Source organism: Pseudomonas sp. GW821-FHT09C10 (assembly GCF_059418085.1).
On record NZ_JBWKPE010000010.1, the window covers coordinates 1 to 57,266 of the forward strand.

The 57,266-nt window shown below is 61.9% G+C and carries 48 protein-coding genes (1 of these 48 running past the window's edge); 29 read left to right on the plus strand and 19 right to left on the minus strand.

Going from position 1 to position 57,266, the window contains the following annotated elements; genetic code table 11:
* Window positions 1-339 precede the first annotated feature (339 nt).
* Window positions 340-858, minus strand: a complete 519-nt coding sequence (locus AC07OT_RS19025) for an SgcJ/EcaC family oxidoreductase (RefSeq protein WP_495108771.1) — start codon at window positions 856-858, stop codon at window positions 340-342.
* 167 nt (window positions 859-1,025) lie between these two features.
* Here AC07OT_RS19025 and AC07OT_RS19030 point away from each other — a divergent pair, with 167 nt between their 5' ends.
* The 12 genes from AC07OT_RS19030 to AC07OT_RS19085 all read left to right on the plus strand — a co-directional run bounded on the left by AC07OT_RS19030 (window position 1,026) and on the right by AC07OT_RS19085 (window position 18,194).
* Complete coding sequence (locus AC07OT_RS19030; RefSeq protein ID WP_495108772.1) at window positions 1,026-2,204, plus strand: sensor histidine kinase; 1,179 nt, start codon at window positions 1,026-1,028, stop codon at window positions 2,202-2,204.
* Entirely contained in the window at window positions 2,201-2,854 is a 654-nt protein-coding gene (locus AC07OT_RS19035; protein WP_027605673.1) for a response regulator, read from the plus strand. The genes AC07OT_RS19030 and AC07OT_RS19035 overlap by 4 nt, the downstream gene beginning before the upstream one ends.
* 10 nt (window positions 2,855-2,864) lie before the next feature.
* Window positions 2,865-5,180 (plus strand): ATP-binding protein, encoded by a 2,316-nt coding sequence (locus tag AC07OT_RS19040; protein ID WP_495108773.1) that lies wholly within the window; start codon window positions 2,865-2,867, stop codon window positions 5,178-5,180.
* Complete coding sequence (locus AC07OT_RS19045) at window positions 5,177-5,647, plus strand: response regulator (protein ID WP_065941346.1); 471 nt, start codon at window positions 5,177-5,179, stop codon at window positions 5,645-5,647. The genes AC07OT_RS19040 and AC07OT_RS19045 overlap by 4 nt, the downstream gene beginning before the upstream one ends.
* Before the next feature lie 112 nt (window positions 5,648-5,759).
* A complete protein-coding gene (locus AC07OT_RS19050; protein WP_495108774.1) occupies window positions 5,760-6,275 on the plus strand; it encodes a sterol desaturase family protein in 516 nt (171 codons plus the stop codon).
* 156 nt (window positions 6,276-6,431) lie between these two features.
* Window positions 6,432-7,799 carry a cytochrome C gene (locus AC07OT_RS19055; protein WP_495108775.1) on the plus strand — a complete coding sequence of 456 codons (1,368 nt, stop codon included), beginning with the start codon at window positions 6,432-6,434 and terminating at the stop codon, window positions 7,797-7,799.
* Entirely contained in the window at window positions 7,796-8,308 is a 513-nt protein-coding gene (locus AC07OT_RS19060; protein ID WP_495102616.1) for a sorbitol dehydrogenase, read from the plus strand. Before AC07OT_RS19055 ends, AC07OT_RS19060 begins: the two co-directional genes overlap by 4 nt.
* On the plus strand, window positions 8,305-10,515 hold the full coding sequence (locus tag AC07OT_RS19065) for a GMC family oxidoreductase (RefSeq protein WP_495108776.1): 2,211 nt from the start codon (window positions 8,305-8,307) through the stop codon (window positions 10,513-10,515). Before AC07OT_RS19060 ends, AC07OT_RS19065 begins: the two co-directional genes overlap by 4 nt.
* 287 nt (window positions 10,516-10,802) lie before the next feature.
* Complete coding sequence (gene mexE, locus AC07OT_RS19070; protein ID WP_027605656.1) at window positions 10,803-12,044, plus strand: multidrug efflux RND transporter periplasmic adaptor subunit MexE; 1,242 nt, start codon at window positions 10,803-10,805, stop codon at window positions 12,042-12,044.
* A gap of 15 nt (window positions 12,045-12,059) precedes the next feature.
* Window positions 12,060-15,239, plus strand: a complete 3,180-nt coding sequence (locus tag AC07OT_RS19075) for an efflux RND transporter permease subunit (protein WP_495108777.1) — start codon at window positions 12,060-12,062, stop codon at window positions 15,237-15,239.
* Window positions 15,236-16,651 carry an efflux transporter outer membrane subunit gene (locus tag AC07OT_RS19080; RefSeq protein WP_495108778.1) on the plus strand — a complete coding sequence of 472 codons (1,416 nt, stop codon included), beginning with the start codon at window positions 15,236-15,238 and terminating at the stop codon, window positions 16,649-16,651. Before AC07OT_RS19075 ends, AC07OT_RS19080 begins: the two co-directional genes overlap by 4 nt.
* 295 nt (window positions 16,652-16,946) lie before the next feature.
* Window positions 16,947-18,194, plus strand: a complete 1,248-nt coding sequence (locus AC07OT_RS19085) for an MFS transporter (RefSeq protein ID WP_495108779.1) — start codon at window positions 16,947-16,949, stop codon at window positions 18,192-18,194.
* Between the two features lie 27 nt (window positions 18,195-18,221).
* On the opposite strand, the gene AC07OT_RS19090 is transcribed toward AC07OT_RS19085, so the two are convergent.
* Window positions 18,222-19,238, minus strand: a complete 1,017-nt coding sequence (locus AC07OT_RS19090; RefSeq protein WP_495102612.1) for an AraC family transcriptional regulator — start codon at window positions 19,236-19,238, stop codon at window positions 18,222-18,224.
* 168 nt (window positions 19,239-19,406) lie between these two features.
* Here AC07OT_RS19090 and efeU point away from each other — a divergent pair, with 168 nt between their 5' ends.
* From efeU to efeO (AC07OT_RS19110), 4 genes are read left to right on the plus strand one after another with little or no spacing between them, the layout of a single operon-like run.
* Complete coding sequence (gene efeU / locus AC07OT_RS19095) at window positions 19,407-20,252, plus strand: iron uptake transporter permease EfeU (RefSeq protein ID WP_368960879.1); 846 nt, start codon at window positions 19,407-19,409, stop codon at window positions 20,250-20,252.
* Window positions 20,253-20,262: 10 nt separating this feature from the next.
* Complete coding sequence (gene efeO, locus AC07OT_RS19100) at window positions 20,263-21,465, plus strand: iron uptake system protein EfeO (protein WP_115486131.1); 1,203 nt, start codon at window positions 20,263-20,265, stop codon at window positions 21,463-21,465.
* Between the two features lie 14 nt (window positions 21,466-21,479).
* On the plus strand, window positions 21,480-22,784 hold the full coding sequence (gene efeB / locus AC07OT_RS19105) for an iron uptake transporter deferrochelatase/peroxidase subunit (protein ID WP_115486304.1): 1,305 nt from the start codon (window positions 21,480-21,482) through the stop codon (window positions 22,782-22,784).
* A gap of 25 nt (window positions 22,785-22,809) precedes the next feature.
* The gene (gene efeO / locus AC07OT_RS19110; RefSeq protein WP_065941337.1) at window positions 22,810-23,628 is read left to right on the plus strand and encodes an iron uptake system protein EfeO; all 819 of its coding nucleotides are present in this window, start codon (window positions 22,810-22,812) and stop codon (window positions 23,626-23,628) included.
* 42 nt (window positions 23,629-23,670) lie between these two features.
* Here efeO (AC07OT_RS19110) and AC07OT_RS19115 read toward each other — a convergent pair whose 3' ends face one another.
* Window positions 23,671-27,411, minus strand: coding sequence for a hypothetical protein (locus AC07OT_RS19115; protein WP_495108780.1), 3,741 nt, complete (start codon window positions 27,409-27,411; stop codon window positions 23,671-23,673).
* Window positions 27,412-27,547: 136 nt separating this feature from the next.
* Window positions 27,548-28,891 carry a CDP-diacylglycerol--serine O-phosphatidyltransferase gene (pssA, locus tag AC07OT_RS19120; protein WP_495108781.1) on the minus strand — a complete coding sequence of 448 codons (1,344 nt, stop codon included), beginning with the start codon at window positions 28,889-28,891 and terminating at the stop codon, window positions 27,548-27,550.
* Between the two features lie 125 nt (window positions 28,892-29,016).
* On the opposite strand from pssA, the gene AC07OT_RS19125 reads away from it, so the two are divergent.
* Window positions 29,017-29,580, plus strand: a complete 564-nt coding sequence (locus tag AC07OT_RS19125) for a TetR/AcrR family transcriptional regulator (protein ID WP_495108782.1) — start codon at window positions 29,017-29,019, stop codon at window positions 29,578-29,580.
* A 54-nt stretch (window positions 29,581-29,634) separates the two neighbouring features.
* Complete coding sequence (locus tag AC07OT_RS19130) at window positions 29,635-30,114, plus strand: nuclear transport factor 2 family protein (RefSeq protein WP_141155069.1); 480 nt, start codon at window positions 29,635-29,637, stop codon at window positions 30,112-30,114.
* A 42-nt stretch (window positions 30,115-30,156) separates the two neighbouring features.
* On the opposite strand, the gene AC07OT_RS19135 is transcribed toward AC07OT_RS19130, so the two are convergent.
* Window positions 30,157-31,314, minus strand: coding sequence for a PQQ-dependent sugar dehydrogenase (locus AC07OT_RS19135; RefSeq protein ID WP_495108783.1), 1,158 nt, complete (start codon window positions 31,312-31,314; stop codon window positions 30,157-30,159).
* Window positions 31,315-31,326: 12 nt separating this feature from the next.
* Window positions 31,327-31,641: a hypothetical protein gene (locus AC07OT_RS19140; protein WP_495108784.1), complete on the minus strand. Its 315-nt coding sequence runs from the start codon at window positions 31,639-31,641 to the stop codon at window positions 31,327-31,329.
* Window positions 31,642-31,825: 184 nt separating this feature from the next.
* On the opposite strand from AC07OT_RS19140, the gene ku reads away from it, so the two are divergent.
* Window positions 31,826-32,665 carry a non-homologous end joining protein Ku gene (gene ku, locus AC07OT_RS19145; protein ID WP_115486136.1) on the plus strand — a complete coding sequence of 280 codons (840 nt, stop codon included), beginning with the start codon at window positions 31,826-31,828 and terminating at the stop codon, window positions 32,663-32,665.
* 24 nt (window positions 32,666-32,689) lie between these two features.
* Window positions 32,690-35,164: a DNA ligase D gene (gene ligD, locus AC07OT_RS19150; protein ID WP_115486306.1), complete on the plus strand. Its 2,475-nt coding sequence runs from the start codon at window positions 32,690-32,692 to the stop codon at window positions 35,162-35,164.
* 18 nt (window positions 35,165-35,182) lie between these two features.
* On the opposite strand, the gene lpxO is transcribed toward ligD, so the two are convergent.
* Window positions 35,183-36,082 carry a lipid A hydroxylase LpxO gene (gene lpxO, locus AC07OT_RS19155; protein ID WP_115486137.1) on the minus strand — a complete coding sequence of 300 codons (900 nt, stop codon included), beginning with the start codon at window positions 36,080-36,082 and terminating at the stop codon, window positions 35,183-35,185.
* A 333-nt stretch (window positions 36,083-36,415) separates the two neighbouring features.
* Here lpxO and AC07OT_RS19160 point away from each other — a divergent pair, with 333 nt between their 5' ends.
* A complete protein-coding gene (locus AC07OT_RS19160; protein WP_495108785.1) occupies window positions 36,416-36,802 on the plus strand; it encodes a TIGR03067 domain-containing protein in 387 nt (128 codons plus the stop codon).
* 136 nt (window positions 36,803-36,938) lie between these two features.
* On the opposite strand, the gene AC07OT_RS19165 is transcribed toward AC07OT_RS19160, so the two are convergent.
* Complete coding sequence (locus AC07OT_RS19165) at window positions 36,939-37,751, minus strand: class I SAM-dependent methyltransferase (protein ID WP_115486139.1); 813 nt, start codon at window positions 37,749-37,751, stop codon at window positions 36,939-36,941.
* Between the two features lie 154 nt (window positions 37,752-37,905).
* Between AC07OT_RS19165 and AC07OT_RS19170 the strand changes: the two genes are divergently transcribed.
* Window positions 37,906-39,144 carry an MFS transporter gene (locus AC07OT_RS19170; RefSeq protein WP_495108896.1) on the plus strand — a complete coding sequence of 413 codons (1,239 nt, stop codon included), beginning with the start codon at window positions 37,906-37,908 and terminating at the stop codon, window positions 39,142-39,144.
* 124 nt (window positions 39,145-39,268) lie between these two features.
* Here the strand turns inward: AC07OT_RS19170 and AC07OT_RS19175 are convergent, their stop codons facing one another.
* On the minus strand, window positions 39,269-39,586 hold the full coding sequence (locus AC07OT_RS19175) for a hypothetical protein (protein ID WP_495108897.1): 318 nt from the start codon (window positions 39,584-39,586) through the stop codon (window positions 39,269-39,271).
* Between the two features lie 5 nt (window positions 39,587-39,591).
* Complete coding sequence (locus tag AC07OT_RS19180) at window positions 39,592-39,753, minus strand: hypothetical protein (RefSeq protein ID WP_253489814.1); 162 nt, start codon at window positions 39,751-39,753, stop codon at window positions 39,592-39,594.
* A gap of 309 nt (window positions 39,754-40,062) precedes the next feature.
* On the opposite strand from AC07OT_RS19180, the gene AC07OT_RS19185 reads away from it, so the two are divergent.
* Together AC07OT_RS19185 and AC07OT_RS19190 are read left to right on the plus strand one after the other, a co-directional pair.
* Window positions 40,063-41,649, plus strand: a complete 1,587-nt coding sequence (locus AC07OT_RS19185) for an ABC-F family ATPase (RefSeq protein WP_027607903.1) — start codon at window positions 40,063-40,065, stop codon at window positions 41,647-41,649.
* Between the two features lie 389 nt (window positions 41,650-42,038).
* On the plus strand, window positions 42,039-43,214 hold the full coding sequence (locus AC07OT_RS19190; RefSeq protein WP_495102601.1) for an MFS transporter: 1,176 nt from the start codon (window positions 42,039-42,041) through the stop codon (window positions 43,212-43,214).
* Here AC07OT_RS19190 and AC07OT_RS19195 read toward each other — a convergent pair.
* The gene (locus AC07OT_RS19195) at window positions 43,208-44,245 is read right to left on the minus strand and encodes an alpha/beta hydrolase family protein (RefSeq protein ID WP_141155075.1); all 1,038 of its coding nucleotides are present in this window, start codon (window positions 44,243-44,245) and stop codon (window positions 43,208-43,210) included. The genes AC07OT_RS19190 and AC07OT_RS19195 overlap by 7 nt on opposite strands.
* A 240-nt stretch (window positions 44,246-44,485) precedes the next feature.
* Window positions 44,486-45,097: an FMN-dependent NADH-azoreductase gene (locus AC07OT_RS19200; protein ID WP_027607906.1), complete on the minus strand. Its 612-nt coding sequence runs from the start codon at window positions 45,095-45,097 to the stop codon at window positions 44,486-44,488.
* Window positions 45,098-45,223: 126 nt separating this feature from the next.
* Here AC07OT_RS19200 and AC07OT_RS19205 point away from each other — a divergent pair, with 126 nt between their 5' ends.
* Both AC07OT_RS19205 and AC07OT_RS19210 read left to right on the plus strand, forming a co-directional pair.
* Entirely contained in the window at window positions 45,224-46,132 is a 909-nt protein-coding gene (locus AC07OT_RS19205) for a LysR substrate-binding domain-containing protein (protein WP_065941322.1), read from the plus strand.
* Window positions 46,129-46,491 carry an MmcQ/YjbR family DNA-binding protein gene (locus tag AC07OT_RS19210; RefSeq protein ID WP_027607908.1) on the plus strand — a complete coding sequence of 121 codons (363 nt, stop codon included), beginning with the start codon at window positions 46,129-46,131 and terminating at the stop codon, window positions 46,489-46,491. Before AC07OT_RS19205 ends, AC07OT_RS19210 begins: the two co-directional genes overlap by 4 nt.
* Here the strand turns inward: AC07OT_RS19210 and AC07OT_RS19215 are convergent.
* Together AC07OT_RS19215 and AC07OT_RS19220 are read right to left on the minus strand one after the other, a co-directional pair.
* Window positions 46,474-46,857 carry a DUF1294 domain-containing protein gene (locus AC07OT_RS19215; RefSeq protein WP_495108786.1) on the minus strand — a complete coding sequence of 128 codons (384 nt, stop codon included), beginning with the start codon at window positions 46,855-46,857 and terminating at the stop codon, window positions 46,474-46,476. The two genes, AC07OT_RS19210 and AC07OT_RS19215, sit on opposite strands and share 18 nt — an antisense overlap.
* A complete protein-coding gene (locus AC07OT_RS19220) occupies window positions 46,854-47,684 on the minus strand; it encodes an undecaprenyl-diphosphate phosphatase (protein ID WP_495108787.1) in 831 nt (276 codons plus the stop codon). The genes AC07OT_RS19215 and AC07OT_RS19220 overlap by 4 nt, the downstream gene beginning before the upstream one ends.
* A 229-nt stretch (window positions 47,685-47,913) precedes the next feature.
* On the opposite strand from AC07OT_RS19220, the gene AC07OT_RS19225 reads away from it, so the two are divergent.
* From AC07OT_RS19225 to AC07OT_RS19235, 3 genes are all read left to right on the plus strand, one after another.
* Entirely contained in the window at window positions 47,914-49,548 is a 1,635-nt protein-coding gene (locus tag AC07OT_RS19225; protein ID WP_495108788.1) for a methyl-accepting chemotaxis protein, read from the plus strand.
* A gap of 178 nt (window positions 49,549-49,726) precedes the next feature.
* Window positions 49,727-50,290: a nicotinamide riboside transporter PnuC gene (gene pnuC, locus AC07OT_RS19230; protein ID WP_495108789.1), complete on the plus strand. Its 564-nt coding sequence runs from the start codon at window positions 49,727-49,729 to the stop codon at window positions 50,288-50,290.
* The gene (locus tag AC07OT_RS19235) at window positions 50,287-50,808 is read left to right on the plus strand and encodes an AAA family ATPase (RefSeq protein ID WP_092489195.1); all 522 of its coding nucleotides are present in this window, start codon (window positions 50,287-50,289) and stop codon (window positions 50,806-50,808) included. Before pnuC ends, AC07OT_RS19235 begins: the two co-directional genes overlap by 4 nt.
* Before the next feature lie 91 nt (window positions 50,809-50,899).
* Here the strand turns inward: AC07OT_RS19235 and ggt are convergent, their stop codons facing one another.
* The 5 genes from ggt to AC07OT_RS19260 form a co-directional block, all read right to left on the minus strand.
* Window positions 50,900-52,624, minus strand: a complete 1,725-nt coding sequence (gene ggt / locus AC07OT_RS19240) for a gamma-glutamyltransferase (protein WP_495108790.1) — start codon at window positions 52,622-52,624, stop codon at window positions 50,900-50,902.
* Between the two features lie 92 nt (window positions 52,625-52,716).
* Window positions 52,717-55,419 (minus strand): cystathionine beta-lyase, encoded by a 2,703-nt coding sequence (metC, locus tag AC07OT_RS19245; RefSeq protein ID WP_495108791.1) that lies wholly within the window; start codon window positions 55,417-55,419, stop codon window positions 52,717-52,719.
* 156 nt (window positions 55,420-55,575) lie between these two features.
* Entirely contained in the window at window positions 55,576-56,169 is a 594-nt protein-coding gene (locus AC07OT_RS19250) for a cysteine dioxygenase family protein (protein WP_092489207.1), read from the minus strand.
* A gap of 16 nt (window positions 56,170-56,185) precedes the next feature.
* On the minus strand, window positions 56,186-57,010 hold the full coding sequence (locus tag AC07OT_RS19255; protein ID WP_495108792.1) for an amino acid ABC transporter ATP-binding protein: 825 nt from the start codon (window positions 57,008-57,010) through the stop codon (window positions 56,186-56,188).
* A protein-coding gene (locus tag AC07OT_RS19260) for an amino acid ABC transporter permease (RefSeq protein ID WP_495108793.1) crosses the window boundary here: on the minus strand, window positions 56,997-57,266 show its final stretch. The gene runs 414 nt beyond the window's last position; the window shows 270 of its 684 coding nt (coding positions 415-684); its start codon lies off the right edge, out of view; its stop codon occupies window positions 56,997-56,999. The genes AC07OT_RS19255 and AC07OT_RS19260 overlap by 14 nt, the downstream gene beginning before the upstream one ends.

The following is a 57,266-nucleotide window of genomic DNA, read 5'->3' on the forward strand; positions in this document are numbered from 1 at the left end:
GTGCCGAGTGTTGGGGCGAAGCGTTTTTGGTTACTTTTGGCGCTCTTCCAAAAGTGACCCGCTGTAAGAGCGGAACCATAGGTGGTCGTGACCGCAGCAACGGATATGTACTCGGTCAAACCCAACGACATGGTCGGCCCGAAGGCCGCCACGGAAGCAAGCCACAGACCGCTGAAAGTTGTGTAGATACCTATTCGGGGGGACAAGCGCCCTCCCACATTCAGGTCGCGGGCCATCAGTTAGAGAGGCATCGGCTCCCGAGCCGTCACAGGAACAATCTCCCAGCCCCAACAAAAAATGCCCACCCCCGGCAAGGGATGGGCATTTTCTCTCCAACCATTACTGCTTGGCGTGCTTGGCCTGGACTTCAGGCATCGCCGAAGAATGATGGTTAAGAATTTTCCACTGGCCACCCACCTGCTCATAGACGAAGGTGTAGCGCGCCTGCACCTGACGCACCTTGCCATCCGACTCGGTCAGGGTGAAGGTGTAGACGCCACTGTCCATGGCCACGTTGCTGCCCAGCTGGCGGATCTCGCGGTAGTTGATCTGGCCCACCGGCTTGAGCGCCAGGAAGTGGTCGAAGTAATCGGTGATCTGCTCCGGCGTCGTGCGCACCTGGTTGGACACGGTCGGCTGCAACACAGCGCCCGGCGCGTAGAGGTCGACCACGGATTTCACGTTGCCGGTCTGCAGGGCGCTGTTCCAGCGGTCGAATAAACCGGCAATCTCGCGGTCTTTGACATTGGCTGGCGCCTGGGCGACTTCACGGTAGACATACGGGGCCGTCTCGGCGGCATGAACAAACGGTACGCTCAGGGCAAATATCAGGGCGATCGGGGCGATCTTGAATTTCATGGCGATACTCCAGTGGTCGTCGTTGCGGCCACTTTGCCAAGCTGCCCGCCGGCCGCCATCGGCCAACCGGAGGTATTTACCTATGCCATTTGGCAGATAGCGCCCAAGGGGTCCGACCCTGTTTAATAGCTACCCTCGCGCCCGCAGCAAAAAATGGAGCATCACCCATGCATGACACGCCCCATGATCCCGGCAGCGCCCTGGCCATGCGCGCGCACTTTCGCCAATCGCAAAGTCGTACGGCGCGCCTGCGCCTGTTGGTGGATACCGGCCAGGAACTGCGCCAACTGGCCCCCGACGCCATGCGCGAACGCGTGCTCGCGCGGGCCTGCGCGTTTCTGGCCATGGACCACGGGCTGCTGCAGGAGTGGGACGCAGAGGGCATCGCCTATACCAGCGCCCGCCATGGCAACCCGTCGCGCTTGGGCGGCCTGGCCGCCCTCGCCGACCGCAGCCTGCGCACGGCGTGTTGGCAGGAGCGGCCATCCGAGGAGGTGCCCAGCGTCTTGCAAGTGCCGTTGCGCGCCGGTGACGGCAATGCCTTTGGTGTACTGGTGCTGGGCAATAGCGTCAGCCTGCGGGCGCCGGAGCACGAAGACAGCGAATCCCTGCAACTGCTCGCCACGTTGCTGGCCGCCCACCTGGAAAACGACCGGCTGCTGAGCACCCTCAAGCTGCGCGACAAAACCCTGTCCGACCTGGTCAACCGCTTGCTCCGCGCCCAAGAAGACGAACGCAAGCGCGTCGCCTACGACCTCCACGATGGCCTGGCGCAAACCCTGGCGGGCCTGCACCAGCGGCTGCAAGGCTTTGCCGGGCGCTGTCCGCCGCTGCCGGAGGCATTGGCCGCCGACCTGGAGGCGATTCTTACCCTGGCCCAACACTCGGTTGGCGAGGGCCGGCAACTGATTGCGGGCCTGCGTCCCACGGTGCTGGATGATTTCGGCTTGTTCAAAGCCCTCGATAAGGAGGCCGACCGCCTGCGTGACGCCGGCATCAACGTGGTGTGGCAGGCGCACTGTGAGGCGCGCTTACCCAGCCAGGTGGAAATCGCCTTGTTCCGGATCGGCCAGGAAGCCATCAACAATGTGCTCAAGCATGCGCGCGCAAGCCAGGTGCAACTGGCCCTGGCGCTGCACGACGACGAGGCGTCCCTGCGGCTGGACGACAATGGCCGAGGCTTCAAGGCAGAGCCATCAGCGGATGACGCCCAGCATCTGGGCCTCGCCACCATGCAGGAGCGCGCCAGCCTGCTGGGCGGCAGCTTCACCTGCGTCAGCTCCGTCGACGGCGGTACCCGGCTGCACGCGCGCATGCCTGCGCAGTTGATTGGAGTCCCGCAATGACCCACGTCCTGCGCCTGGTGCTGGCGGACGACCATGAAGTCACGCGCACCGGCTTTGTCTCCCTGCTGGCCGGCCATCCGCAGTTCGAGGTGGTCGGCCAGGCCAGCGATGGCCTGCAAGCGGTGGAGCTGTGTGAGCAACTGCTGCCGGATATCGTCATCCTCGACATTCGCATGCCCGGGCTCAATGGCTTGGGCGCAGCACGCTTGCTGCAACAACGCCTGCCGGCGGTGAAGGTGGTGATGTTCACCATGGACGACAGCCCCGAGTACCTGGAGGCGGCCATGAATGCCGGTGCGGTGGGCTACTTGCTCAAAGACGCCAGCCGCGCCGAGGTGATCCAGGCGCTGCAACACGTGGCCGCCGGTGGCGAGGCGCTCAACACGGCGGTCAGCGCCCGGCTGTTGCGGCGCATGACCGAACGCCAGGCCAGCGGTGCCGCCCCCGGCGAACCGCTCACCCCACGGGAACGCCAGGTCCTCGGCCTGGTCGCCAACGGCATGAGCAACCGCGCCATCGGCGAACACCTGGGCATTACCACCGGCACGGCCAAGGCCCATGTCGAGCGGGTGATCGGCAAGCTCGGCGCGGCTGACCGTACCCAGGCCGCCGTGCGGGGCATCGCCTTGGGCCTGGTGACACCCACATGAGGCGGCCCAAATGAGAAAGCGTTGGGCCGACCTGCCGCTGCGCGGCAAGGCGCTGGTGGTGATTTCATTGCCACTGGTGGTGCTGTTGCTGTCCCTGGTGCTGATCTACACCACGGAACGCCAGACCGCCCGGGCCGAAGAGGATGTGCGCCGGGTTTTACGCGTGCAAAGCGATATCCAGGCCGTGCATACCCTGCTCGCGGAAGCCGCCGCCAGTGTGCGCGGTTACCTGCTCACCCGCCGCGAAGACTTCCTGCCCAGCTACCTGAACGCCAAGCCCCAGATCGAGTCGGCCCTGCGCCGACTGGACCGCAACGTGCGCGATCCACGGGTGCGCGAGCAGCTCAGCGCGATCAAGCCGCTGATCGACGGCAAGGTCGACGGGCTGGAGGACATGCTCAAGGACAGCGACGCCACACCGGAGTCCATCAGTGCCATCCTGATCAGCAACAAGCACATCCTCGACGCCCTGCGCCAACACATCAGCACCATGCTCACCCTTGAGGCGTCGTTGCTGGCCGAGCGCAGCGCCGCTGCGTCCGAGACCCGCCAACGCTTGTTGCTGTCGACCTGGCTGGCGGCGATCTGCGGGTTGTTCGGGGCGATTGTCGCGGTGCTGTTTCTGTCCAAGGGCATCGTCGCCCGGGTGCAGAATGTGCAGCGCAATGCCCAGCGCCTGGCCCTGGGCTCGCCGCTGCTTCCACAACCACCGGAAAAAGACGAAATCGGCCAGTTGGGCACCAGCCTGGTGGAGGCCGGGTTATTGCTGGCCGAACGCGAACGCGCCTTGCGCGACAACGAAGAACGCTTGCGGCTGATCATCGATGGGGTCAAGGACTACGGGATCTTCGCCCTCGACACAGCGGGCCATGTCACCAGCTGGAACAACGGCGCCGAGCGGATCAAGGGCTATACCGAACAGGAGATCATCGGCCAGCATTTCTCGCTGTTCTACCTGCCCCAGGAATGCCCGCAGCACCCGGACATGGCGTTGCGCGAGGCCACCCGCAACGGCGATTACACCGAAGAAGGCTGGCGCTGCCGCAAGGACGGCACGCGGTTCTGGGCCAGCGTGGTGATCACGGCGCAGTACGACGGCACCGGCGCCCTGCGCGGTTTTTCCAAGATCACCCGCGACATCACCGACCGCCGCGCTGCGGAGATCGCCCTGCGCACCGCCCGCGAGGAAGCCGAACGCGCCAGCCGCGCCAAAAGCCAATTCCTGTCGCGCATGAGCCACGAACTACGGACCCCGCTCAACTCGATCCTGGGCTTTGCACAACTGCTGGACATGGACGCACCCAAGGCGCAAAAGGCCGACGTCGGGCATATCCTGCGCGCCGGCCAGCACCTGCTCACCCTGATCAACGAGGTGTTGGACATCGCCAAGATCGAGGCCGGAAGCCTGGCGTTGAATATCGTGCCGATCCCGCTGGCGGGCGCCTTGCAAGAGGCGCTGACGCTGGTATCGCCCATGGCCGCCGACGCGGGCGTGCAGTTGCGGCCGCTGCCGGCACTGGCGGCGGATACGGGCATCGTTGCCGACCGCCAGCGCCTGACCCAGGTGCTGCTGAACCTGCTGTCCAATGCGATCAAATACAACCGGCGCGATGGTCAGGTGAGCCTTGAGGTCGATATCCGTGGACAACGAGTCAGCGTGGCCGTGTGCGATACCGGCAACGGCATCGCAGCCGATCATATGGGGCAACTGTTCAAGCCTTTCGAACGCCTGGGGGCCGACCCGAATGTGGAAGGCAGCGGCCTGGGCCTGGCACTGAGTAAAAGCCTGCTGGAAAACATGGATGGCCGACTCAAGGTACAGAGCCAACCCGGCGTCGGCTCGCGCTTTACCCTGGAACTGCCCTTCGTGCGCGTGGCCCACGCCCAGAGCATCGCCACGCCCGGCATCGACACCGAATTGAAGCGCCCTGCTCCCGTCGTCAGCACCTTCGAGGGCAAGGTGTTGTGCATCGAAGACAACCTCTCCAGCCTGGCGCTGATCGAAACCCTGCTGCAACGTCGGCCCGGCATACGCCTGCTGTCGAGCATGCAAGGTCAACTGGGCCTGGACCTCGCCGCGCAGCATGCGCCACAGCTGATTCTGCTGGATGTGTCGCTGCCGGACATCAATGGCTTGAAGGTGCTGCAACGCCTGCGTCAGTCACCGATCACCCGCGACACACCGGTGCTGATGATCACCGCCGACGCCAGCGACCTTACCCGCCAGGCCTTGCAGGAGGCAGGCGCCACCGCGGTATTGAACAAACCGATCAACGTGCCGGCGTTTCTCGCCCACCTCGACCAAGCTTTTCCGGAGCCCGCGTGAACCTCGACCTGCGTATCCTGATCATCGACGACCAACGCCCGAACCTCGACCTGGTGGAGCAACTGCTGGCGCGCGAAGGGCTGACCAACGTGCTGAGCAGCACCCAGCCGCTGCGCACCCTGGAGTTGTTCAACAGCTTCGAGCCGGACCTGGTGATCCTCGATCTGCACATGCCGGAGTTCGACGGCTTTGCCGTGCTGGAACAGCTCAACCGGCGCATTCCCCAAGGCGAATACCTGCCGATCCTGGTGCTCACCGCCGACGCCACCCGCGACACGCGCCTGCGTGCCCTGGCCCTGGGCGCCCGGGACTTCATCAGCAAACCCCTGGACGCGCTGGAAACCATGCTGCGGGTTTGGAACCTGCTGGAAACCCGGGTGCTGTACAAAACCTTGCGTACGCTGGTGCCGGCGGACCGGATTGAGTTGTTGCAACGTAGCGGTTCAACGGCTATTCGACGCGGCTAGGGCGATTGGCTCACAAATCCACCACGTAGCCAGCGCCGGGCAGTTGTATACGGCGGCCCGACACCGGACAATCCCGCGCCCGTCCATTTCGCACTACAGGGATATTCCGCGCATGGCTGCTTCCAATAAATGGCTGATGTCATCGGTTGCTTATTACCTCGATTTCTTCACCGTTCCGCTGTTTGTGGTAGCTGCCCTCTATCTGGCGCCCTTTGAGCCCTGGCTGGCACTGTCGGGCCTGCTGGTCTGGACGCTGGTGGAATATTCGGCGCACCGTTTCCTGTTCCACTCGCTGTATCGCCGCGAGCATTGGACCCACCATCTCGACGTGCTGGCCTACATCGGCGTGTCCAGCTGGAAAACCAGTTCGACCTTCGCCGTGCTGTTGCTGCTCGCGTGGTCCACCGGCCTCACCTCGGCGTTTATCGGCGCGGTGACGGGCTATTTCGTCTACATCTCGCTGCACTACGTGATGCACCGCCCGCAGCATTGGGCCTACGCCTTTATTCCGGGATTGGTGGCCAATCACGACCTGCACCATCGCAAAGGCATCGAGAAGAACTTCGGGGTGTCTTCGCCGCTGTGGGACCATGTGTTTCGCACTTACATTCGAACAGGGCGCGCCTGAACCGCCTCTTGGCGATTGTTTTTATTACGAACAAATCTAGCCGCCCATACACCTGCGCCGCCAACCTTATCTACGCTCTAGCCCGTGCCAGGAGGCGCATTGAAGAGTCCATGACGGACCCACTGTCTCCCGGCGCCTGATGCCTAGGAGATACCGATGAGAATGGAAACCCATCGCCCCCGGCCCGGGTTCGGCTGTGCGCTGTTTGGCGCGTTGCTGAGCCCCCTGGTCGTCGCGGCCCCCACGTTGTCTACACAAATACCCTTCGATGTCACGGCGACCCCGCCCTTCTCTCTCGACAGCCTGCAAGCCAACTTCGATGAAATGTCGTGGCAGACGTTCATCGCGCTGAACTGGCCGGCGCTGGACACGGGTCAACCCAACAGCGGTGTGCAGATCGGCCAGCAGGACGCGGCCACTGTGTGGGAAAGCTATAAGGAGAGCTATCAGATATTCCTGGCCCAAGGGCAGAAGCCGCTGCCTTTTCATGCGCCCGCCAGCGTGCCGAAAGCCTGTGAAGGCAAGGGTTCCGGGCGCTTGCTGCAACAGATGGGCAAGGTTCCGGATGTGCTCGACGAGTTTATCCAGCCGTTTGAAAGCGGCCCCCTGGTGGACCAGAGCGGCGTGTACACGCGCAATGAAATCGTGGTCAACCAAGCCATGTTCGACGGCATCGTCAACAACGGCCTCTACAGCATCCAGGGCCAACAGGTGTTTTTTGCCGCCAGCCCGACCAATGCGGTGGCGTTCAGTTGCGGTAACCCGAGCACCAGTGAGGTGGGTTCGCTGATGGTCAAGGCCTCGTGGAAGGTGTTGGACGGCAACGACAATCCCGCCAGCTTCCACAGTGTCGATGCCCTGGTGTATACGCCGGGCAACAGCGACCCGAGCAAGGGGCCGGTGGTGGCCGAGTCCTGCGTGGCCGAGCCGGTCGGGCTGGTGGGCCTGCATATCGTGCACAAGACCACCAGCGCGCCGCAGTGGGTGTGGTCGACCTTCGAGCACGTCGACAATGTGCCGGAAAAGACCACGCCGCCCGCCGAGCGCAAAGGTCCGTACCTGTTCTATAACGCCAGCAGCCAGGCCGCGGTCAACCAGCCGCCGCCCCGGCCATGGAACCCGGCGGTGAAGGCCACGCCCTCGCAGATCGTGCGCGAGATACCGTTGACGGATGAAGCCAAGGCCCTCAACACCACCTACCAGACCCTGCTGCGCACGGTGAATCCCAACAGCGTATGGGCCAACTACCAGTTGATCAGCACCCAGTGGCCGACGCTCAGCGGCCAGCCGCCGTGCCAGATCTCCGCAACCCGGCCGCTGGGCAACCCGGCGCCGTCGTTCCTCGCCAATGCCACGCTGGAGACCTATATCCAGGGCACCGTGCCCCAGGCGTCGTCCAGTTGCATCGCCTGTCACGGCAATGCCGCCACCCACGTGACCCAGTCGCCGCGCACCAGCTTCGCGGACTTCACCTACCTGCTCGAGCGCGCCCAATCCACCGGTGCGACAAGGAGTCAGCCATGAGTACCGACCTGGACAATTTCACTGGCCTGAGCGTGGTGCTCACCGGCATCGACCAGGAACTGCTGGCGCCCTCGGTGGACCCCATCGGCCTGCCCAGCACCTTTCTCAACTTCATCGGCCCGCGTGTCGGGCAAAGCGTGCTCAGCGCCCTGCTGGCTCAGTACGCCGCGCTGGCGGCCGAGCAGGCGACACCGCAGCAAATCGGTACCGCGATCCTGATGCAGAACGGCCAGCCAGCCCCCACGCAAACCGCCCAGGTGGCACGTGCGATCATGAAGCTCTGGCTGCTGGGCGTGTGGTACCAGCCGTATACCCAGGGCGCGTTCCCGGTCGACGAGCAAACCGTGGTGAGTGACGAGGCCTACACCCAGAGCTGGGCGTGGAGTATTGCCCAGGCCCACCCCATGGGCTACAGCGAGTTCTTCTTCGGCTACTGGAACAGCCCGCCGCCCAGCCTGGAAGACTTCACCGGGGTTAACGCCAGCACGCAGCCAGGAGCATCGTCATGAGTAGCGAACAAGCAGATGTGGTGATTGTCGGTGCGGGCCTTGCGGGCAGCCTGATTGCCTATCAATTGGGCCTGGCCGGGGTGCAGGTGCTGGTGCTGGAATCGGGGCCGGAGATTCCGCCCAATCGTAACCAGTACCTGGAGCGTTTCTATACCGCGACGTTGAAGACCCCCGAATCACCCTACCCGCCGGTGAGCACCCTGAGCCCGGCGCGCAACCCCGCCGAACAGAACGCACCGCGCGCGACCATCGCCGACCTGATCAACGGCTGGAACAACCCCGACATCAGCTACCTGGTACAAAAAGGCCCGCTGCCGTTCACCAGTACCTATGAGCGCGTGGGCGGCGGCACCACCTGGCATTGGGTCGCCACCTGCCTGCGTATGTTGCCGAATGATTTCCGGATGAAATCCCTGTACGGCGTGGGGGTGGACTGGCCGATCAGCTACAACGACCTGCAAAGCGCCTATTGCCGTGCGGAGGCGGAAATCGGTGTGGCCGCGAACGTGGCCGACCAGGCGTACCTGGGCATTACCTTCCCGGCCAACTATGAATACCCGATGACCAGCATCCCGCTGTCGCTGGTCGATGGCAGCTTCGTCAGCGCGGTGCAGGGCCAGTCGTTCGAGGGCCTGCCCCTGGTGGTCAGCCCGACGCCGGCCGGGCGTAACTCCCAGCCGTATGCCGGGCGACGGGTGTGCGCGGGTAACACCAACTGCACGCCGATCTGCCCGATCCAGGCCAAGTACGATGCCACGGTGACCATGAACAACGCACTCAACACCGGCAACGTGCGGGTGCTGTACAAGACCGTGGCGAGCAAGGTCACCGTGGCGGCGGACCACAGCATCAGCGGTATCGAGTTCATCCAGTACCAACTCGGCGATGGGCCACCGACCGGCACCGGCGTGGCCGTGGGGCAACGTTATGTGATCGCCGCCCATGCCATCGAGACGCCCAAGTTGCTGCTCAACTCCACCAGCGGCGCCTGGCCCAACGGCGTGGCCAACAGCAGCGGCCAGGTCGGGCGCAGCCTGGCGGACCACCCGATCTACCTGGCCTGGGGCCTGATGCCCGAGGGCAAGACGGTGTTCCCGTATCGCGGCCCGGTGTCCACCTCCGGTATCGAAAGCCTGCGCGACGGCGCCTTCCGCAGCCAGCGCGCGGCCTGGCGGATCGAAATCGGCAACGAGGGCTTCAACTGGCCGATCGGCGACCCCTACACCACCGTCGCCGACCTGATCGATGGCACCAACGTCAGCCACACCAACCCGCTGCCAAACGGCACGGGCGCGCCCCAGGTGCTGTTCGGCACGGCGCTGGTGCAACAGCTGAACAACCTGCTTACCCGGCAATTTCGGATAGGTTTCCTGGTGGAGCAAGTGGAGGAAGATCCCAATAACGCCAACTGCTATATCGTGCCCTCCGCCCAATACAAGGACCGCCTGGGCATCCCGCGCCCGGAAATCCACTACGACCTGTCCGACTACACCAAGGAAGGCTTCAAACAGGCGCGGATTCTGGCCAGCCATGTCATCACCGAACTGCTTGGGGCTACCGAACTGACTGCCGACATCCCGCCCGGGGTGTTCATCTACCAAGGGCAATCCTATTCGTTCCAGGGGGCCGGGCATTTGATGGGCACCTACCGCATGGGGGACGACCCCAAGACCTCGGTGGTGGACAAGAGCCAACGCAGTTGGGACCACAACAACCTGTTCCTGGTGGGTGATGGCGTGTTCCCCACCACCGGCACCTCCAACCCGAGCCTGACCATCGCGGCGCTGTCGATCCAGGCCGGCGACACCCTGTGCAACGAGCTCAAGGCCGCGACGGTACAGGTGCAGGCCAACCAGCCATGGCAAGGCACCGGCGTGCAGATCAGCGGCCCGAGCCCGCGACTGGTGCGGTATGTCAGCGGCAAGTGGCTGGCCAGCCCGGTGGGCGGCCTGGTCGATGGCAACGGCAGCCCCGGGCTGATCGCCAAGGCGGGCTACACCTTGCCGGGCGCCAATGAGGGGGCGCTGATTGGCCGGGTGAGCAGCAGCGGGACACCGTTTCTGGTGGGTGACCTGGCGGAGATTCCGGCGGGGCAGACCGGGGAATTGCAGCTGTGTATCAACGATGATCTGGAGGGGCGTTATGGCATTGGCTTGGGGGATAACCAGGGGGCGCTGACGGTGCAGGTGGGGTTCGGTACCGCCTGACGCACGCTATGAATCGGCGCCCGGTTCAGTTGAACCGGGCGTTTCTTTCACCCTCCTGGCAGTCGTCGCTTCACGCAAACTACCGTCGAGACGGTTCCTTGCACCTTCGACAACAGTCTTTTGTCATCACGCCCATTGATAGCTCCCTAACGAAAGCCCCATGCTAGAGGGCTAATCCCGCGCTTATATCATTCCGAATGATAGTTACCTTTGCTTCATTCGATTCGTGACATACCGCCTCGCCGCGCATGATCCGCCCATCTCAAATACATTGGCGGATGCACCTCATGGAACAGTCACTCAAACATTTGCGCTTCCCCCTGGCGATCCTGGCCGTGGTGGTGATGAGCGCGTGCGGCAAGACCCCGGACCAAGCGGCCGCCATGCCACCGGCAAAAGTCAGCGTGGCCAAGGTGCTTGAGCAGCCGGTCAACGAGTGGGATGAATTCACCGGTCGCCTGGAAGCGCCCGAAACCGTACAGATTCGTCCACGGGTCTCTGGCCAGATTGACCAAGTCGCTTTCACCGAAGGCGCTTTGGTCAAGAAAGGCGACCTGCTGTTCCAGATCGACCCGCGTCCGTTCCAGGCCGAAGTGCGCCGCCTGGAAGCCCAACTGGCTCAAACCAAAGCCGCCGCCACCCGCAGCGACAACGAAGCCCAGCGCGGCGAACGCCTGCGCCAGAGCAATGCGATCTCCGCCGAACTGGCCGACTCGCGCACCACCGCCGCCCAGGAAGCCCGCGCCGCCGTCGCCGGGATCCAGGCGCAGTTGGACCTGGCCAAGCTGAACCTGAGCTTCACCCGCGTGACCTCGCCGATCAGCGGCCGCGTCAGCCGTGCCGAAATCACCGCCGGCAACCTGGTGACCGCCGACGTTACCGCGCTGACCAGTGTGGTCTCCACCGACAAGGTCTACGCCTACTTCGACGCCGATGAACGTGTGTACCTCAAGTACACCGAACTGGCTCGCCAAGGCCGCCGTGGTGCGACCACCCCGGTGTACCTGGGCCTGTCGAATGAGACCGGCAACCCGCACCTGGGCCAGATGAACTTCGTCGACAACCAGGTCAACCCGGCCACCGGCACCATCCGTGGGCGCGCCGTGTTCGATAACAGCAAGGGCGAATACACCCCTGGCCTGTATGCGCGCCTGAAGCTGGTCGGCAGCGGCACTTACTCCGCCGTGCTGATCAACGACGAGGCCGTCGGCACCGACCTGGGCAAGAAGTTCGTGCTGGTGATGGAAGGCGACAAGCCGGCGTATCGCGCGGTGGAACTGGGGCCGAAGATCGAAGGCCTGCGCATCGTGCGCAGCGGCCTGAACAAGGACGACACCATTATCGTCAAGGGCCTGCAACGCGCGCGCCCCGGCTCGCCGGTCGCCCCGGAAACCATTCCGATGGCCAGCAAGGAAACCCTCGCCGCCTTGGCCCAACAACGACAAGCGCTTGAAGCCAGCAACCTGGAGCAAGTGGCGCCGGAAAAAACCGCGCCCAAACTCGCAGCCGTTGCGTCTCCACGCGGTTAAGGGATACGACTCAAGATGAATTTTTCCAAGTTCTTCATTTCACGGCCGATCTTCGCAGCGGTGCTGTCGCTGCTGATCCTGATCGCCGGTGCGATCTCGCTGTTCCAGTTGCCGATCAGCGAATACCCGGAGGTGGTGCCGCCGACTGTGGTGGTGCGCGCCAACTTCCCGGGCGCCAACCCCAAGGTCATCGGTGAAACCGTGGCCGCGCCGCTGGAGCAAGCCATCACCGGCGTCGAGAACATGCTGTACATGTCCTCGCAGTCGACGGCCGACGGCAAGCTGACCCTGACCATCACCTTCGCCCTGGGCACCGACCTGGACAATGCGCAGGTGCAGGTGCAAAACCGGGTGACACGGACTCAGCCAAAACTGCCTGAGGAAGTGACCCGCATCGGTATCACCGTGGACAAGGCCTCCCCCGACCTGACCATGGTGGTGCACTTGACCTCCCCGGATCAGCGCTACGACATGCTGTACCTGTCCAACTACGCGATCCTCAATATCAAGGATGAACTGGCCCGCCTGGGCGGCGTCGGCGACGTGCAGTTGTTCGGCATGGGCGACTACTCCCTGCGTGTCTGGCTGGATCCGAACAAGACCGCCTCGCGCAACCTGACTGCGACCGATGTGGTCACCGCGATCCGCGAGCAGAACCGCCAGGTGGCAGCCGGTGCCCTGGGCGCCCAGCCTGCACCGTCGGACACCAGCTTCCAGTTGTCGGTCAACACCCAGGGTCGCCTGGTCACCGAGGAAGAGTTCGAGAACATTGTGATCCGCGCCGGCGCCAACGGTGAAATCACGCGCCTCAGGGACATCGCCCGGGTCGAGTTGGGGTCGAGCCAATACGCGCTGCGCTCGCTGATCGATAACCAGCCGGCCGTCGCGATTCCGATTTTCCAGCGCCCCGGCTCCAATGCCATCGACATCTCCAACGATGTGCGCGCCAAGATGGCCGAGCTGAAAAAGAGCTTCCCGGCCGGCATGGATTACCGCATCGCCTATGACCCGACGATCTTTGTGCGCGGTTCCATCGAAGCGGTGGTGCACACCCTGTTCGAAGCGCTGATCCTTGTGGTGCTGGTGGTGATCCTGTTCCTGCAGACCTGGCGCGCCTCGATCATTCCGTTGGTGGCGGTGCCGGTCTCGTTGATCGGGACCTTTGCGGTGATGCACCTGTTCGGCTTCTCCCTCAACGCGCTGTCGCTGTTCGGATTGGTACTGGCCATCGGCATCGTGGTGGACGACGCCATCGTGGTGGTGGAGAACGTCGAACGTAATATCGAGCTGGGCCTGGAGCCGTTCCCGGCGACTGAAAAAGCCATGAGCGAAGTGACCGGCCCGATCATCGCCACGGCGCTGGTGCTGTGTGCGGTGTTCATCCCAGCGGCGTTTATCAGTGGCTTGACCGGGCAGTTCTACAAACAGTTCGCCTTGACCATTGCGATCTCGACGGTGATCTCGGCGTTCAACTCGCTGACCCTGTCCCCTGCCCTGGCCGCCGTGTTGCTGCGCGGTCACGATGCACCGAAGGATCGTTTCTCGAAGGTCCTCGACAAACTCCTCGGTGGCTGGCTGTTCCGTCCCTTCAACCGCTTTTTCGAAAAGTCCAGCCATGGCTACGTGGGTACCGTACGCCGGGTGATTCGCGGCACGGGCATTGCCCTGTTCGTGTACGCCGGCCTGATGGTGCTGACCTTCTTCGGGTTTGCCCACACCCCGACCGGTTTCGTACCGGCCCAGGACAAGCAATACCTGGTGGCCTTCGCCCAACTGCCCGACGCTGCGAGCCTGGACCGCACCGAAAACGTGATGAAGCGCATGTCGGAGATCGCCCTGAAGCAGCCCGGTGTGGAAGCTGCGATTGCGTTCCCCGGCCTGTCGATCAACGGGTTCACCAACAGCCCGAACAGCGGCATTGTGTTCGTGACCTTGAAACCGTTCGATGAGCGTAAAGACGCGAGCATGTCCGCCGGTGCGATTGCCGGGGCGTTGAATGGCCAGTACGCCAACATCGAAGAAGCCTACATGGCGATCTTCCCACCGCCGCCGGTACAGGGCCTGGGCACCATCGGCGGGTTCCGCCTGCAGATCGAGGACCGTGGCAACCTGGGCTATGACGAGCTGTACAAAGAAGTGCAGAACGTCATCACCAAGAGCCGTGGCGTGCCCGAGTTGTTCGGCCTGTTCACCAGCTACACGGTCAACGTGCCCCAGGTCGATGCCGCCATCGACCGCGAAAAGGCCAAGACCCACGGCGTGGCGATCAGCGACATCTTCGACACCCTGCAGGTCTACCTGGGCTCGTTGTATGCCAACGACTTCAACCGTTTCGGGCGTACCTACCAGGTCAACGTGCAGGCTGAGCAACAGTTCCGCCAGGACGCCGACCAGATCGGCCAGCTGAAAGTACGCAACAACAAGGGCGAAATGATCCCGCTGGCGACCTTCATCAAGGTCAGCGACACCTCGGGGCCGGACCGCGTGATGCACTACAACGGCTTTATCACCGCTGAAATCAACGGCAACGCAGCACCGGGCTACAGCTCCGGCCAGGCCCAGGCGGCGATTGAAAAACTGTTGAAGGATGAACTGCCCAACGGCATGACCTACGAGTGGACCGACCTGACCTATCAGCAAATCCTCTCGGGCAACACCGCGCTGTTCGTGTTCCCGCTCTGCGTACTGCTGGCGTTCCTGGTCCTGGCCGCCCAATACGAAAGCTGGAGCCTGCCGCTGGCGGTGATCCTGATCGTCCCGATGACGCTGCTGTCGGCCATTACCGGGGTGATCATCTCGGGTAGCGACAACAACATCTTCACCCAGATCGGCCTGATCGTACTGGTGGGCCTGGCGTGCAAGAACGCGATTCTGATCGTCGAGTTCGCCAAGGACAAACAGCAGGAAGGCCTCGACCCGCTCGCTGCGGTACTGGAAGCCTGCCGCCTGCGTCTGCGGCCGATTCTGATGACCTCGTTCGCCTTCATCATGGGTGTGGTGCCACTGGTGTTGTCCAGCGGTGCCGGTGCCGAGATGCGTCATGCCATGGGCGTGGCGGTGTTTTCCGGGATGATCGGGGTGACCTTCTTCGGTCTGTTGCTGACACCAGTGTTCTACGTACTGATCCGTCGCTATGTGGAGCGCAGCGAAGCGCGCAAAGCGGCCAAGGCCTTGAAGCTGGAGACACAGCAATGAGTGTGAAAGTATTCCTGCCGAGCTTGCTGGTCCTGGCGCTGAGCGCCTGTGCCGTGGGCCCGGACTACCAGACCCAGACCCCGGAGGCGGCGAACATCACCGCCGCCGCGGACGCCAAGCAGTATGACCACGCCAAGTTCGAAGGCATCTGGTGGCAGCAGTTCGACGACCCGACCCTCAACCAGCTGGTCACGCAATCGCTGCAAGGTAACCGTGATCTGCGCGTGGCGTTTGCCCGTCTGCGTGCTGCCCGTGCAATCCGCGATGACGCCAGCAATGACGCCATGCCGACCATTACCAGCCGCGTCAGCAGCGACCAGGGCAAGGGCCAGATCCCCGGCCAGACGACTAGCCGGGTCAAGACCGAGCGGTACGACCTGGGCCTGGACATGGCCTGGGAGCTGGACCTGTTCGGACGCATCCAGCGCAACCTGGAAGCCACCGACGCCGACCAGCAAGCCGCCGAGGCCGACCTGTACCAACTGCAAGTCACCCTGATTGCCGAACTGGTAGACGCCTACGGTCAACTGCGCGGCGCGCAACTGCGTGAACGCATCGCCCTCGACAACCTGAAGAACCAGCAGGACTCGCGCACCATCACCGTCAGCCTGCGGGATGCCGGTGTGGGTGACCAACTCGACGTGGAGCGCGCCGACGCACGCCTCGCCGCAGTGGAAGCCAGCGTGCCGCAACTGCAGGCCGAACAGGTGCGTGAGCGTAACCGCATCGCCACCCTCCTCGGCCAGCGTCCCGACAAGCTGACCGTGGACCTGAGCCCGAAAGACCTGCCGGCGATTGCCAAGGCGTTGCCGATCGGCGACCCGGGGCAACTGCTGCAACGGCGCCCGGACATCCTCAGCGCCGAACGCAAACTGGCCGCCGCCACCGCGCGCATCGGCGTGGCCAAGGCCGACCTGTTCCCACGGGTCAGCCTCAGCGGGTTCCTCGGCTTCACCGCCGGGCGCGGTTCGCAGATCGGTTCGTCCGCCGCAAATGCCTGGGCCCTGGGCCCGAGCATCACCTGGGCCGCCTTCGACCTGGGCAGCGTCCGCGCCCGCCTGCGGGGTGCAGACGCCGAAGCCGATGGCGCCCTGGCGACCTACGAGCAGCAAGTGCTGCTGGCGCTGGAAGAGTCCGAGAATGCCTTCAGCGATTACGGCAAGCGTCAGCAACGCCTGGTCTCGCTGATCCGCCAAAGCGAATCCAGCCGCGCCGCCGCCGACCTCGCCGCAATCCGCTACCGCGAAGGCACCGTGGACTTCCTCGTCCTGCTCGACGCGCAACGGGAACGCCTGGCCGCCGAAGACTCCCAGGCCCAGGCCGAAGTGGACCTGTATCGCGGGATTGTGGCGATCTACAAGGCGCTGGGGGGTGGCTGGAAGCCGGACACCGTCGTGGCGACTGCGAAGTAACGTAAAGAGCTCCTTTGGTTGGTCGCATCCAGCCAATTTTTAGCCCCGTGGTCCGTTTGGTCATGGGGCTTTTTTTGTAGCGTCCTAAAATATTGAAAGTTACTTCTGTAAGTGAAACAAGAAGTCCTTCGTAGGTAATTTCCTAATACCGCGCTACACCTGGCAATCAGGAGTACATGCTTTTTATTGCAGCTGCCATTTCTTCTGCAATACAGAAAATGAGGTCTTCTAAAATAAATGCATGCACCTTAAACTTCAAATATCTTCAGTTTGAAAGACAGACATTCAAATAAAAATGAGCACCCTGACCCCACTCAAAGACAAGCACGACAACCTATATTACTCCTTATCAATTTTTATGAACATGGATGTCCAAAGAAGCCTGTTTGTACTTTATCTGCTGCAACTTGGAATCACACAAGGAGAAATAGGCATTCTTCAATCTTTTTTATTCTTCTCTTCCGTAGCGTTAGAAATCCCATCCGGTTTGCTCGCGGATCGATATGGTCGTAAATATTCTCTCATACTCGGCTTTTTAGGGCTGTTTATAAGCGGCATTGGATTTCTGCTATTTTCCTCCTTTATTCCTTTCGCCATAATATTTTGTCTGTTCGGCGCCAGCATTGCCATGGGTTCCGGTTCGGACAGGGCATTACTGTATGATAACTTACTGGCCCAGCATCGCGCCGAAGAGTATCCTAAAATACTCTCACGCGCCCGTGCCATTGGTGCGATTTCATTAGGCTTATCTATGCTGCTTGGTGGCGTATTACAAGACACATGGTCTTGGAACAGTGTTTATATTTGTTTTGCGTTATCAAAGCTCATTGGAGCTGTTGTTGTGACATTCATTCCCGAAATGAAGCTCCCGGCCTTCTCACTGAATTTGAATAAAAAAATTCACAAAAGTAATGAAAAAACGGAGGGACATCTCACCTCGCTGATTAATTTTTTTCGGTCTAAAAAAGGCGCATTTCTTATACCTTTGTTTATTGGATATGCTTTATTCGAGCTTTCAACGATCCCCTTGTTCATCTATGGCCAACCCTTTTTTTCCATGCAGGGTTTAGAGATACCTATCATCGCTGGCATTTATGCTGCTGTTGAAGCCCTATCGGCATTAATGTTCATGGCTGCTGGCTTTTTTTGTTCTCGTTTTTCTCTCGGCATAATTGCTTTCTCTACCACACTTATTACCACCTTTCTTCTTTTCATTCTTTCATTGAATATCGGTACAACCACTTCGGTCGCGAGCTTCCTTCTAATCATGTCGCTCCCTGCCATATATGAAACCTCATACGAAACCTATATTCATGACAATATTGAGTCACACATCCGAGCATCCTGCCTCTCTGTTGCAAACCTGGTCAACTCAGTCATTATCGGCGTCTCCTATACTATTTTCGGTGGATTATTAGATGCGTATGGGTTCTCACCAAGTTTGATGATAGTTGCAGCCTCTTGCTTTATTGGTTTATTGGGTGTCAGCGCAACATTGCTGTTAGGTGGTCGAAAAACCCATTTAAAAAAACAAGAAGCTTGAATCCCCCCAAATACACGCTCTTACACCCTACGTTTGATCATTAAGAATCAAACTGCGGTAATGCCCAGGATTGGACCCCACCCACTTGCGAAACGCCTTATAAAACGAACTGGTATCGGCAAACCCCAACCGCGCCGCGATCTCGGCAAAGCTGATCTGCGGTTCGGCCAGCCACACAATCGCCAACTCCTTGCGCACGCTGTCCTTGAGTCCCTGATAGCTCTGCCCTTCTTCCGCCAGGCGGCGGCGCAGCGTGGAAGCGGAGATACACAGCGTGGCCGCAAGGCCCTCGGTTTCAGGCCAGGTGTCGGGAGGCATTTGCCGCAGGTCGTGCTTGATGCGCGTAGCCAGGCTGTCGGGGTTGCGGTATTTGACCAGGATGTTGGCCGGCGCGTGGGCGAGGAAGCGCTTGAGTTCTTCCGGGCTGCGCTTGATCGGCAGGTCCAGGCAGTCGGCGGAGAAGATCATGCGGGTGCGTGGCCGATCAAAACGCAGGTTGTCGGAAAACATCACCTGGTAGTCATCGCAAAAGTCCGGCTGCGGGCAGCGCAGTTCGATGGCCAGGATCGGGATGCGCCGGCCCGCCAGCCAGCAGGCGACGCCGTGCACGATCATCCAATAGGTGAAATAGGTGAATGCGCGCTTGGGCGCCGGCTCGGGTTCGAGCAACACGATTTCCGCCAGGCTCTGTTGGCGCACCAACTGGGCCGGCAGGTGTTCCAGCATCAGCGAGAGGAACCCCAGGCCGGTGTGCAGGCCCGCTGCCAGGCTGGGTTGTGCAATGGCGGCGCGACAGAGGAACTCCAGGCTACCGGACTTGAGCTTGCGCGGGTCCATGCCGAAGAACTCATCGTCCATGCGCCTGGCCAGCAGACGCCACAAACGGGCGTAGGCGGTGGCGGGAACGCGGGCCACGGGCTGTTCCAGCAATGCCGGATCGATTCCGACCTTGCTCAAGGCTTCGACGGTGGCCGGCCCCGGTGCGCAGCTCTGCAACAAGGCTTCGCGCACGAGGTGGATGGAGATGGTGTCTTTTTCCGACATGGGAGGTTGGGCAATCCGGCGGCTCTCGAGATGCCGTGCATCATAAGGTGGGTTGCGATTCGCCACCACCGTTCAGCCATTGTTCAGCAAACGTCAAGTTTTCCTGTTTAGCAATGAGTATCATTATGTTACAACTTAGCCTCCTATCTACTTAAGCTGCGGTGCCCGATGCTTGTTCCCTTTTTAATCATGCTGCGCGAAGGCATTGAGGCCGCGCTGATCGTCGGCATCATCGCCAGTTACCTGCAACAAACCGGCCGCGGTCAGTGGATGCCCGCCGTGTGGATCGGCGTGTTCCTCGCCGCGGCCCTGGCCTTGCTGGTGGGCGGTGGCCTGGAACTGGTCAGTGCCGAGTTTCCGCAGAAGCAGCAGGAATTGTTCGAGGGCATCGTCGGCCTGGTCGCCGTGGGCATCCTCAGCTCCATGGTGTTTTGGATGCGCAAGGTCGCGCGCTCCATCAAGCATTCGTTGCACGCCTCCCTTGACCAGGCGTTGACCGGTTCCAAACACCAGGTCACGGCATTGATCCTCATGGTGTTCTTCGCCGTCGCTCGTGAAGGCCTGGAAACCGTGTTCTTCCTGCTGGCGGTGTTCCAACAGAGCGAGGGCCCAGGCGCACCGATTGGCGCCCTGCTCGGCCTGGTCCTGGCGATCATCGTCGGCTTCCTGATCTACACCGGCAGCATGCGCCTGAACCTCGGTGCATTTTTCCGCTGGACCGGCCTGTTCATCCTCGTGGTCGCCGCCGGCATCCTCGCCAATTCGGTGCAAGCCCTGCATGAAGCGGGCGTGTGGAACCACTGGCAGACCGTGCTGTTCGATTTCAGCGCCGCATTGCCGATGGACAGCCCCCTGGGCTCAGTGCTGGCCGGCATGTTCGGCTACCAGGAAGCGCCGACCATCAGCACCTTGGGCGCCTATCTGGTTTATCTGGTGGTGGCGCTGGTGATGTTTTTCCTGCCCGCGGCACCGGCCAAGCCTGCCGCCAGCCCTTCTTCCGTTTCCAGCCAGTAAGGACCGTCTCTTGTCCAACCCAACGCCTCAACCCGCTTCGCCCCCCCGCGCCCTGCGCTGGGCGGTGGCCGGCTCGGTGGTCGTGATGATCGCCGCCGGTGGCCTGTTCTATTACGCCTCGCAACTGGCGGCCAGCAAGCGCCAGACCAACCACGATGAAATCGCCGTGACCATCCATGGCCATGCCTGCGAGCCCAATGCACTGACGGTGCCGGCCGGCCGTGCGAGCTTTCGCATCATCAACCGCTCTGACCGGGCGGTGGAGTGGGAAATCCTCGACGGCGTGCTGGTGGTCGAAGAGCGCGAAAACATCGCCCCCGGCCTGAGCCAGGTGATCAACGCCAACCTGCTGCCTGGCGACTATGCAATTACCTGCGGCCTGCTGAGCAACCCGCGCGGCACCCTGCATGTGACGCCAACCGCAGAATCCGACGCCCAGGCCAAGGCCAAGCCGTCGATGGTGGCGTTTATCGGCCCGCTGTCGGAGTTTCGTGTGTACCTGAGCAGCCAGGGCAGTGCCCTGGTCAAGGCCGTGACCGCCCTGCAACAGGCGATCAACGCCGGTGACCTGGCTCAGGCACAAGCGCTGTATGTGCCGGCCCGTGAGGCTTACCAACGTCTGGCCGCGGCCTCGCAACGCCTGGCCGAGCTGGACAACGCCATCAACGCACGTGCCGATTACTTTGAAAAACGCGAGCAAGACCCGGCCTTCAGCGGCTTCCATCGCCTCGAATACAGCCTGTTCCAGCAACGCAGCCTCGATGGCCTGGGGCCGATTGCGCAGCGCCTGGTGAGCGATGTCACCCGCCTCAAACAGCAGTTGCTGGCGCAGTCGCTGCCACCGGAACAACTGGTGAGCATCGTGGTGCGCAACCTCAACAGCCTGGCGGATGTACGCGCCATCAGCGGTGAAGAAGAGCGCTACAGCCATGTCGACCTGAATGGTTTCGCCGCCAACCTGGAGGCCGCGCACAAGGTGGTCGAGCTGATGCGTCCGCTGCTGACCAAGTCCGCCGCCGACCTGCTGCCGACAGTCGACAGCGCCCTCGCCGCCTTCGATGCCGAGCTCCAGGGTTTCAAGCTCGACAAGGGCTATGCCACGTACGACAGCGTTACCGCCGATCAGCGCAAGCAGATCGCCGACAAGGCCAAGGCTCTGGCCGCCGCACTCGATGGAATCGACCCCGCCCTTGGCCTTTCCGGCCTGCAGTGAAGACGACCGCACACATGAGTGATTCAGAACAGTTTTCAGCCCAACGTCGCCGTGTCCTCCTGGGCATGGCTGCCACCGGTGCCGCCATTGCCGGCAGCACCCTGACCTGTCCGGCCATGGCGGCCGCCGCCGAGCAAGTCACCACCGCACCGCGCAGCGACAAGACCCAGGACCACCACGATTTTTTCGGCCAGCACCAGAGCGGCATCGTCACCCCACGCCCCGCCTGCGGCATGGTCGTGGCGTTCGACGTCCTGGCCAGTGACCGCGAAGACCTGGAGCGCCTGTTCCGCACCTTGAACGAGCGCATCGGTTTCCTGATGACCGGTGGCACCGTACCCCAGGTCGACCCGAAGCTGCCGCCCACCGATTCCGGCATCCTCGGCCCGGTGGTCACGCCGGATAACCTGACCATCACCGTGTCGGTCGGCGCATCGTTGTTCGATGAGCGCTTCGGCCTGGCCGCCGTCAAACCCAAGCGCCTGATCCGCATGGTGGGCTTCCCCAACGATGCGCTGGAACCGGCGCAGTGCCACGGTGACCTGAGCCTGCAATTCAGCTCCAACACCCCGGACACCAATATCCACGCCCTGCGCGACATCGTGAAAAACCTGCCCGACCTGCTGCTGGTGCGCTGGAAGCAGGAAGGCAGCGTGCCGCCCCAGGCACCGGCCAAACCCGGCGAACCGGCACAAAGCGCGCGCAACTTCCTGGGTTTCCGCGACGGCTCGGCCAACCCCAACTCCAACGACAACAAGGCCATGGACCAGATTGTGTGGGTCCAACCCGGCAGCGACGAACCGAGCTGGGCGGCCCATGGCAGCTACCAGGCGGTGCGCATCATCCGCAACTTCGTCGAACGCTGGGACCGCACGCCCCTGCAGGAGCAGGAAAGCATCATCGGCCGTGTGAAGACCAGCGGCGCGCCCATGGATGGCCAGAAAGAATCCCAGGTGCCCGACTACAGCAAGGACCCGGAAGGCAAGCTGACCAAGCTCGATGCCCATATCCGTTTGGCCAACCCGCGCACCCCGCAGACCCAGGCCAACCTGATCCTGCGTCGGCCGTTCAACTACTCCAACGGCGTCAATAAAAACGGTCAGCTGGACATGGGGCTGTTGTTCATCTGCTACCAGGCTGACCTGGAGAAAGGCTTTATCAGCGTGCAAACCCGGCTCAACGGCGAGCCCCTGGAGGAATACCTCAAGCCGGTCGGCGGCGGGTACTTCTTCACCTTGCCGGGGGTCACGGGCCCCAAGGATTTCATCGGGCGCACGCTGCTCGCTGCAACGCCTCCTCAAACCACTGCCCACACCTAAAACAAACCAGAGCGGAACACGTCCCATGAAGAAGTCGACTATCGCGTTGTCGTTGTTAATGACCCTTTCACCGCTGGCAGCGTTTGCCGCTACCGCGCCGTTGGACCTGGTAGGCCCGGTGTCGGACTACAAGATCTACGTCACCGAAGAAATCGGCGAGCTGGTCACTCAGACCCAGGCCTTTACCGACGCCATCAACCAAGGCGACCTGGCCACCGCCAAGAAGCTCTACGCGCCGACCCGCGTGCACTATGAGTCCATCGAACCGATCGCCGAGCTGTTCAGCGACCTGGATGCGTCGATTGACTCTCGTGTCGATGACCACGAAAAAGGCGTGACCGCCGAAGACTTCACCGGTTTCCACCGCATCGAATACGCGCTGTTCTCCCAGAACACCACCAAAGGCCTGGAAGCCCTGACCGCCAAGCTTAACACCGACGTCAACGATCTCAAGACGCGCGTCGACGGCCTGACCTTCCCGCCGGAGAAAGTCGTCGGCGGTGCCGCTGCGTTGCTGGAAGAAGTCGCCGCCACCAAGATCTCCGGTGAAGAAGACCGCTACAGCCACACCGACCTGTATGACTTCCAGGGCAACATCGACGGCGCGAAGAAAATCGTCGACCTGTTCCGTGGCCAGATCGAGAAACAGGACAAGGCCTTCCTGGCCAAGGTCGACAAGAACTTCGCCAGCGTGGACAAGATCCTGGCCAAGTACAAGACCAAGGACGGCGGCTTCGAGACCTATGACAAGGTCAAGGAAAACGACCGCAAGGCACTGGTGGGTCCGGTCAACACCCTGGCCGAAGACCTGTCGACCCTGCGTGGCAAGCTGGGTCTGAACTGATCCTTGGCTGTCCAGGCTCGCAGCGAGCCTGGACGGCCCCCATCAGTCCCGAACCCTGAAATGCTTCAAAGGTGCACCCTCAGGCTCGCCTGAGCTGGGATTGATCACATACCACCCGGCGTTTTTCTGGATCGCCTGGACTTCAAGAGCCCCCACGTTGCCCGTTCGAGCGCCCGACACAGCCCTGAACGATCGAATGCCTCCCGGGAAGAGGCAACCTTGTACGCCCACCGCCCAACGACACTTCTCGAATGCCGTGGTCGGCATATAGAGGCCGGGCGCCAGGCGAGCGACTTCACCGTTCATGATTTTGCGCAGTGCATCGACGGTTTTCGGCCCGGATTTGAGCACGTCAATCGCACCGTCCAGAGGATTGAACAGGCTACGCAGCAACGGCGCGGTGCCTTTAAGCCCTGGCAGGCTGAATGACTTGCCATTGAACAGCACCAGCTTTTTTACGCCACGCAAAAATCGGCTCGCCCCACTCAGCCCGCCTGTGGCGGCGAACGACGCGAAATCAATCAGTAAGCCCTTGAGCCCCTCCTTCACATTGCCGTGTGCAATATCTGAAATCGCACCCACAAACGGGATCAGGCTCAGCATCATACGGGCGTTCTCGGCGTTGAACAGCTGAGTGCCGGAGGTAAACGGATAGGTGCGTCGGCTCTGTAAACCCGGGGGCTGGTTGGCAAACTCAATCAACGTCGCACGCTTGCCGTCAAAGCTGTGGGCCAGCAAAGCGCTGACAATTTGCTCGGTTTTGGTTGAAACAAAAGTATCGGGCACACGCCGGATCGCCCTATCCCCAGGGCGTAGCTGCGGCGTCGGCGGCAGTTCTGTGGGTACTTTCTCGATAATCACCTTCGATTTGGCACCCGCACGCGGCAGCGAACCTGAACGGTAGGCCTCTACATCGAAGGCTTGCTCAGTCCCCAGCCGGAACGGCCTGCGCAGATAAGCAAAGGGCCCGTAGGGCTTGCGGCCTTCTTCGACGGCACCATCGAGTTTCAATCGATAAGGCAAATCGGTGCGCTTGACCATCTGCATTGATCGCGGGAACACCTCGTAGTAACCGAACCTTGGCTCGACCGCGCCCGTTTCATAACGCAGCAGCAGGCCATGCTTGCCACAGTGTTCGTCGACCTTGGAGTCGGGGCCCTGATCGTCCTCCAGGGCTTCCCCGGTTTCCTGGCGTACGGTGAAAAACTCTATGTTGCCTGACTCAAGCGCCAGACGTTCCTGCGCGGGCAACTGGGCAATCATCAGTTTCAGCGCAGTAGCCTGAGCCACGCGGGTATCGGCAATGTGCTGATCGACCGCGGCCGCCACCAATGGGGCGATCTCCGGCACCTGCCGGATGCGCGCCTCGAACGTTGCCTGGGAAATCCTGGGATGGATGAACCGGTAGCGTCGCTCCCCATTGATCCGGGCATTGAGCCAATGATCGACGGCCAGCAACGGGTCATCGCGAACCTGATCCGTCAGAATGACATCGGTCAGCAACGGCCGACGGGATTCCAGATGCGCATGCTGGCGAGGTTCAAAAGGCACGTCCGTGTCCAGTTCAAGCCTGAATCCACGCAGTTCATCGGCGGTCATTTCCGGGAACAACGACAGCAGCCGCTCGATCAGCAAGCTGCGCTGAGTCGGCGGTTCTTTCGTCAGTGTGCTGAAGGCCTCGCGGATCTGCTTCTCCCGCGCGGTAAAGGCCTGTGTCGCAGCCTGATAATCCCCTGGAGAGTATTGGTTGTCGTGGGTCATGGGGAAAATGCCGGTCATGACCGCCCAGTCCAACAACGGCCTGGTCGCCAGGGTCTTGAGCAGCGCCTCTTGTGTTGCACCACCCGCGTCAAGGCGCGAGAGCGCCGTGATTTGCGTAAGGTTCATCAATCGCGAACTGCCCGCGCCGGACAGCGCATCGGCTATTGCGCAGCCCAGGCGCATTTCCAGCCAGCCGGTGGAGCCGATCTTGATGCTTTGCGGGTCACGGTTGAAGGCCTGCGCAGCCTCCGCCGGCACATCAGGATCGGCCTTGATCAGCATCTCCGGTGCGGAGTGGGCCAAGAACAGGTGAGCGAACAAGGACGAAAGCGTGGCATCGACCCCCTGGCTTTCCAGGTGTTTTTCCACGTCCTGGCGCACATCCTTGAGTGTGCGACCCAGGTTGCCTGGCTGGTAAAGCCAATACCCGGCCACTACGCCTGGCCGGCCAGGCACTGGAGCTTTCACACTCAGCTTCAGCGTCGCCGCCAGGAGTTGATGGCGCTTGGCTTTACTCAAGGGCTGACCGTCGGCTACGGCGTAAAGCTTCAGGCGTCTGGCCAATTCGTCGGCCTTGGCGATGCAGGGTGGCGAATCGAAAAAGTCGGCAAGACGGCGATCAGGATCATGGGGCGGTTGCTCGACCACACTGGAGCCAGTAAAGCGTCCAAGCAATGCCACCACCGCTGGCGCCATGCCTTTCAACACCTCACGATCATCGGCCGACAACGCGGCGCCCACGCTCTGTTCATAGGGCAGCATGACTGCGTAATCGCCTGCCGACAGCGGCGGCGGGAACGACGTAGTGAACCAACTCAATGTGGCACGCACGTCACTCACGGTCTGTGGCGCATCAGGGGCATAAAACGCTAACGCCTGCTGCGCGTCATAGGTGCGAGTGCTGTACAGGGCATTCCCGGTCTTGCCACTCATGCGCAGCAAATCATCGAGATGCGAGTTCATCTGGCGAGCAGACTGTTGTGCTTCTTCGCTGCCGGTGGCCAGCGTTTTCTGGATTTCCTCGTCGAAATACGACTGCAGCGATTGCCATTGACCGGCAGCGTTGCGCATCTGCAGGGCCCCCTCGGACAACCGGTATGCGCGGCCCTCTCCCGCATCCCCCACGTTCGCCAGGAAATCCTGGAAGGTCGGCGTCGCCAAAAAGGCATTGAACTGCTTTCGTGGCTCTTGGCTGAGTTGATCCAGGGTCGATCCCCTCGCAATGGAGACCGTATGATCATCCAGCTTGAGTGATTCACCGCCCTCCTTGCCCTCGATTATCGGCTGCAATTGGCCAACCAATTGCCTGCGCACTGCCTGGTCATCGTCCTGTTGCAGCAGGTGCTTGAACTGTTTCTCCCACTGATCACGCAAGGAGGAAGAAATCGCGGGCCATCCCTCGCGCTTGAGTTGCGTGCCCAATGCCGCCGCGGCCCGCTCATTGAGCGGCGGCCTTACGCCGTAGAAATCCAGCACCACGTCACGCGGCACTGCACTTTGGGTCGGGCTCATAGCAACTGGCACCCCCAGGTCATTGGGCGAAAGAACCTGCTGGATGGCGTGGATCTTGGTACTGACCTCCCACCAGCCCGAACCATCCGTTAATGTAAACCGCTCAAAGGTATCCTTGCCCTCACGCGTCACCATGCCTGCCACCGAATCTCGAAATACCCGCACGGTCGATAGCTTCAACCCCTTGGCTTCAAACCAGGCTTGCACGGCCGGTTCAGTGATTGCGGCGTTGTATAGCTGGAGAAAGGGGGCGATGGACGCGTTGGGCGGGATAAGGCTTTCGGGCGGCCTGCCCGTGGTCAGCCACTGAACCAGCCGTTTGTGCAACGTGGTATCCGCGGCAGCGGCGACAGCGGCGCCGGGGAAATGGCGCCGTGGCGTTACGGTATCGGATACAGCACGTTTGGACCGGCTGTCAGGGACCGCGACAGGGTGCAACACCGCCGCCTGGGAGGGCGCCTGAAACTCACCGAGCGCCGGGACAGTACTGCTGAATCGAGTGGTGTACATATCTATTAACCCCTGGCCAATTGAACGGCGAGAGTTCTCGTCCCTTAGAACAGTCAATAGACAACGTACAGCACACGCCCAAGGCGCTGCAGAGGCAAAGTCTCAACACATCGAGCCTGCCGCAACGCACCCGTTACTAGAGAATTCGGTACAACAACCGCTCGATTCGTACACGGCTGACCCGGCGCAAAAACTTGCCGACGGCCTCGGGATAATCCACCAGGGTTTGCAAATCCTGATAACGCTCGATCCGCGTGGTGTGCTGGAAAATCTGCGCCAGCTCCGTGCGTCGCGGCTCCAGCCATTGGCCTTGGGGGTCATCGACGAGCAAGGCGTTTTCCAGGTCGAGACGAAACGCCCGTGGGTTGAGGTTGTTGCCGGTGAGCAAGGTGTAGCGCTGATCGACCCACAGGCCCTTGAGGTGGTAGGTGTTGTCGCCGTCGCGCCACAGGTGCAGGTTCAACTGGCCGCTGTCGATCACCGGTTGATGACGCTTGGCAAAGCGGCGCAGGCTAATTTCATACAGGTACGGCAGTGCCGAGATCACCTTGAAGGGTTCGCTGGGCGGGATGTAGAAATCGTTGGCGGTCTTGTCGCCGACGATGATGTCGACCTTTACCCCACGCGCCAGGGCGCGGTTGATCTCCCGGGTCACCGGCAGCGGCAGGTTGAAGTACGGCGTACAGATGGTCAGTTGGTGCCGGGCGCTGGCGATCAGTTCGAGGATCACGCGGTTCAACGGGTTGTTCTTGCCCACGCCGAGCAACGGGCTGACAGACAGGTGGCCGTTGGGCAACTGCCCTGCCGTGGTGTCGTAGGCCGCGTGCTTGAGCCGGCTGCGCAGGTCGCCGATGTCGTTGCGCAGGCTGCGGGTGGTCGGCGGGTTCGGCAGGTCGAGGCGGTGCACGGCCTTGGAGGCCACCAGGCCGTGCTCCACCAAGTGCTGCATGGAATCCGCCAGGGGCTGGCTGTGGATCAGGTGGTAACGGTCGAAGCGGTATTTATCGAACTTGTGCAGGTACACGTTGTTCAGGCTGGCACCGCTGTACAACACGCTGTCATCGATCACAAAGCCCTTGAGGTGCAGCACGCCGAACAGCTCGCGGGTTTGCACGGGTACGCCGTACACCGGCACTTCACTGGCATGGTGCTGCGTCATGGCCTGGTACCAGGCGCTGTTGCCCGGTTGCTTGCCGGCGCCGATCAGCCCGCGCTGGGCGCGCAGCCAGTCGACCACCACCACGATGTCCAACTCCGGCCGTGCGGCCTTGGCGGCGTGCAGGGCGTCGTAGATCTCCTGCCCTGCCTCGTCCTGCTGCAGGTACAACGCGACGATGTAGATGCGGCGGGTGGCCTGGGCAATGTTCTCCAGCAGGCAGCGACGGAACGCGTCAGCGCCGGACAGCACGTCAATGGCGTCGGGGGTCAGGGGAAAACCGCGCAGTTTGGGCAACAGGGAGCGTTTGAAGAACGACGGCATAAGGCTCGCAATGGGTCGAATCCGAAGAGGCCCCGAGCTTACACCATGGGGGTGCTCAGGTCTCGCAGTGGCAGAGAGTAAAATTCTTGTTGACTAAGAAGAACGATCGTTCTACTTTAGCAGCCATGAACGATATGACCCCCAATGAAACCCGCGACATTATCCTCGACGTCACCGAGAAGTTGATCTATCGCCACGGCATCGCCGCCACCGGCATGGACTTCCTGGTGAAAACCGCCGGCGTCTCGCGAAAAAGCATTTACCGTTACTTCGCCAATAAAGATGAGTTGGTGATCGCGGCCCTGCAGCGCCGTGACGAGCGCTGGATGCACTGGCTGCGCGGCGAAGTGGAGCGCGTCGATGGCAGCGGCGCACGCTTGCTCGCGCTGTTCGACGCGCTCAAGGCCTGGTTCGGCTCGGCGGATTTTCGCGGCTGCGCCTTTATCAACACCAGTGGTGAAACCGGCGACCCGCACGACCCAGTTCGCCTGCTGGCCAAGGCCCATAAACAGAAACTGTTCGAGTACGCACTCGAACTGTGCCAAGCACATGGCACCCCCGACCCCGAACGGCAGGCCGCGCAACTGCTGATCCTGATCGATGGCGCCATTACCGTTGCCCTGGTCATGGGTGATTCAACAGCTGCCGATAATGCGCAATGCATGGCGCGAACGTTATTGGGACTGTGAACCCACCCGCCTGGCAACTTTCGATAACGCTGTATGGTTTTGAGGAGCCGCCTGATGTCATCTACCGCAGAAACACGTCCGCCCTTGCCGCCGTTTACCCGTGAATCGGCGATTGAAAAAGTGCGCCTGGCCGAAGACGGCTGGAATTCCCGCGACCCGCACCGGGTGTCGCTGGCTTACACCCTGGACACGCAATGGCGTAACCGTGCCGAATTCGCCCATAACCGCGAAGAGGCCAAGGGCTTTCTCACGCGCAAATGGGCCAGGGAGCTGGATTATCGGCTGATCAAGGAGCTATGGGCCTTTACCGACAACCGCATCGCCGTGCGCTATGCCTACGAATGGCACGACGACTCGGGTAACTGGTTCCGCTCCTATGGCAATGAGAACTGGGAGTTCGACGAGAATGGCCTGATGGCCAATCGTTTTGCCTGCATCAACGACCTGCCGATCAAGGAGAGCGAACGCAAGTTCCACTGGCCGCTGGGACGGCGCCCGGATGAGCATCCGGGGTTGTCCGAACTCGGGCTTTGACTGAAGCCGCAAGCTTGAAACTTCAAGCTTGCGGCTCATTGCTCAATCCTGATTGAGGCCCACTCGATACAGCACGCCATCGTCCTCATCCGTCAGCACATACAGAAAGCCATCCGGCCCCTGCCGCACATCGCGAATGCGTGCCTTCAAGCCGCCCAGCAAGCGCTCCTCATGGATAACCTTGTCGCCATCGAACTGCAGACGAATCAGTTCCTGACTGGCCAGCGCACCGATGAACACGTTGTGCTGCCACGCCTTGAACCGGTCGGCGTCGTAGAAGGCCATGCCACTGATGGCCGGTGATTTCTCCCACACATGATGGGGCGCCACGGTGCCTTCTGCGGTCTTGCCCTTGGCCTCGGGAATCGGTGTGAGCGAATAGTTGATGCCGTGAGTCGCCAGCGGCCAGCCATAGTTCTTGCCCCGCTCGATAATGTTGATTTCATCACCGCCGCGCGGCCCGTGTTCGTTTTCCCAGAGCGTGCCACTCCATGGGTTCAGCGCCAGCCCTTGCGGATTGCGCTGGCCGTAGGACCAGATCTCGGGACGTACCCCGACTTGACCGACAAACGGGTTGTCATCGGGCACGCGGCCATCCGGGTAGATCCGTACGACTTTGCCCTGCAGCTTGTCCAGGTCCTGGGCGGTCGGGCGGTCGTTGTTTTCCCCCAGGGTCACGAACAGGTAGCCATCGCGGTCGAAGGCCAGGCGCGAACCGAAGTGGTTGCCGGTGGAGAGTTTCGGCTCCTGGCGCAGGATCACGTTGAAATCGGTCAAGCCACTCAGGTCCGGCGCCAGGCGCCCGCGACCCACAGCGGTGCCGGCCGTGCCGCCCTTGCCGCCGCCTTCGGCATACGTCAGGTAGACCATGCGGTCCTGCTTGAAGTCCGGCGACAGCACCACATCGAGCAAACCGCCCTGCCCCTTGGCCCACACCTCGGGCACGCCGGTCAACGGCGCAGACAGCTTGCCGTCCGGACTGACAAAGCGCAGGTGGCCCGGACGCTCGGTCACCAGGAACCCTTGCTGGTCGGGTAGAAACGCCACGGCCCACGGGTGATCGAGGCCTTTGACGATCGGGGTCGCGGTGATGCTGCCTTGTTCACTGGGGAACTGCTGCCCATCGGCGGCATAAACGGCCGTCCGCGCAAGCAGCGTGGTGGCGCACAGGGTGGCGAGCAGGGTTTTGCGTATCAACATAAGACAGCGTCCTTACCGGCGATTGCCGTTGGCATCATAGGTGGGGGCTTTGGTGTCGGTGGCTGGACGGCTGGGGGCCGCATCGCGTTGCGGATAGCGATTGCCGATACCACCGTTTTCCAGGGTCGGTGTGCGCGGCGTCGGCACGGTCTGAATACCACGCACCGCCGGCGTATTGGGTTGAGTGCCCTGCATGCTGTTGGGATTGGCCCGGTGTATCGGGCCGTTATTGGAATCGCTTCTGCCGGGCAGGTTTTGCGCGAGGGCAACTGGCCCAAGTGCCAGGCCTAGCACCAGCACCGCGAGATGACGCACACAGCTGTTCATGACAAAGCCTCTCTGGGGCGAGGAGTACGTGCTTTCGATACCACGCTACGCCCTGGGTTCGGCTTTCGTAACTAAATAGTTTCTCATCAGGTGTAACACGATCTGTCCGCGCATCTGCCCGGGGAAACTTTTCACGCTGCCGTCGAGTCACCCGAACACAGCTTCTTCTTAAGGAATCGCACGCATGCCACGGGCAATCTGGAAAGGCGCCATCAGTTTCGGCCTGGTTCATATTCCGGTATCGCTGGTCTCGGCCACGTCCGCCCAGGGCGTGGACTTCGACTGGCTGGACAAGCGCAGCATGGACCCGGTGGGCTACAAGCGCATCAACAAGGCCACCGGCAAGGAGGTCACCAAGGAGAATATCGTCAAGGGCGTGGCGTTTGAGAAAGGCCGCTATGTGGTACTCAGCGAAGACGAGATCCGCTCGGCCCACCCCAAGTCGACCCAGACCATCGAAATCATCGCGTTTGTCGCCAGCGACCAGATTCCGTTGCAGAACATCGACACGCCCTACTTCCTGGCCCCGGATAAACGCGGTGGTAAAGTCTACGCACTGCTGCGCGAAACATTGAAGAAAACCCGCAAGGTGGCCCTGGCCAATGTGGTGTTGCACACCAAGCAACACCTGGCGGCACTGATGCCCCTGGAGTCGGCGCTGGTGCTGGTGATGCTGCGCTGGCCGGCTGAAGTGCGCAGCCTGGATGAGCTGGAACTGCCCAGCGAGGTGACCAAACCCAGCCTGGCCAAGGGCGAGCTGGACATGGCCAGGCGCCTGGTGGAAGACATGAGCGCAGACTGGCAGCCCGAGGACTATCGCGACAGTTTCCAGGAAAAAATCATGGCGCTGGTGGCGAAGAAAGCCAAGGCCGGCAAGATCGAAGACGTCGAATCCCAGGAAGGCAGCGAGGAACGCAAGTCCGCCGATGTGATCGACCTGACCGAGCTGCTCAAGCGCAGCCTGGCGGGCAAGCCGGCGACAAAAAAACCGGCCGCGAAAAAAGCCGGCAAAAAGGCCTCTTGAGCCTGACGTATGCGGGAGAACCACATGGCCAAGCCCCTGAGCGAATACAACCGTAAACGCGATTTCGAGGTCACCGCCGAGCCATCAGGCCGCGCACCGGGTCGTAAGCCCAAGGCATCGGCCCTGAGCTTCGTGATCCAGAAGCACGATGCGCGCAACCTGCACTATGACTTCCGTCTTGAGCTTGACGGGGTGCTGCTCAGCTGGGCAGTGCCCAAGGGGCCGAGCCTGGACCCGAGCCAGAAACGCCTGGCCGTGCACGTTGAAGATCATCCCCTGAGCTATGGCGGTTTCGAGGGCAGCATCCCGGCCGGCCAGTACGGCGCCGGCGATGTGATCGTGTGGGACCGCGGCATCTGGCAACCCCATGACGACCCGCACAAGGCCTATGCCGCCGGCAAACTCAAATTTACCCTGGTCGGTGAAAAGCTCTCCGGTGACTGGGCGCTGGTACGTACGCGCCTCAAGGGCAGCGGCGACAAGGAGCAGTGGCTGCTGATCAAGGAAAAAGACCAGCAGGCACGCCCCGCCGCCGAATACGATATTGTCCAGGCCCAGCCAAAGAGCGTCTTCAGTGACGCCTCGGTCGGTGAACCCAAGGCCAAGCCTCGCGCCAAACCACAGAAGCGGGCAACCGCCCTCCCCGAACAATTCGCCCCGCAACTGGCAACCCTGGTAGACCGCGCGCCCGAAGGCGACTGGCACTACGAGATCAAGTTCGATGGTTACCGCATGCTCGCCCGCATCCGCGGCGGCGAGGTACGCCTGTTTACCCGCAATGGCCATGACTGGACCGAGCGCCTGCCACGCCAGGTCAAGGCCCTGCAGGCCCTGAAGCTCAAGGACAGCTGGCTCGATGGCGAGATGGTCAGCCTTAATGACGACGGCCTGCCGGACTTCCAGGCACTGCAAAATGCCTTTGAGCTCGGCCGCAGCCTGGACATCGTCTACTACCTGTTCGACGCGCCGTTTTTAAACGGCAGCGATCAACGCCAGGCGCCACTCGAGGAGCGACGCGCCGCGCTCAAAGACGCCTTGTCCGGCAGCCGCAGCAAACTGCTGCGTTTTTCCGAAGCATTTGCCGCCAACCAGCACGATATCGTCGAAAGCGCATGCGAGCTGGCGTTGGAAGGCGTGATCGGCAAGCGTAAGGGCAGCCCCTACGTTTCCAGTCGAAGTACCGATTGGATCAAGCTCAAATGTCGCCTGCGCCAGGAGTTCGTGATCGTCGGCTACACCCGCCCCCAGGGATCACGCAGCGGATTTGGTGCGCTGTTGCTGGCCGTCCATGCCGATGGCGCGCTGGTCTATGCCGGGCGCGTGGGTACCGGGTTCGACCAGGCCTCACTGAAAAATATCCATGCCCGGCTCAAGCCTTTGGAACGCGCGGCGTCGCCCCTGGCAAAACCGCTGACCGGCACCCAGGCGCGCGGCGTGCATTGGGTGGAGCCGACGCTGGTCGGTGAGGTGCAGTTTGCCCAATGGACCCGAGAGGGTGTGGTACGCCAGGCAGCGTTCATGGGCTTGCGCACGGACAAAACCGCCGCGCAGGTCATCCGGGAGCAGCCCCGCACGGCCAAAACCCTGAAAGCACCGGCGGCCGGGCGAGCCAGCGGGGTGAAGGTCACTCACCCCGACCGCGTCATCGACCCGCAAAGCGGCACGCAGAAACAGCAATTGGCGCAGTTCTACGCCAGCATCAGCAAGTGGCTTCTGCCGTTCCTGCGGCACCGCCCGGTATCGCTGCTCAGGGCGCCTGAAGGCATCGAAGGCGAACAGTTTTTCCAGAAGCATGCAGAGCGCCTGGCCATTCCCCACATCAAACAACTGGACCCGGCACTGGACCCAGGCCATGCGCGCCTGATGGAAATCGACAGCGCGCACGCCCTGGCCGGTGCCGTGCAAATGGGCAGCATCGAGTTTCACACCTGGGGCGCCACTTCTGACAAGATCGAAACCCCGGACCTGTTTGTGCTGGACCTAGACCCGGACCCGGCGCTGCCCTGGAAAACCATGCTGGAAGCCGCTCAGCTCACCTTGTCGGTACTCGACGAACTGGGGTTGGAAGCCTTCGTCAAGACCAGCGGCGGCAAAGGCTTGCACCTGGTCATACCGTTGGCGCGGCGGGATGGCTGGGACACGGTAAAAGCCTTTGCCAAAGCCATCGCCCAGTTCATGGCCCGGCAGTTGCCCGAGCGTTTTACCGCCACCTCCGGGCCAAAAAACCGCGTAGGCAAGATCTTCATCGATTACCTGCGCAATGCCCGTGGCGCCAGCACAGTGGCTGCCTATTCGGTACGCGCACGGCCGGGCCTGCCCGTGTCGGTACCGGTAAGTCGTGAAGAGCTCAAAGGCTTGCGCAGTGCCCAGCAATGGACGGTGGCCAATGTGCTGGAGCGTTTGCAAGGTTTGAAGGAAGACCCGTGGGCGGGCTATGCCAATCGGCAAAAAATCAACAGAAAGATGTGGGATCAATTAGACGCCACGCCACCGAAGTGAGTGGCGCCCGGACCGGCTTCAGATCAGCAGGAAGAGAGCCGCCAGGGCAGCGAAGATCGCCCACTTTTCCAGGTAGTAACGCGTGCGATTGCGCTTTTTCAGTTCTTTGCCACGCAGACGGATCTTGTACAGGCGAGTAAACGCGCGGTTGAGCCCACCCGTCTTGTCGCCGGCGTCATTGGGCGAGCCTGCGGCCGCCATCACAGTGCGGCTGAACCAGCGGTTGAAGGCGGCGGCCCAACGGTATTTCATCGGGCGCTCGATATCGCAGAACAGGATGATGCGGTTCTGTTGTGTAGTGTTTTCAGCGTAGTGAATATACGTCTCGTCAAACATCACCGGCTCGCCATCACGCCAGTAGTAACTTTCGCCGTCCACATTGATGTAGCAGCCCGGATCATTCGGCGTGTCCAGGCCCAGGTGGTAACGGTAGGAACCGGCATACGGGTCACGGTGGCGCACCAGCTTGGAGCCCGGCGGCAACTCGGCGAACATTGCCGCCTTGATCGAGCCGATGCCCTGCACCAGCTCGGTGGTACGCGGGCACAGCTTCATCGCCGAGGGGTGGCTGTCGCCATACCATTTCAGGTAGAACCGCTTCCAGCCGGACTTGAAGAACGAGTTGAAACCTACGTCGTTGTATTGGTCGGAGCGTTTGATTTCGCCCGCACGCATCAGAGCCTGGCCTTCCCGACGAATCTCCTCCCAGTGCTCTTGCAGCGGGCTCAGTTCGGGAAAATCGCTGGGTGATAAATAAGGGCGGCCGGGCAGTTTGGAGAACAGGTAAAGGAAGCAGTTGATCGGTGCCAGGAAGGTCGAATGATCACTGAGTTGGCGGCCCAGCTTATGCCGCACCCGACCACGCAGGTGTACATACGCAATGGAGGCAACGTAAAGAACAACAATGATGAGTTTCAAGGGATTTCGTCACATGTCAGAAGAAAACAGGCTGCTCCTGCGCGCCCACAACGGCTGAGGATGGATAGCAGCGTCTGAAATCACAATTCACACAATTGGCACGACCGGCTGAGTAATGTCCCGATACGTGGTCCGTGGCAGTTATTTAGCCACAGTTTGTAACCAAAAGTTAATCAAGAATTGTGAAAACCTGTCTAGTGAATGTGCCAGGCAGGCCCCTCGACGGCCGGCCTTGGGGCGCGGCAACCACCGATCATCGAACGGCAAAAGATGGTAAAAGGCAGCACCGCCGGCAACGTCCGGCAATTACCCCCTCAGCAAAAAGGAATTTGTATGTCAGCCCTTTCAGATCCGGATAGTCAAACCCTTCAAGGCGTTTGGGAGCAAACCTCACTTGAAGACAGTGGCGTACTCAATCCCATCGATGCCCACAGCGCTCCGGGCGCTTTAACCACTATCAGCGGCGATCGTTTCGAAGTGAAGACCGTCAGTGGCGAAGTGTTGTTGGCGGGTCGGTTTTTCCTGGACAGCAGCACGGTTCCCAAAAGCATTACCTGGGTGGACGCCCTGGGCGATGACGCCGGCAAGCACTTGCCCGCCAGTTATCGCCTTGAGGGGGATTCATTTGCGTTCATTGCGGCGGATGAAGGTATGCCCAGGCCCATCGTCTTCAGTACCGGCCCAGGCCAAATCATGCGCACTTTCGTGCGCCGCGCGTGATGCTGTGCGCCATCCGAACGCGCGACAGCATTTTCACAAAGCCTTCACTTTCGGCCCTATAGGGTGAAGCCTACCTACTCCAGTAAATCCCTTGGCCCGCCAGTGCGCGGGCTTTTTTTGCCTGGCGCCAATCGGCTCAGGCTGGACGCTTGGTGGCGGCTAGCGTGAAGCACAGGGGTAACTGGGCAGGCTGGTGCTCGTACTGGTCGTAAAGTTCTTCGCGATTGGAGTGGGCATATTCCTGCAGATGGTCGATCTGCAACTGCGCAGCAATCGCCGCGTTCACCACATCCCCCAGGGTGTGCACATACCAATAGGAGGTCGGCCCCGCCACTTCGCCCTGCCCCTCATAGACAATCGACTCCTGCAGCACAAAAGGCTCACGCTGGAAGTACGAACTGGCCGGCAACAGTGGGTCTGGCGCGCGCGGGTCGAACATTTCCAGAAACGGGTGGGTTTCATACATCACCAGCGTGCCACCGGGTTTCAAGGTCCTGGCGACATGGCGCATGAACAGCGCCACATCCGGCATCCAGCCCAGCACGCCAATGGTCACCAAGGCGATGTCGAAGCGCTCGTGCAAACGGGATGGCAATTGGTGGATATCGCTTTCGATGAATTCCGGGTGGTGGGGCGAAACGTCGGCAAGCTCACGGGCCTGCTGCAGGAACGCCCGGGATTGATCCACACCGACCACCGAGCACGCACCCAGGCCGAACAGTGACAGGCTTTCGCGACCGTTATTGCAGCACACCTGCACCACCTCTTTGCCGGCAACGCCGATGTCTTGCAACAGCCCGGTAAGGGTGGGGTCCAGGCACGAAAACCCAGGGTCGCGGACCCCGTTAAGCAGGGCGCTCCAGGTCTCGGTGGTTTTATGCAGGTCGGCGGATTGATCCCAGGCGTCCTTGTTGCAGGCAATCGCCTGTTGAGCTGAGGGCATGTCCATTGCGTCTCCAGATAAGTCATACGGCGAGGCAAAGAAAATAAGCCACAAGCCCGCAGATTAAAACCCCAGCAGCAGGCGAAACTAAATGAACTGCGCGCAGGTCACTAGCGCAATGAGTGTTCAGCCTTTGAACGCCCCCTGCGAAGTCCTGATCATGGCCACACACGCCGACCTGCGTAATACCCTGTCCCTGGACAGCCTGAATTTTTTCCTGGCGGATGTGCGCGACGGCCTCGGTCCATACCTGGCCATCTACTTGCTGGCGGTGCACAAGTGGGATCCGGCCAGTATCGGCGTAGTCATGACCCTGGCAGGTATCGCCGCGCTGATCACCCAGGGCCCGGCGGGTGCCCTGATCGACCGCACGCGCAGCAAACGCGCGGTGATTGCCGTTGCCGCCCTGCTGGTGACCGGCAGTTGCCTGCTGCTGCCCTTCGTCAGTTCATTCAGCCTGGTTGCCTTGACCCAGGCGGCCAGTGCCATCGCCGCATCGGTGTTCGCGCCGGCGATCTCCGCGATTTCCCTGGGCATTACCGGGCCACGTGCGTTCACCCGGCGCACCGGGCGCAACGAAACCTTCAACCATGCCGGCAACGCTGTGGCGGCGCTGTTGGCCGGTGGCCTGGCGTACCTGTTCGGACCCGTGGTGGTGTTCTACCTGATGGCCTTTATGGCGGTGGCCAGTGTCGTGGCGGTCAGTTGCGTCTCGGCCAAGGCGATCGACCATGAGGTAGCCCGGGGCTTCGACCCTGCCCACCACAGCGACCATGAGCAGCCGTCCGGCATTGCGGTCTTGCTGGCCAACCGGCCGTTATTGCTGTTTGCCGTCTGCTGCGCCCTCTTCCACCTGGCCAATGCGGCGATGCTGCCACTGGTCAGCCAGAAGCTCTCGCAGATCAACCTGCAGATGGCCACGCCATTGACCTCGGCCTGTATCGTCGCCGCACAATTGGTGATGGTGCCGATGGCCTGGCTGGTGGGCAGCAAGGCCGACGTGTGGGGGCGCAAGCCGCTGTTGCTGTTCGGCTTCATGATCCTGCCGCTGCGTGGCGTGCTCTATACCCTGTCCAGCGATCCCTACTGGCTGGTGGCCGTGCAGATGCTCGACGGTATCGGCGCAGGGATCTTCGGTGCGCTGTTCCCGGTGATCGTCAAGGACCTGACCCAGGGCACCGGGCGTTTCAACGTCAGCCTGGGGGCGCTGTCCACGGTATTTGGGCTGGGCGCGGCCTTGAGCAGCAGCCTGGCCGGTTTTGTGGTGCAGCAGGCCGGCTACAATGCGGCCTTCCTCACCCTGGCCGGGGTGGCGGGCGTCGCGTTGGCGCTGTTATGGCTGGCGATGCCGGAGACGCTGGCCAAACCCATCTTCGCGCCCCACGCCTCTGCTGCCTGATATGAGCGACGCCAGGAACTGTGCAGACGAAATCGGAGCGGGCGCCAAATTTCGCGCCCAAAAAAAGTCTCACCCACCTTCGGTGAGCTGACCCAGCGTTTGATTGCTGGGCCAGAAGCGCAAGTTAGAGCAGTACAGTGGACAGCATTCCCAAGGCTCCCAAGACGAACCCGATAAGCGCGCCTCGCCCTGGTGCTTCATGAAACAGCGACCAGACCACCAAGGGCTCAAGCAGCAACAACGAGGTGACGGAGACCACGGTGACGATCCAGATGTCACCGACAGCAACGTACCCCAGCCAATACGCACCCAACAGACAAAGCCCTGCAAAACACATCAGCGCAACGGGAAGTACGAACCCTTCCCATGAACCACTTCCTGTCTGGGCAAGCTTGGCGGTGACCACCTCACTGTAGATTGCACAAAACTCGCCGAGCACCATCAACCCTAGAGCAGAAACTCCGAGTAGTTCTTTGGACATATCAAAAACTCCTTCGTATTCAGCGCAATATTTTTCAGCTCCCAGCGGGCGATGCCGCAGCCCAGGAGTTCGTTGCAGTGATACGAAGCAGCCTTGAACAGGCCTGAATTACCGAAGTGCTTTTCCATGCGCATGTCCTTCACGGGTTGAGTCTCGGCGCCCAGATAGCGGGCTCGTTGCGATCATACGTTCCGCTATCCAGCCTGAACAACCCGCCAGTGTGGAGAAGCCCTGCACCACGCGACATTGAAGGCTCTTAACATCCGTCGTCGGCCGCCATACAACTGTCGCCTCACATATGCGACAATGCGCGCCAAATTCCAACACACATCCCCCATTTTTTGCTCAGCGACCGGGTTTCGCGCCTTGATGTCGCTGTTGATGCATGCCTGAAGGCTCCTGCCGCCACGCTCGCAACCCATTGATAGGTAAAGTAATTGATCTCCACAGCTAACATCACCATGCAGTTCGGCGCCAAGCCGCTCTTTGAGAACGTCTCGGTCAAGTTCGGCGCCGGCAACCGGTATGGTCTGATCGGTGCCAACGGTTGCGGCAAGTCGACCTTCATGAAAATCCTCGGCGGCGACCTCGATCCGTCCGGCGGCCAGGTCATGCTGGAGCCGAATGTGCGCCTGGGTAAGCTGCGCCAGGACCAGTTCGCCTACGAAGAATTCACCGTGCTCGACACCGTGATCATGGGCCACGAGGAGCTGTGGAAGGTCAAGGCCGAGCGCGACCGTATCTACTCGCTGCCGGAAATGAGCGAAGACGACGGCATGGCCGTGGCCGAGCTGGAAACCGAATTCGCCGAGATGGACGGCTACACCGCCGAATCCCGTGCCGGTGAACTGCTGCTGGGCCTGGGTATTCCCCTGGAACAGCATTTCGGCCCGATGAGCGAAGTCTCCCCCGGCTGGAAACTGCGTGTATTGCTGGCCCAGGCGCTGTTCTCGGACCCGGAAGTGCTGTTGCTCGACGAACCGACCAACCACCTGGACATCAACACCATCCGCTGGCTGGAAAACATCCTGACCCAGCGCTCCAGCCTGATGATCATCATCTCTCACGACCGTCACTTCCTGAACAGCGTGTGCACCCACATGGCTGACCTGGACTACGGCGAGCTGCGCCTGTTCCCGGGCAACTACGACGAGTACATGACCGTGGCGACCCAGTCCCGCGAGCAACTGCTGTCGGACAACGCCAAGAAGAAAGCGCAGATCTCCGAGCTGCAGTCCTTCGTCAGCCGCTTCTCGGCCAACGCCTCGAAAGCCAAGCAGGCCACTTCCCGCGCCAAGGCGATCGACAAGATCCAACTGGCCGAGGTCAAGCCTTCGAGCCGTGTGAGCCCGTTCATCCGTTTCGAACAGAACAAGAAGCTGCATCGCCAGGCGGTCATCGTCGAGCGCATGGCCAAAGGTTTCGACGGCAAGCCGCTGTTCAAGGACTTCAGCTTCCAGATCGAAGCCGGCGAGCGCGTGGCGATCATCGGCCCGAACGGTATTGGCAAGACCACCCTGCTGCGCACCCTGGTCAACGAACTGACCCCGGACGCCGGCAGCATCAAGTGGACCGACGCCGCAGAACTGGGCTACTACGCCCAGGACCACGCCCACGACTTCGAAGACGACGTCACACTGTTCGACTGGATGGGCCAGTGGACCCAAGGCGAGCAAATGATCCGTGGCACCCTGGGTCGCATGCTGTTCTCCAACGATGAAATCCAGAAGTCCGTAAAGGTGATCTCCGGTGGTGAGCAAGGCCGCATGCTGTTCGGCAAGCTGATCCTGCAGAAGCCGAACGTGCTGATCATGGACGAACCGACCAACCACTTGGACATGGAATCCATCGAGGCGCTGAACCTGGCACTGGAGAACTACCCGGGCACGCTGATCTTCGTCAGCCACGACCGTGAGTTCGTATCGTCCCTGGCCACCCGCATCATCGAGTTGAGCGCCAACGGCGTGATCGACTTCAGCGGCACCTACGACGACTACCTGCGCAGCCAGGGCGTGGTGTTCTAACCGTAGCGACCTGAAACCCTGGGGAACAGGCTCGTTGTGGTGAGCGGGCTTTTGTGGTGAGCAGGCTTGTTGTGGTGAGCGGGCTTGCCCCGCGCTGGGCTGCGCAGCGGCCCTGAAAACGAACACCGCGTTTTGCCTGGCAGAATGCGGTGTTTTTTTATTGGGGCTGCTGCGCAGCCCAGCGCGGGGCAAGCCCGCTCACCACAACAAGCCCACTCACCACAAAAGTCTGCTCACCCCAACAAGCCCACTCACCACAAAAGTCTGCTCACCACAACAAGCCCGCTCGCCACAGTAAGCCGGTTTCTCAGCCAAAGTAGTTAGCCTGCTTCCTTTTCCCCCAAGCCCTTGCCATGATGCATTCACCGCCCGCCCGCGAACGAGTGCTCATGTCCAACGCTGCCCCCTCCTCCCTGTCGATCACCCTGCAGATCGTCTCCATCGTGTTCTACACCTTCATCGCCTTTATCTGCATCGGCCTGCCGATTGCGGTAATCCCGGGCTACGTCCATGAGCAACTGGGCTTCAGCGCGGTGGTGGCCGGGATTACCATCGGCTCGCAGTACCTGGCAACTCTGCTCAGCCGCCCCATGGCCGGGCGCATGTCCGACAACGTCGGCACCAAGCGCGCGATTGTGCTGGGGCTTGCGGGCATCCTGATCAGCGGTGTGTTGACGTTCTTCGCCACCCTGGTGGACAACCTGCCCAGCCTGAGCCTGGGGATTCTGATCCTCGGCCGGCTGTTGCTGGGCGTGGCCCAGGGCCTGATCGGCGTGGGCACCATCAGTTGGTGCATGGGCCAGGTCGGGGCGGAGCACACGGCGCGGTCGATTTCGTGGAATGGCATTGCCTCCTACGGCGCCATCGCCATCGGCGCGCCGCTCGGGGTGGTGATGGTCGCCGAATATGGCTACACCAGCCTGGGTATCGCCCTGTCAGTATTGGCGGCGCTGGGCTTGGTGCTGATCCGCAATAAACCCTCGGTGCCGGTGGTGCGCGGCGAGCGCCTGCCGTTCTGGGCGGTGTTCGGGCGCATCGCACCCTTTGGTGCCAGCCTGTGCCTGGCGTCCATCGGCTACGGCACCCTAACCACCTTTATCACCCTGTATTACCTCAATCGCGGCTGGGCCGGCGCGGCGTACTGCCTCACGGTGTTTGGCGTGTGTTTTATCCTCTCGCGGCTGCTGTTCATCTCCGCGATCAGCCGGTTTGGCGGCTTCAGGGCGGCGATTGCCTGCATGATCATCGAGACCCTGGGCCTGACGCTGCTGTGGCTGGCACCGTCCACCGGCGTAGCCTTGATCGGTGCAGGGCTGACCGGCTTTGGCTTGTCGCTGGTGTACCCGGCGCTCGGCGTGGAGGCCATCAAGCAGGTGCCCAACAGTAGTCGCGGTGCGGGCCTGAGTGCCTATGCGGTGTTTTTCGACCTGGCCCTGGCGATTGCCGGGCCGTTGATGGGCGCCGTGGCGCTGAACCTGGGTTACAGCTGGATTTTCTTCTGCGCAGCGCTGTTATCGGTCACGGCGCTGGGCGTGACCTTGCTGCTCAAGCGCCGCGCTTACTGATCGGCGGTCTGCAAGCCGGCGCGGGTAGCCTGGCCGAGGGTGTGGCTGAAAAAACGCCCGGCCTCGGAGATCAGGTCGCGGTGGATACCTTCACGGTCGACGCCGTCGGCATCGGTGCAGATGGCCGGCATCGCGGCCAGTTGGTCGCTGTCGCACGGTGCCATGAACACGAAGTGCCCTGCCCCCGCCAGCAGCTTGAAGTCCGGTGGTTCCGGCAGTTTGCGTGCCAGGGCGGCGGCGTTCTTGTCGACCGCCACCAGCTTGTCGCCGTCGCCGCTGTAGAGCAGCACCGGCACATGCACGTCGGCCAGGGTGTGGCGGCCGAACATCAGGCTCAACGGCGCCATCAACATCAAGGCATGAATGCGCGGGTCGGATTGCGGTTGCAGGTCGTCACGGTCCACCACCAGTTCGCCCTTGGTGGTGCAGGCATCACGATCTTCGGGGCGTTCCTGGCAATAACGGCGCAGGCGGTCGAAGTCCGGCTTGGCTCCCGCCAGGATCAACGCGGTTTCGCCACCGGCCGAATAGCCGATAACACCCACCTGATCGACGTTGACGAACGGCGACAACATCGGGTCGGCCAGCGTCGCGGTGATCGCTTCGGAAATCTGGATCGGCCGGCCGTACAGGTTACTCACCGTGCCCAGGCGGCTGTGGTCCTTATAGTTATCGCCGGGATGCAACACCGCGACCACTACAAAGCCTTTGCGCGCCAGGGAGGTGGCCAGGTCATGCAGGGCCAGCGGCGTACCGGTGTTGCCATGGGACAGCATCAACATCGGGAAGCGGCCAATGGCGATCTTGGAATCTTCGCTGGCGGCGACGTGATAGGGACCCAGTTGCGTGCTGTGTTCAGCGTCGGTCGATGGGTAGAAGGCCACGGCTTTCATCGGCTGCTGGTCCAGCGGGTCGAGAAAGCTCATGCGGTGGAAGCCCACACTCCAATGGGGGTGCGGCGCGGGCGCGGCGTGCACTGAAATCAGGCCGCCGAGCAGGGAAAGAACCATAACAGCACAAAGACGCATCATGAGGATGTCCACCTTTGCTGCGTGACCACGTTCAACACCCGCGGCATGTCTATATGAAAAGTCCATGGTTCAAGGCACTCGCATCGGGTGATAAACCCATGCGTGCATAACCTGGGCCAAAGTAATGACAACGGGTAAACGAAAAAACTCCGTATTCCGGTCGTTTCAGGCGACAAGAATACAGAGTTTAGGCGCCCGGCTTCGGATTGAAACCGAGCAGAGGCGAAATTTACACAAGCCTTACGCAGCGGCGAACAATTGTTCGTTGATGAGCACGTTGGCGTCGCTCAGGGATTTGCTGCGCACTTCATCACCGTAGGCCAGGCCATGGGCGCGGACGAATTCGATGTCGGTAATGCCGAGGAAGCCCAGCATCACTTTGAGGTATTCCTCGTGAGCCACACCGGTTGCCTGGCCGACATGCATGCCGCCGGAGGTGGATACAATGATGACTTTCTTGTTACCGCACAGGCCTTCAGGGCCCGCTTCGGTGTAACGGAAGGTCTGACCGGCAACGGCGATGCGGTCGATCCAGGCTTTCAACTGGGTTGGAATGGTGAAGTTGTACATCGGCGCACCGATCACCACGGCGTCGGCGGCGAGGAATTCGGCCAGGCTGTTGGCACTCAGGTCGGCCTCGTGCTGTTGTGCCGCGTCACGCAATTCGGCGGCGGTGCCCAGGGCGCCCAGGGTCGCGCCGGAAAAGTGGTTGATGCCTTCGCTGGCGAGGTCACGGTAGGTCACTTCCACACCTGGCTCCGCCGCCTGCCAGGCCTTGACCACGCCAGCGCTGAGCTGCCGGGAAGCCGAGTTGTCGCCGAGGATGCTGGAATCGATGTGCAACAGTTTCATGGTGGATCTCCGAGTGTGGGATCGACAGTGGCGATCAGATGGAGGGGATGCTACGCATGAAACCAATAGTCGATAAGACGCCTGAAATGCGATAGTTTGTCCCACTGACAGGACAATAGGCTGACCATGCAAGACCTCAACGACCTCTACTATTTTGCCAAAGTCGTCGAAGCCGGCGGCTTCGCGGCGGCCGGACGGCTGTTGGGCATTCCCAAGTCGCGGCTGTCGCGGCGCATTGCCGAGCTGGAAGAGCGCCTCGGCGCGCGCCTGCTGCAACGCACCACGCGGCAACTGACCCTGACCGCCGTCGGCGAGCGCTACCTGCGCCACTGCCAGGCGATGCTACTGGAAGCGGAAATGGCCGACGAGGCCGTCGCCAGCATGTCCAGTGAACCGCGCGGGCGGCTGAGGGTGACGTGCCCGGTGGGCCTGGCGCAAAACATGATGCCGGATGTGGTCGCGGGTTTCCTGGCTGCCCACCCCCAGGTGCAGCTGGAGATGACCCTGGTCAACCGCCGTGTCGACCTGGTAGCCGAAGGCATCGATGTGGCGCTGCGCGTGCGCGAACTGGGCGATGAAGACCCGCTGCTGGTCACCAAGCGCCTGCGCCCCGCCCAGACGGCCCTGGTCGCCAGCCCGAACTTTTTGCACGGTCGGCACATCAACACCCTCGACGACCTCAAGCAACTGCCGATACTCGGCGCGCTGGAAGCTGACCGCATGGTGCACCAACGCATCCTCGATCCCGAAGGCAACCCCCACGACCTGGTGATGGAAGCGCGCCTGGGCGTCGATGACTTCAACGTACGCAAGGCCAGCGCCATCATGGGCCTGGGCTTTACCGTGCTGCCGATGATGTACTGCGAAGAAGAACTGGCCAGCGGCCGGCTCGTACAGTTGCTGCCGGAGTGGTCGTTGCCGGGCGGCTGGCTGCAGGCCGTCTACCCGCATCGCCGTGGCGTGCTGCCGGCGATTCGCGCCTGGATCGATTACCTGGAAGAAGGCTTCAAAAGCTGCGGAGACCGCCTGCTATGAAAATGACCGAAGCACAGGTCGCGACGTTCTGCCTGAGCCTGCCCGGCGCGCGGGAAGACTACAAATGGGGCGGCGTGCGGGTGTTCTCGATCGCCGGCAACAAGATGTTCGCCCTGCAGAATCTGCGCGGCGACTCGCTGGCGTTCAAGGTCGACAAGGAATTGTTCCTCGGCCATGTGGACCGTCCCGGCATCCACCCGGCGCCGTACCTGGCACGCGCGCAGTGGATCATCATGAACACGCCCTACCCGCTGGGCGCCGAGGAACTGCGTAGCCTGTTGCAGCGCTCCCACCAGTTGGTGGTGAGCAAACTGCCCAAGCGCACGCAGGTTGGGTTGCTGCTAGAGAACGGACAGTAGCGTGCCGCCGAGGAACAACTGGTCCAGCCAGAACACCTGGTGCAGCAACACGATCACCCAGAACAGCACCTGGTAAGACACCTTGCGCGTCTTGTGCCGGAACACCTGCTGGGCAATCAGCGCCCCCGGCCAGCCGCCCGCCAGTTCCACGGCGTGGAGAATGTTTTCCGGAGTGCGCCAACTGTCGGTGCGAGACTTGCGCTTGTCGCTCCAATACAGGAAAAACGCGATCACGCTGACCACCCCATAGGCCGCCAGCGGGATCACGGTTTCGCCGCGTTGCCACACCAGTACCGACCCCACCAGCGGCGCCGCGCACAGCAGCACAAAGATCGCCGCTTTCAAGCGCGGATGCTGAACCATCATGCCTTGGCCGCCGCCCAGTCGATCCAGCCGAATTGCCAGGTCGCCAGGATCAACAGGCCGAACGCAATGCGGTACCAGGCGAACGCCGCGTAGCTATGGCTGGCGATGAACTTGAGCAGGCCCTTGACCGCGATCATCGCGAAGATGAACGAGGTGACGAAGCCGATGGCGAACACCGGCAGGTCCGCCGGCTGGAACAGATCGCGGTATTTGTAGCCCGAGTACACCGCCGCACCGACCATGGTCGGCATGGCCAGGAAGAACGAAAACTCGGTGGCGGTCTTGCGCGACAGGCCGAACAGCAGGCCGCCGATGATGGTCGAGCCGGAGCGCGACGTACCTGGGATCATCGCCAGGCACTGGGCAAAACCGACCTTGAGTGCGTCTTTCCAGGTGATGTCATCGACGCTTTCGGCGTGCACTTCATGCGCGCGGCGTTCGGCCCACAGCATGACAATGCCGCCGATCACCAACGCGGCGGCCACGGTGATCGGGTTGAACAGGTAATGGTGAATCAGGTCGGCAAAGATCACCCCCAGCACCACGGCCGGCAGGAACGCGATCAGCAGGTTGACCGTGAAGCGCTGGGCATTGCGCTGGGTCGGCAAGCCGGTGACCACATCGAGGATCTTGCGCCGGAATTCCCAGACCACCGCGAGGATCGCACCCAGCTGGATGATGATGTTGAACGCCATGGCGCGTTCGCCGCCGAAGTCGAGCAAATCGGCGACGATAATCTGGTGGCCGGTGCTGGAGATCGGCAGGAACTCGGTAAGCCCCTCCACGACGCCAAGAATCAATGCCTGAATGGCGGTCCAAAAATCCATGCTTCCCCCAAAGGTCATGCGCGGTGGCATGCCTTATCAATCTTTTAATGGTTCACTGACGAGCGCACTCAAGTGCCCGGTGTTGACCATGGTCAATGCCGGCCTGCAAAAATTCTGTGAAAAATCAGGCAGTACTCAGGTTTTGCGATTTCAGGCCGAAAGCCTATCAGACAAGGCGTAAAAGTCGATGCGACGCCCACAATTATAAAAAGCCCGGAGTGACAGGACGATGAACAGTTTGCGCAATATGTCGATCAGCCGACGCCTCTGGATGATCCTGATCGTCGCCGTGCTGATGCTGATGGCCCTGGGTTTGCTGATGCTCAAGCAGATCCACGACGACCTGTACCAGGCCAAGCGCCAGCAGACCCAGCACGTGGTCCAGACCGCCAGCGGGATCCTGACGTTTTATCACAGCCTCGAAACCACCGGGGTTATGACCCGCGAAGCGGCGCAAAAACAAGCCCTGAGCGCAGTGCGCGGCTTGCGCTATGACCACGACGACTATTTCTGGATCAATGACCTCACCCCCGTGATGATCATGCACCCGGCCAACCCCAAGCTGGACGGCCAGAATCTCTCGGCCATCCGCGATCCCGACGGGTTTGCCGTGTTCAACGAGTTCGTGATCCTGGCCAAGGCCAAGGGTGCCGGCATCATCAACTACCGCTGGCCGAAGCCGGGTGCGGAGGCACCGGTGGCGAAAACCTCGTATATCCAGTTGTTCGAGCCGTGGGGCTGGATCATCGGCTCCGGCGTGTACGTCGACGATGTGCAGGCCGAGTTCAGCGGCCAGGTATGGAAAACCTCGTTAATCGGCCTGGGCATCGCGCTGGTGATGGCCCTGCTGGTCTCGCTGATTGCCCGCAGCATCGTGCGCCCCTTGCAGGATGCGGTGAACGCCATGGGCAATATCGCCAGCGGCGAAAGCGACCTGACCCGCAGCCTCGATACCCACGGCCGCGACGAAGTCACCCAACTGTCCCAGCACTTCAACAGTTTCACCGCCAAGCTGCGCCAGGTCGTCAGCCAGTTGCAGGTGTGCGCCAACGCCCTGGGGCAGTCCTCCACGGAACTGGGCAACAACGCGACCGAGGCCCATGACCGCAGCCAGCAACAGTCCCAGCAGATGGAACTGGTGGCCACCGCCATCAATGAGGTCACCTACGGCGTGCAGGACGTGGCCAAGAACGCTGAACACGCCGCCAGCGAAATGCGCGACGCCCAGGCCCAGGCCCAGCAAGGCCAGGTCAATATCGACGGCAGCCTGCAGCAGATCGACCAGCTCTCCACCACCATCAGCCAGGCCGTGGAAGTGATCCGCACCTTGTCCAGCGAAAGCACACAGATCGGTGGTGTGTTGGAAGTGATCCGCTCCATCGCCGACCAGACCAACCTGCTGGCCCTCAACGCCGCCATCGAAGCGGCACGCGCCGGGGAACAAGGCCGTGGTTTTGCCGTGGTGGCCGATGAAGTCCGCCTGCTGGCCCAGCGCACGCAAAAATCCACCGCCGAGATCCAGGCGATGATCGAGCGCCTGCAAGGTCACTCGGAAGCCGCGGTCAAGGTGATCAGCGACAGCCACAGCGCCTCGCAACTGACCATCGAACAAGCCGGCCAGGCGGGTGCCAGCCTCACTGCCATCGGCCAGGCGCTGCACAACCTCAACGGTTTGAATGCCTCGATTGCCAGCGCCACCCTGCAACAGGCCCATGTGGTGGAAGACATCAACCAGAACGTCACCCAGGCTGCGAGCCTGTCCCACAGCACCGCAATGGCGGCCGAGCAGTCCAACGTGGCCAGCGTGCATTTACGCGGGCTGAGCGAGCAGCTCGACGGCCTCTTGCGCCAGTTCAAGGTCTAACACTGCTCCAAATGTGGGAGGGGGCTTGCCCCCGATGGCGATACATCAGTCTGCATATGTGCAGCTGACCCTCCGCTATCGGGGGCAAGCCCCCTCCCACATTTGCCTTACTGTGTTTTGAAGATTGCTGGCCTCTGGTTACAATCCCCGCCCTCTCCCACTCTCCCAAGGAACCGCCATGTCCGGGCTTGAACTGTTCGCCGCCGCCCTGGGGGTGATCGCTGTCTGGCTGACGGTCAAGCAAAACCCCTGGTGCTGGCCCATCGGCCTGGTGATGGTGTTGTTGTACACCTGGGTGTTCTATGACGTGAAGCTCTATTCCGACATGCTGCTGCAAGTGGTCTACGCCGCCCTGCAAGTCTACGGCTGGTGGCAGTGGACCCGCGCCGGCGAGGTCAGGCAAGGGCGCCAGATCACCCGCCTGGGTTGGCCGGCAATCATGACCAGCATGACCATCGGTGCGGTCGGCAGCCTGCTGCTGGGCGCTGCGATGGCGCACTGGACCGATGCCGCCCAGCCCTGGCTCGACGCCGCCCTCACCGGTTTCAGCCTGGTGGCGCAACTGTGGATGGCGCAGAAACGCGTGCAATGCTGGCCGCTGTGGATTGCCGTGGACGTGATTTTTGTCGGGCTGTTCCTCTACAAAGGCTTGTACCTCACCGCTGCGCTCTATGCCCTGTTCACCGTGATCGCCGTGCAAGGCTGGCGTGAATGGCGCGCCGACCCGGCGTTACGCGCATGAAGGTGGTGGTCCTGGCCGGTCCCGAGTCCAGCGGTAAAAGCTGGCTGGCTGCCGAGCTGCACGCGCATTTCGGTGGGCTGATGGTCGGTGAGTACGTGCGGTATTTCATCGACCGGCACCAGCGCGACACCCACCTGGGGGATATCCCGGCCATCGCCCACGGCCAACTGGCCTGGGAAGATGCCGCCCGCGCCCGGCAGCCGCGCCTGCTGGTCCTCGACACGCACCTGCTGACCAACAGACTCTGGAGCCAGACCCTGTTCGGCGACTACCCAGCATGGCTCGACGACGAACTGCTGGCGCGGCATTACGACCTGCACCTGCTGCTGTCGCCGGATGATGTGGAATGGACCGCCGACGGCCAGCGCTGCCAACCGGAACTGGCCGACCGCCAGGCGTTTTTCCAGGACAGCCTGGCGTGGATGCAGGCGCATCGACAGGCGGTGGTGGTCATCAGGGGGAGTTGGGAGGAGCGCCGCACCGCCGCGTTTGCTGCGGTAGAACAGCTGTTGTGGTGAGCGGGCTTGCCCCGCGCTGGGTGGCGAAGCCGCCCCAATAAAAAACACCGCAGCCTGCCAGACAGGACGCGGTGTTTGGTTTTAGGGGTGGTTAGTAGCCCAGCGACAGGCCGGTATTACGCCGCGGGTCATTCGCGCCATAGAAGCGGTTGTTACCCACCGGCTTACCCTCCAGGGACGGCGCGCCCACCAGGATCGCCGCCAAGTGGTTGGCGTCCTGCGGCCCGGCAAACTTGTGGCCCCAGCTTTCCAGAATCTTCTGGGTGTCCGGGCTGACCGCGAAGGTCTCCAGGTTGGTGGTTTCCGGCATCCACTGCTGATGGAAACGCGGCGCGTCCACGGCTTCCTGGATGTTCATCTTGTAGTCGATGACATTCAGGATGGTCAGCAGGGTCGCGGTAATGATGCGGCTGCCACCTGGCGTACCGACGACCATCACGGCCTTGCCGTCCTTGGTCACGATGGTCGGACTCATCGACGACAGCGGCGCCTTGCCCGGTGCGATGGCGTTGGCTTCCCCCTGCACCAGGCCGTACATGTTCGGCACCCCGACCTTGACGGTGAAGTCGTCCATTTCATCGTTGAGGATCACCCCGGTCTTGCTCGCCATCACGCCCGCACCGAACCAGTCGTTAAGGGTGTACGTGACAGAGACCGCGTTGCCCCACTTGTCCACGATCGAGTAGTGCGTGGTGTTATTGCCTTCGTGCGGCGACACACCCGGCTTGATTGCCTGGGAATCCCCGGCCTTGTGCGGCTCGATGGCGTCTCGCAGCTTGGCCGCGTAGTTCTTGTCCAGCAGATGCTCGATCGGGTTCTTCACGAAATCCGGATCGCCCAGGTAGCTGTTACGGTCCACGTAGGCGTGGCGCATGGCTTCGATCTGGTAGTGCAGGCCCTGGGCCGAGTGATAGCCGAGGTCAGCCATCGGGTAGCCTTCGAGGATGTTCATGATCTGGCAGATCACCACGCCGCCCGAGCTTGGCGGCGGTGCCGAGACCACGTGGTAGCCACGGTAGTCGCACTCGATGGGTGCCAGTTCGCGGGTCTTGTACTTGTCCAAGTCGGCCTGGGTGATGATGCCCTTGCCGGCCTGGCTGGAATCCACCAGGGCCTTGGCGACCCACCCTTTATAGAAACCGTCGCTACCCTTGGCGGAGATTTCCTTGAGGGTCCTGGCCAGGTCTTTCTGCACCAGCTTCTGGCCGACCTGCAGCGGCTGGCCGTTTTGCAGGAAAATCCCGCGCATATCCTTGTCTTTTTCGAACTCGCCGGTGGCGGTGTGCAGCAGGTCGATATCGCCCTGCTCCAGGGCAAAGCCGTTTTCCGCCAGCTTGATCGCCGGGGCAATCACCTGGGCGCGCTTGAGGGTGCCGTACTTGCTCAGGGCCAGCTCCATGCCGGACACGGTGCCAGGCACGCCGACCGCCAGGTGTCCCTTGGCACTCAAGCCTTCGACCACATTGCCGGCCTTGTCCAGGTACATATCGGCGGTGGCCGCCAACGGGGCTTTTTCTCGGAAGTCGAGGAAGGTCTTGCGCCCATCCGCCAGTTGCACGGTCATGAACCCACCGCCGCCCAGGTTACCCGCCGCCGGGTACACCACCGCCAGCGCATAGCCGACCGCCACCGCCGCATCCACCGCGTTGCCGCCGGCCTTGAGTACATCCACGCCGACATGCGTGGCCAAATGCTGGGCGGTCACCACCATGCCATTTTCACCGGCCACCGGGGCCTGGGAAGCGGCCTGTACGCCGCTGACGGTCAACACCAGGGCGGTGGCAATTAAGGTGCGGCTGAAGGGTTGGTATTTCATCCATGGCTACTCTAGTTATTGAGATGCACCAAAATAGCCCGTCCCGAATTTAATCCCCAGCGCAATGGCGTTTTTATTACAGAACCTGTCGGTCACAGAACGGCACGTGCAAAGCCGCCTTGCAGATCCTCGATCAGCGCGGCCACATCTTCCAGACCGATATGCAGGCGCACCACCGGGTTCAACCCACGGTCGGCCGCACTGTCGCGGTCGCGGGTGTCGGCCACGATGACCAGGCTTTCATAGCCGCCCCACGAAGAGCCCAGGCCAAACAGCTGCAAGCCGTCGATAAACCGCTCGACGTAAGCGGCCTCGGCATTCACCAGTTCAAACGACACCAAGCCATTGCTGCCGGTGAAGTCCCGACGCCACAACTCATGCCCCGAATGCCCGGGCAAGGCCGGGTGGAACACGCGCTTGACCTGGGGTTGCGCCTGCAACCACAGGGCGATGTGCACGGCCTGGCGTTCGTGCACATCCAGGCGCGAGGCCAGGGTGCGGGCGCCGCGCAGGATCAGGTAGGCGTCGTCGGCACTCACCGCGTTGCCCAAGGTGTCGCTCATCCTGCCCAGCGTCGGCCAGGCCGCCTGGGTGGTGCACACACTGCCCATCATCACGTCGCTGTGGCCGCCGAGGTATTTGGTCAGGGCCATGATCGAAATATCCGCGCCCAACGCCAGCGGTCGGTACAGGTAGCCCGAGCCCCAGGTGTTGTCGACGGCGAGCAGGATGTCGCGTGGCTTGCACAACGCGGCAATCGCCGGCAGATCGCACAGCTCATACAACAGTGAGCCCGGTACTTCGGCGTAGACCAGCCGGGTATTGGCTTGCAGTTGCGCTTCCAGCCCCTTGCCATCGGGTGCGAAGTAGCTGACCTCGATGCCGAACGGCTGGAGGAACTCCCGTGCCAGCTTGCGCACCGGGGAGTACACCGCGTCGGTGATCAACACATGATCGCCGGGGCGCAGGTAGGCCAGGAACACCTGGGCTGCCGCCGCCAGGCCCGTGCCGTAGAGCCGTGTGCGAAAGCCGCCCTCCAGCTCGGTGACCAGGTCTTCCAACGCATGGGAGGTCGGGTTGCCACGCGCGCCGTAGGTCAGCACCCGCTCGCCGTCGCGGCGGGCACGGGCGTCGCGCATCTGCGCCAGGTTGTCGAACAGCACGGTGCTCAGGCGCGTGACGGGTACGTTGACGGCGCGGCCGCCATGACCTTTTTCGGTACGCGCGGCATGGATCAACCGCGTGCGCACCCGCGACACAGGTACCAGCGGCTTGAGGCTGGCGATTTCCGCTTCGCTCATTTGTGCGAGCAGGCCGATTTCCCAGGCCAGGTACTGGCGCGCGGCGTCCTTGTTGCCGCTGTGACGGTCGTGGGTGAAAAACAGGAAGTCGATGCACTCGGCGTCGGGCGGTGTCTGCGGATCTTGGTTGACCGGCAGGCCGGCCGAGACCCAGGCAGCGAAGCCACCGTCGAGCAACCGGGCCGACAGGCCTTCGGCGGCAAAGGCCGCCAATGCCGGGTCATCCGCCACCAGCACCAAGGGACGATGGTCGGTCTTGAGCCGCGCACGAATCGACCAGCGGGAACCGGCAATATGGCCCTTGCGGTAGGCCATGCTCGGGCGCAGGTCGATCAGGTTCACATCGCTCAATTCCAGCGCCAGGGCCTGGGCGCTGATCAGCGGCAACGGCTGATACGCCACTGGAGGCAACACCGGCAATACCAGGCCGCTGTCGATACCGCCGCTCAGCACATAGGCTTGGTGCCCGAGTTGACGCAGCCAACTGGCGACAATCGGCGCACGCACGCCATCGCTGTCCACCAGCACGATACGCGCCTGGCGCACGCCGATATACAGGTCGGTGGCCTGGATCAACTGCCCGCCCGGTGTATGTTGCGCGCCTGGCAACGAGCCAAGGGCAAACTCTTCAGCGGTGCGCACATCACACAGGAACAGGCTGCGTTGCGCGTCCTCGGCCCACAGCCGGACTTGATCCGCCGACACCTCGACCACCCCTGCCCGCCCCGCCAACTGCCGTGCCGCCAGACGTTGCGAGGCGAGGTCGCCCTTGACCTGATCGGCATAGCGCCGCGTACTGCCATGTTCCAGCTGGAAATCTTCCAGGTACCAGCCCTGGGTCCCGTTTTCCAAGGCATAGACAGGGTTTTTCAGGCCCAGGTTGATCAGGGTCTGGGCGCCGATAATGCTGCGGGTGCGTCCTGCACAGTTGATAACGATGGGCGTGCTTTCATCCGGCACCAGGTCCTGTACGCGGTAGCCCAGCTCACCGTTGGGGCAGCAGATGGAACCGGGGATGGTCATCTTGCGGTACTCCTCGAACGGTCGTCCGTCCAGCACCACCAGCGGCTCGCCGCGCGCCTGCCAATCCGCCAGCTGGCGTGCAGTGACATGGGGCGTGTGACTGGCCTCTTCCACTAACTCACCAAAGGCCTTGGACGGCACATGCACACCGGCAAACAGCTGCAACCCCGCCGCCTGCCAACCCTCGGCACCACCCTCCAGCACATGCACGCGGCGGTAGCCCAGCGCCTGCAAACGCGCTGCAACCAGCGCCGCCACCTCGCCGCCATCCTGGTCATAGATCACCAGCCGCACCTGCGGGTTGGGCGCCAAGCGGCGTACCTCCAGCTCCAGGCGGCTATAGGGCAGGTTCACCCCATGGAACAGGTGGGCTTCGCCGTATTGCCCGTGCTCGCGCACGTCGAACACGGCGATTTCCTGCCCGTCGAACAGCCATTGCTGCAGTTGACGTGGGGTGATGGTCTGGCTCATGGAAGTCCCAACAATTAAGAGAAAAGTGACTGCAACACCAACTGTGGAAGGGGGCTTGCCCCCGATGAGGGCGTGTCAGTTAATCCATCCGGTGACTGACACTCTGCCATCGGGGGCAAGCCCCCTCCCACATTTGATCCGGTTGACACCCCGCGATCAGTAAGCGCGAATAGACGGCGCCATCTGCGAGGCGTTGTAGTTGAGGATGCGGCCGTCCGCGTCCACGCCGTAGCGGCCATTGAGGGATTCCAGCGGCAAGCCATACAGGTGGAAATGCAACGTTGCCTGCTCACCTTCAACCTTGATGCCATGCAGGTCCTCACCGAGGAAAGAGATCGACGTGCCTGGCTGCACGATCACTTCTTTCTCCAGGCTCAGGGTGGTGAAGCCCGGCTCGCGACCTTCATCATTGCGTGCATAAACGTAGTTGATCTCCTGGCCTTCCACCGCGCTGATGATCGCCCAGGTCTCATGGTTGTGCGGCAGCGTGCTTTTGCCCGGCAACAGCGAGTTGAGGTACAGGGTCGGCGTATCGCCGTCGTCGTTCAGCCGATAGCGGAACGCGGTGCTGCCCTGCCCTGGCACAGGTGCGGGGAATGCCTCGAAGTTGAACAGGTCGCGGCGCTCGGCCAATTGCTCCAGCAGGCCGACGATGTCCACCAGGGCCGCGCGGTCTACGCCGCGCTGGTTGATGACGCGGATCTGCTGCAAAAACGCCTCGATCACGGCGGCACGGTTTGCGTTGCTCATCACGGTTTTCCTTTTATCAGACTGACAGGCTGTAACGGCCCAAGTTGGTCAACAGATACGGGTCATGCTTGAGCGGGCCACGGCGCCCCGTATCACCCAAGGCATGGCGCAGGAACGTCTGGGTGCGTTCGCTGCTGGGGTTCTCAAAGATGCTCTCAGCGCTGCCATGCTCGACAATCACGCCGTTTTCGGTGAAGTACACGACGTCGCTGATCTCCTCGGCGAAGCGCATTTCGTGGGTGACCAGTACACAGGTCATGCCCTCTTCGGTCAGCTCGCGAATCACCGTCAGCACCTCGCCGACGGTTTCCGGGTCCAGCGCCGAGGTCACTTCGTCAAACAGGATCAGCTCCGGGCGCATCGCCAGGGCGCGGGCAATCGCCACGCGCTGCTGCTGGCCGCCGGACAACTGGCCCGGGTACGCATCGGCCTTGTGCTCCATGCGCACCTTGGCCAGCAGCGCCCGCGCGTCTTTTTCCGCGTCGGCACGGCCGCGACCGAGCACCTTGCGCGGCGCGATCACCAGGTTTTCCAGCACCGACAAGTGCGGGAACAGGTTGTATTGCTGGAACACAAAGCCGACGCGCTTGCGCAACTCGATGCGCTGCGCTTCCTGGACCAGGCTGTCGACCTGGGTCTGGCCCACGCGAATACTGCCGCGCTGGGGCTGCAACAGCCCGGTGATGCAGCGCAGGATCGTGGATTTGCCCGAGCCGGACGGGCCGATGATCGACACGGCCTGGCCACGCAGCACGTCGAGATCGATGCCCTTGAGCACCGGGTTGGCGCCGAACGACAAGTGCACATCCCGCAGGCTCACCAGGGGTTCAATAGAAGGCATAACGGCGCTCCAGGTGTTGGGTCAGGCGGGAAATCGGGTAGCAGTAGGCAAAGAACAGCACCAGCAGGCTCAGGTAGATCACCACGGTAAAGCCGGTCATGTTCACGGTGTTGCTGGCGATCTGCGCGGTGTCGATCACATCATGCACGCCCACCAGCGAGGCCAGCGCGGTGCCCATGGTGACCACCGCGTAGAGGTTCATCCACGGCGGCAACATGCGCTTGAAGCACTGCGGCAGGATGATCGAGCGAAACAG

What these genes read in the sequence shown, in the direction of transcription:
- AC07OT_RS19025 (WP_495108771.1), bottom strand. Translation starts at nt 858, where the DNA reads ATGAAATTCAAGATCGCCCCGATCGCCCTGATATTTGCCCTGAGCGTA.
- AC07OT_RS19030 (WP_495108772.1), top strand. Translation starts at nt 1,026, where the DNA reads ATGCATGACACGCCCCATGATCCCGGCAGCGCCCTGGCCATGCGCGCG.
- AC07OT_RS19035 (WP_027605673.1), top strand. Translation starts at nt 2,201, where the DNA reads ATGACCCACGTCCTGCGCCTGGTGCTGGCGGACGACCATGAAGTCACG.
- AC07OT_RS19040 (WP_495108773.1), top strand. Translation starts at nt 2,865, where the DNA reads ATGAGAAAGCGTTGGGCCGACCTGCCGCTGCGCGGCAAGGCGCTGGTG.
- AC07OT_RS19050 (WP_495108774.1), top strand. Translation starts at nt 5,760, where the DNA reads ATGGCTGCTTCCAATAAATGGCTGATGTCATCGGTTGCTTATTACCTC.
- AC07OT_RS19055 (WP_495108775.1), top strand. Translation starts at nt 6,432, where the DNA reads ATGAGAATGGAAACCCATCGCCCCCGGCCCGGGTTCGGCTGTGCGCTG.
- AC07OT_RS19060 (WP_495102616.1), top strand. Translation starts at nt 7,796, where the DNA reads ATGAGTACCGACCTGGACAATTTCACTGGCCTGAGCGTGGTGCTCACC.
- AC07OT_RS19065 (WP_495108776.1), top strand. Translation starts at nt 8,305, where the DNA reads ATGAGTAGCGAACAAGCAGATGTGGTGATTGTCGGTGCGGGCCTTGCG.
- mexE (WP_027605656.1), top strand. Translation starts at nt 10,803, where the DNA reads ATGGAACAGTCACTCAAACATTTGCGCTTCCCCCTGGCGATCCTGGCC.
- AC07OT_RS19075 (WP_495108777.1), top strand. Translation starts at nt 12,060, where the DNA reads ATGAATTTTTCCAAGTTCTTCATTTCACGGCCGATCTTCGCAGCGGTG.
- AC07OT_RS19080 (WP_495108778.1), top strand. Translation starts at nt 15,236, where the DNA reads ATGAGTGTGAAAGTATTCCTGCCGAGCTTGCTGGTCCTGGCGCTGAGC.
- AC07OT_RS19085 (WP_495108779.1), top strand. Translation starts at nt 16,947, where the DNA reads ATGAGCACCCTGACCCCACTCAAAGACAAGCACGACAACCTATATTAC.
- AC07OT_RS19090 (WP_495102612.1), bottom strand. Translation starts at nt 19,238, where the DNA reads ATGTCGGAAAAAGACACCATCTCCATCCACCTCGTGCGCGAAGCCTTG.
- efeU (WP_368960879.1), top strand. Translation starts at nt 19,407, where the DNA reads ATGCTTGTTCCCTTTTTAATCATGCTGCGCGAAGGCATTGAGGCCGCG.
- efeB (WP_115486304.1), top strand. Translation starts at nt 21,480, where the DNA reads ATGAGTGATTCAGAACAGTTTTCAGCCCAACGTCGCCGTGTCCTCCTG.
- efeO (WP_065941337.1), top strand. Translation starts at nt 22,810, where the DNA reads ATGAAGAAGTCGACTATCGCGTTGTCGTTGTTAATGACCCTTTCACCG.
- AC07OT_RS19115 (WP_495108780.1), bottom strand. Translation starts at nt 27,411, where the DNA reads ATGTACACCACTCGATTCAGCAGTACTGTCCCGGCGCTCGGTGAGTTT.
- pssA (WP_495108781.1), bottom strand. Translation starts at nt 28,891, where the DNA reads ATGCCGTCGTTCTTCAAACGCTCCCTGTTGCCCAAACTGCGCGGTTTT.
- AC07OT_RS19125 (WP_495108782.1), top strand. Translation starts at nt 29,017, where the DNA reads ATGAACGATATGACCCCCAATGAAACCCGCGACATTATCCTCGACGTC.
- AC07OT_RS19130 (WP_141155069.1), top strand. Translation starts at nt 29,635, where the DNA reads ATGTCATCTACCGCAGAAACACGTCCGCCCTTGCCGCCGTTTACCCGT.
- AC07OT_RS19135 (WP_495108783.1), bottom strand. Translation starts at nt 31,314, where the DNA reads ATGTTGATACGCAAAACCCTGCTCGCCACCCTGTGCGCCACCACGCTG.
- AC07OT_RS19140 (WP_495108784.1), bottom strand. Translation starts at nt 31,641, where the DNA reads ATGAACAGCTGTGTGCGTCATCTCGCGGTGCTGGTGCTAGGCCTGGCA.
- ku (WP_115486136.1), top strand. Translation starts at nt 31,826, where the DNA reads ATGCCACGGGCAATCTGGAAAGGCGCCATCAGTTTCGGCCTGGTTCAT.
- ligD (WP_115486306.1), top strand. Translation starts at nt 32,690, where the DNA reads ATGGCCAAGCCCCTGAGCGAATACAACCGTAAACGCGATTTCGAGGTC.
- AC07OT_RS19160 (WP_495108785.1), top strand. Translation starts at nt 36,416, where the DNA reads ATGTCAGCCCTTTCAGATCCGGATAGTCAAACCCTTCAAGGCGTTTGG.
- AC07OT_RS19165 (WP_115486139.1), bottom strand. Translation starts at nt 37,751, where the DNA reads ATGGACATGCCCTCAGCTCAACAGGCGATTGCCTGCAACAAGGACGCC.
- AC07OT_RS19170 (WP_495108896.1), top strand. Translation starts at nt 37,906, where the DNA reads ATGGCCACACACGCCGACCTGCGTAATACCCTGTCCCTGGACAGCCTG.
- AC07OT_RS19175 (WP_495108897.1), bottom strand. Translation starts at nt 39,586, where the DNA reads ATGGTGCTCGGCGAGTTTTGTGCAATCTACAGTGAGGTGGTCACCGCC.
- AC07OT_RS19180 (WP_253489814.1), bottom strand. Translation starts at nt 39,753, where the DNA reads ATGGAAAAGCACTTCGGTAATTCAGGCCTGTTCAAGGCTGCTTCGTAT.
- AC07OT_RS19190 (WP_495102601.1), top strand. Translation starts at nt 42,039, where the DNA reads ATGTCCAACGCTGCCCCCTCCTCCCTGTCGATCACCCTGCAGATCGTC.
- AC07OT_RS19195 (WP_141155075.1), bottom strand. Translation starts at nt 44,245, where the DNA reads ATGATGCGTCTTTGTGCTGTTATGGTTCTTTCCCTGCTCGGCGGCCTG.
- AC07OT_RS19200 (WP_027607906.1), bottom strand. Translation starts at nt 45,097, where the DNA reads ATGAAACTGTTGCACATCGATTCCAGCATCCTCGGCGACAACTCGGCT.
- AC07OT_RS19205 (WP_065941322.1), top strand. Translation starts at nt 45,224, where the DNA reads ATGCAAGACCTCAACGACCTCTACTATTTTGCCAAAGTCGTCGAAGCC.
- AC07OT_RS19210 (WP_027607908.1), top strand. Translation starts at nt 46,129, where the DNA reads ATGAAAATGACCGAAGCACAGGTCGCGACGTTCTGCCTGAGCCTGCCC.
- AC07OT_RS19215 (WP_495108786.1), bottom strand. Translation starts at nt 46,857, where the DNA reads ATGATGGTTCAGCATCCGCGCTTGAAAGCGGCGATCTTTGTGCTGCTG.
- AC07OT_RS19220 (WP_495108787.1), bottom strand. Translation starts at nt 47,684, where the DNA reads ATGGATTTTTGGACCGCCATTCAGGCATTGATTCTTGGCGTCGTGGAG.
- AC07OT_RS19225 (WP_495108788.1), top strand. Translation starts at nt 47,914, where the DNA reads ATGAACAGTTTGCGCAATATGTCGATCAGCCGACGCCTCTGGATGATC.
- pnuC (WP_495108789.1), top strand. Translation starts at nt 49,727, where the DNA reads ATGTCCGGGCTTGAACTGTTCGCCGCCGCCCTGGGGGTGATCGCTGTC.
- AC07OT_RS19235 (WP_092489195.1), top strand. Translation starts at nt 50,287, where the DNA reads ATGAAGGTGGTGGTCCTGGCCGGTCCCGAGTCCAGCGGTAAAAGCTGG.
- ggt (WP_495108790.1), bottom strand. Translation starts at nt 52,624, where the DNA reads ATGAAATACCAACCCTTCAGCCGCACCTTAATTGCCACCGCCCTGGTG.
- metC (WP_495108791.1), bottom strand. Translation starts at nt 55,419, where the DNA reads ATGAGCCAGACCATCACCCCACGTCAACTGCAGCAATGGCTGTTCGAC.
- AC07OT_RS19250 (WP_092489207.1), bottom strand. Translation starts at nt 56,169, where the DNA reads ATGAGCAACGCAAACCGTGCCGCCGTGATCGAGGCGTTTTTGCAGCAG.
- AC07OT_RS19255 (WP_495108792.1), bottom strand. Translation starts at nt 57,010, where the DNA reads ATGCCTTCTATTGAACCCCTGGTGAGCCTGCGGGATGTGCACTTGTCG.